Annotated in this window: 54 protein-coding genes and 1 tRNA gene (2 of these 55 only partly in view); 27 read left to right on the top strand and 28 right to left on the bottom strand. The window is 71.1% G+C overall.

What is annotated here, in order from left to right; all coding sequences use genetic code 11:
- The 7 genes from ABT342_RS12790 to ABT342_RS12760 form a co-directional block, all read left to right on the top strand.
- A protein-coding gene (locus ABT342_RS12790) for a DUF7059 domain-containing protein (protein WP_351571301.1) crosses the window boundary here: on the top strand, positions 1-144 show its final stretch. Its footprint begins 1,401 nt before the window's first position; the window shows 144 of its 1,545 coding nt (coding positions 1,402-1,545); the start codon falls outside the window, past its left edge; the stop codon is at positions 142-144.
- 382 nt (positions 145-526) lie between these two features.
- Positions 527-724, top strand: coding sequence for a hypothetical protein (locus tag ABT342_RS12785; protein ID WP_351571299.1), 198 nt, complete (start codon positions 527-529; stop codon positions 722-724).
- A gap of 426 nt (positions 725-1,150) precedes the next feature.
- Positions 1,151-3,982, top strand: a complete 2,832-nt coding sequence (gene topA / locus ABT342_RS12780; protein WP_351571296.1) for a type I DNA topoisomerase — start codon at positions 1,151-1,153, stop codon at positions 3,980-3,982.
- 163 nt (positions 3,983-4,145) lie between these two features.
- Positions 4,146-7,352: a dTMP kinase gene (tmk, locus tag ABT342_RS12775; protein WP_351571294.1), complete on the top strand. Its 3,207-nt coding sequence runs from the start codon at positions 4,146-4,148 to the stop codon at positions 7,350-7,352.
- Between the two features lie 123 nt (positions 7,353-7,475).
- Positions 7,476-8,681 carry a DNA polymerase III subunit delta' gene (locus ABT342_RS12770; RefSeq protein WP_351571291.1) on the top strand — a complete coding sequence of 402 codons (1,206 nt, stop codon included), beginning with the start codon at positions 7,476-7,478 and terminating at the stop codon, positions 8,679-8,681.
- 196 nt (positions 8,682-8,877) lie between these two features.
- Entirely contained in the window at positions 8,878-10,434 is a 1,557-nt protein-coding gene (locus ABT342_RS12765; RefSeq protein WP_351571288.1) for an alpha/beta hydrolase, read from the top strand.
- A 156-nt stretch (positions 10,435-10,590) separates the two neighbouring features.
- A tRNA-Thr gene (locus ABT342_RS12760) sits at positions 10,591-10,664 on the top strand.
- A 136-nt stretch (positions 10,665-10,800) separates the two neighbouring features.
- Here the strand turns inward: ABT342_RS12760 and ABT342_RS12755 are convergent.
- From ABT342_RS12755 to ABT342_RS12715, 9 genes are all read right to left on the bottom strand, one after another.
- On the bottom strand, positions 10,801-11,358 hold the full coding sequence (locus ABT342_RS12755; protein ID WP_351571285.1) for a PIN domain-containing protein: 558 nt from the start codon (positions 11,356-11,358) through the stop codon (positions 10,801-10,803).
- Positions 11,359-11,362: 4 nt separating this feature from the next.
- Complete coding sequence (locus ABT342_RS12750; RefSeq protein ID WP_502965521.1) at positions 11,363-11,749, bottom strand: helix-turn-helix domain-containing protein; 387 nt, start codon at positions 11,747-11,749, stop codon at positions 11,363-11,365.
- A gap of 498 nt (positions 11,750-12,247) precedes the next feature.
- On the bottom strand, positions 12,248-13,198 hold the full coding sequence (locus ABT342_RS12745; protein ID WP_351571280.1) for a DMT family transporter: 951 nt from the start codon (positions 13,196-13,198) through the stop codon (positions 12,248-12,250).
- Positions 13,195-14,127, bottom strand: a complete 933-nt coding sequence (gene dcsG / locus ABT342_RS12740) for a D-cycloserine synthetase (protein WP_351571278.1) — start codon at positions 14,125-14,127, stop codon at positions 13,195-13,197. Before dcsG ends, ABT342_RS12745 begins: the two co-directional genes overlap by 4 nt.
- 68 nt (positions 14,128-14,195) lie before the next feature.
- Positions 14,196-14,942, bottom strand: a complete 747-nt coding sequence (locus ABT342_RS12735) for an SDR family oxidoreductase (RefSeq protein WP_351571276.1) — start codon at positions 14,940-14,942, stop codon at positions 14,196-14,198.
- Between the two features lie 44 nt (positions 14,943-14,986).
- The gene (gene metX, locus ABT342_RS12730; protein WP_351571273.1) at positions 14,987-16,102 is read right to left on the bottom strand and encodes a homoserine O-acetyltransferase MetX; all 1,116 of its coding nucleotides are present in this window, start codon (positions 16,100-16,102) and stop codon (positions 14,987-14,989) included.
- A 92-nt stretch (positions 16,103-16,194) separates the two neighbouring features.
- Positions 16,195-17,172, bottom strand: coding sequence for a cysteine synthase A (gene cysK / locus ABT342_RS12725; RefSeq protein ID WP_351571270.1), 978 nt, complete (start codon positions 17,170-17,172; stop codon positions 16,195-16,197).
- 257 nt (positions 17,173-17,429) lie between these two features.
- Complete coding sequence (locus ABT342_RS12720) at positions 17,430-18,254, bottom strand: arginase family protein (RefSeq protein WP_351571267.1); 825 nt, start codon at positions 18,252-18,254, stop codon at positions 17,430-17,432.
- Between the two features lie 81 nt (positions 18,255-18,335).
- Positions 18,336-19,088, bottom strand: coding sequence for a YqcI/YcgG family protein (locus tag ABT342_RS12715; RefSeq protein ID WP_351571264.1), 753 nt, complete (start codon positions 19,086-19,088; stop codon positions 18,336-18,338).
- A gap of 378 nt (positions 19,089-19,466) precedes the next feature.
- Between ABT342_RS12715 and ABT342_RS12710 the strand changes: the two genes are divergently transcribed.
- Positions 19,467-20,348, top strand: a complete 882-nt coding sequence (locus ABT342_RS12710) for a UbiA family prenyltransferase (protein WP_351571261.1) — start codon at positions 19,467-19,469, stop codon at positions 20,346-20,348.
- A 254-nt stretch (positions 20,349-20,602) separates the two neighbouring features.
- Here ABT342_RS12710 and ABT342_RS12705 read toward each other — a convergent pair whose 3' ends face one another.
- The 3 genes from ABT342_RS12705 to ABT342_RS12695 all read right to left on the bottom strand — a co-directional run bounded on the left by ABT342_RS12705 (position 20,603) and on the right by ABT342_RS12695 (position 24,167).
- Positions 20,603-21,319: a helix-turn-helix transcriptional regulator gene (locus tag ABT342_RS12705; RefSeq protein ID WP_351571258.1), complete on the bottom strand. Its 717-nt coding sequence runs from the start codon at positions 21,317-21,319 to the stop codon at positions 20,603-20,605.
- A 442-nt stretch (positions 21,320-21,761) separates the two neighbouring features.
- A complete protein-coding gene (locus ABT342_RS12700; RefSeq protein ID WP_351571571.1) occupies positions 21,762-22,367 on the bottom strand; it encodes a LysE family translocator in 606 nt (201 codons plus the stop codon).
- 111 nt (positions 22,368-22,478) lie between these two features.
- A complete protein-coding gene (locus ABT342_RS12695; protein WP_351571255.1) occupies positions 22,479-24,167 on the bottom strand; it encodes a bifunctional 3'-5' exonuclease/DNA polymerase in 1,689 nt (562 codons plus the stop codon).
- A gap of 133 nt (positions 24,168-24,300) precedes the next feature.
- On the opposite strand from ABT342_RS12695, the gene ABT342_RS12690 reads away from it, so the two are divergent.
- On the top strand, positions 24,301-25,479 hold the full coding sequence (locus ABT342_RS12690; protein WP_351571569.1) for a DUF2786 domain-containing protein: 1,179 nt from the start codon (positions 24,301-24,303) through the stop codon (positions 25,477-25,479).
- A gap of 226 nt (positions 25,480-25,705) precedes the next feature.
- Here the strand turns inward: ABT342_RS12690 and ABT342_RS12685 are convergent, their stop codons facing one another.
- The 3 genes from ABT342_RS12685 to rpmB all read right to left on the bottom strand — a co-directional run bounded on the left by ABT342_RS12685 (position 25,706) and on the right by rpmB (position 26,830).
- Complete coding sequence (locus ABT342_RS12685) at positions 25,706-26,218, bottom strand: hypothetical protein (RefSeq protein WP_351571252.1); 513 nt, start codon at positions 26,216-26,218, stop codon at positions 25,706-25,708.
- 70 nt (positions 26,219-26,288) lie between these two features.
- On the bottom strand, positions 26,289-26,594 hold the full coding sequence (rpsN, locus tag ABT342_RS12680) for a 30S ribosomal protein S14 (protein WP_351571249.1): 306 nt from the start codon (positions 26,592-26,594) through the stop codon (positions 26,289-26,291).
- On the bottom strand, positions 26,594-26,830 hold the full coding sequence (gene rpmB / locus ABT342_RS12675) for a 50S ribosomal protein L28 (RefSeq protein WP_351571566.1): 237 nt from the start codon (positions 26,828-26,830) through the stop codon (positions 26,594-26,596). The genes rpsN and rpmB overlap by 1 nt, the downstream gene beginning before the upstream one ends.
- 52 nt (positions 26,831-26,882) lie before the next feature.
- On the opposite strand from rpmB, the gene rpmG reads away from it, so the two are divergent.
- The 5 genes from rpmG (at position 26,883) to ABT342_RS12650 (ending at position 29,362) form a co-directional block, all read left to right on the top strand.
- Positions 26,883-27,047 (top strand): 50S ribosomal protein L33, encoded by a 165-nt coding sequence (gene rpmG, locus ABT342_RS12670; RefSeq protein ID WP_043238828.1) that lies wholly within the window; start codon positions 26,883-26,885, stop codon positions 27,045-27,047.
- A 32-nt stretch (positions 27,048-27,079) separates the two neighbouring features.
- A complete protein-coding gene (locus ABT342_RS12665) occupies positions 27,080-27,334 on the top strand; it encodes a type B 50S ribosomal protein L31 (RefSeq protein ID WP_351571245.1) in 255 nt (84 codons plus the stop codon).
- Positions 27,334-28,473, top strand: coding sequence for a CobW family GTP-binding protein (locus tag ABT342_RS12660; RefSeq protein WP_351571242.1), 1,140 nt, complete (start codon positions 27,334-27,336; stop codon positions 28,471-28,473). Before ABT342_RS12665 ends, ABT342_RS12660 begins: the two co-directional genes overlap by 1 nt.
- Position 28,474: 1 nt before the next feature.
- Positions 28,475-28,717, top strand: coding sequence for a 30S ribosomal protein S18 (gene rpsR / locus ABT342_RS12655; RefSeq protein WP_351571239.1), 243 nt, complete (start codon positions 28,475-28,477; stop codon positions 28,715-28,717).
- Between the two features lie 405 nt (positions 28,718-29,122).
- Positions 29,123-29,362 carry a DUF397 domain-containing protein gene (locus tag ABT342_RS12650; protein WP_351571237.1) on the top strand — a complete coding sequence of 80 codons (240 nt, stop codon included), beginning with the start codon at positions 29,123-29,125 and terminating at the stop codon, positions 29,360-29,362.
- 55 nt (positions 29,363-29,417) lie between these two features.
- Here ABT342_RS12650 and ABT342_RS12645 read toward each other — a convergent pair whose 3' ends face one another.
- Positions 29,418-29,903: an ATP-binding protein gene (locus ABT342_RS12645; protein ID WP_351571235.1), complete on the bottom strand. Its 486-nt coding sequence runs from the start codon at positions 29,901-29,903 to the stop codon at positions 29,418-29,420.
- A 315-nt stretch (positions 29,904-30,218) separates the two neighbouring features.
- Between ABT342_RS12645 and ABT342_RS12640 the strand changes: the two genes are divergently transcribed.
- The 3 genes from ABT342_RS12640 (at position 30,219) to ABT342_RS12630 (ending at position 33,288) form a co-directional block, all read left to right on the top strand.
- Positions 30,219-31,082 carry a Sco1979 family transcriptional regulator gene (locus tag ABT342_RS12640; protein ID WP_351571232.1) on the top strand — a complete coding sequence of 288 codons (864 nt, stop codon included), beginning with the start codon at positions 30,219-30,221 and terminating at the stop codon, positions 31,080-31,082.
- Between the two features lie 63 nt (positions 31,083-31,145).
- The gene (locus tag ABT342_RS12635; protein WP_351571229.1) at positions 31,146-32,603 is read left to right on the top strand and encodes an aldehyde dehydrogenase family protein; all 1,458 of its coding nucleotides are present in this window, start codon (positions 31,146-31,148) and stop codon (positions 32,601-32,603) included.
- A 142-nt stretch (positions 32,604-32,745) separates the two neighbouring features.
- Positions 32,746-33,288 (top strand): DinB family protein, encoded by a 543-nt coding sequence (locus ABT342_RS12630; RefSeq protein ID WP_351571226.1) that lies wholly within the window; start codon positions 32,746-32,748, stop codon positions 33,286-33,288.
- Between the two features lie 7 nt (positions 33,289-33,295).
- On the opposite strand, the gene ABT342_RS12625 is transcribed toward ABT342_RS12630, so the two are convergent.
- Positions 33,296-34,015, bottom strand: a complete 720-nt coding sequence (locus ABT342_RS12625; protein WP_351571223.1) for a bleomycin resistance protein — start codon at positions 34,013-34,015, stop codon at positions 33,296-33,298.
- A 41-nt stretch (positions 34,016-34,056) separates the two neighbouring features.
- Here ABT342_RS12625 and ABT342_RS12620 point away from each other — a divergent pair, with 41 nt between their 5' ends.
- Positions 34,057-34,698: a PadR family transcriptional regulator gene (locus ABT342_RS12620; RefSeq protein WP_351571220.1), complete on the top strand. Its 642-nt coding sequence runs from the start codon at positions 34,057-34,059 to the stop codon at positions 34,696-34,698.
- A 6-nt stretch (positions 34,699-34,704) separates the two neighbouring features.
- Here the strand turns inward: ABT342_RS12620 and gad are convergent, their stop codons facing one another.
- The 3 genes from gad to ABT342_RS12605 form a co-directional block, all read right to left on the bottom strand.
- Positions 34,705-36,129, bottom strand: a complete 1,425-nt coding sequence (gad, locus tag ABT342_RS12615; RefSeq protein WP_351571217.1) for a glutamate decarboxylase — start codon at positions 36,127-36,129, stop codon at positions 34,705-34,707.
- Positions 36,130-36,193: 64 nt separating this feature from the next.
- Positions 36,194-37,465, bottom strand: coding sequence for an ion channel protein (locus tag ABT342_RS12610; RefSeq protein WP_351571214.1), 1,272 nt, complete (start codon positions 37,463-37,465; stop codon positions 36,194-36,196).
- Positions 37,466-37,549: 84 nt separating this feature from the next.
- Entirely contained in the window at positions 37,550-37,915 is a 366-nt protein-coding gene (locus ABT342_RS12605; protein WP_351571563.1) for a YbjQ family protein, read from the bottom strand.
- Positions 37,916-38,051: 136 nt separating this feature from the next.
- On the opposite strand from ABT342_RS12605, the gene ABT342_RS12600 reads away from it, so the two are divergent.
- Positions 38,052-38,741, top strand: a complete 690-nt coding sequence (locus ABT342_RS12600) for a DedA family protein (RefSeq protein ID WP_351571211.1) — start codon at positions 38,052-38,054, stop codon at positions 38,739-38,741.
- A 200-nt stretch (positions 38,742-38,941) separates the two neighbouring features.
- Here ABT342_RS12600 and ABT342_RS12595 read toward each other — a convergent pair whose 3' ends face one another.
- Complete coding sequence (locus ABT342_RS12595; RefSeq protein WP_351571208.1) at positions 38,942-40,594, bottom strand: threonine/serine exporter family protein; 1,653 nt, start codon at positions 40,592-40,594, stop codon at positions 38,942-38,944.
- A 257-nt stretch (positions 40,595-40,851) separates the two neighbouring features.
- Positions 40,852-41,346 (bottom strand): inorganic diphosphatase, encoded by a 495-nt coding sequence (locus ABT342_RS12590; protein WP_019888410.1) that lies wholly within the window; start codon positions 41,344-41,346, stop codon positions 40,852-40,854.
- Positions 41,347-41,415: 69 nt separating this feature from the next.
- Between ABT342_RS12590 and dacB the strand changes: the two genes are divergently transcribed.
- The 7 genes from dacB (at position 41,416) to ABT342_RS12555 (ending at position 50,381) form a co-directional block, all read left to right on the top strand.
- Positions 41,416-42,843 carry a D-alanyl-D-alanine carboxypeptidase/D-alanyl-D-alanine endopeptidase gene (gene dacB, locus ABT342_RS12585; protein ID WP_502965520.1) on the top strand — a complete coding sequence of 476 codons (1,428 nt, stop codon included), beginning with the start codon at positions 41,416-41,418 and terminating at the stop codon, positions 42,841-42,843.
- Between the two features lie 564 nt (positions 42,844-43,407).
- Complete coding sequence (locus ABT342_RS12580; RefSeq protein ID WP_351571201.1) at positions 43,408-44,535, top strand: Rv3626c family coenzyme F420 biosynthesis-associated protein; 1,128 nt, start codon at positions 43,408-43,410, stop codon at positions 44,533-44,535.
- A 186-nt stretch (positions 44,536-44,721) separates the two neighbouring features.
- Positions 44,722-45,777 carry a tRNA lysidine(34) synthetase TilS gene (gene tilS, locus ABT342_RS12575; RefSeq protein WP_351571198.1) on the top strand — a complete coding sequence of 352 codons (1,056 nt, stop codon included), beginning with the start codon at positions 44,722-44,724 and terminating at the stop codon, positions 45,775-45,777.
- Between the two features lie 103 nt (positions 45,778-45,880).
- The gene (hpt, locus tag ABT342_RS12570; protein ID WP_351571560.1) at positions 45,881-46,420 is read left to right on the top strand and encodes a hypoxanthine phosphoribosyltransferase; all 540 of its coding nucleotides are present in this window, start codon (positions 45,881-45,883) and stop codon (positions 46,418-46,420) included.
- A gap of 157 nt (positions 46,421-46,577) precedes the next feature.
- Positions 46,578-48,602, top strand: coding sequence for an ATP-dependent zinc metalloprotease FtsH (gene ftsH / locus ABT342_RS12565; RefSeq protein ID WP_351571195.1), 2,025 nt, complete (start codon positions 46,578-46,580; stop codon positions 48,600-48,602).
- Between the two features lie 119 nt (positions 48,603-48,721).
- Complete coding sequence (gene folE / locus ABT342_RS12560; RefSeq protein ID WP_351571192.1) at positions 48,722-49,327, top strand: GTP cyclohydrolase I FolE; 606 nt, start codon at positions 48,722-48,724, stop codon at positions 49,325-49,327.
- Between the two features lie 58 nt (positions 49,328-49,385).
- Complete coding sequence (locus tag ABT342_RS12555; RefSeq protein WP_351571189.1) at positions 49,386-50,381, top strand: aldo/keto reductase; 996 nt, start codon at positions 49,386-49,388, stop codon at positions 50,379-50,381.
- Between the two features lie 381 nt (positions 50,382-50,762).
- Here ABT342_RS12555 and ABT342_RS12550 read toward each other — a convergent pair whose 3' ends face one another.
- The 6 genes from ABT342_RS12550 to ABT342_RS12525 form a co-directional block, all read right to left on the bottom strand.
- Entirely contained in the window at positions 50,763-51,248 is a 486-nt protein-coding gene (locus tag ABT342_RS12550; RefSeq protein ID WP_351571186.1) for a DUF3180 domain-containing protein, read from the bottom strand.
- Positions 51,249-51,295: 47 nt separating this feature from the next.
- Complete coding sequence (gene folK, locus ABT342_RS12545; protein WP_351571183.1) at positions 51,296-51,892, bottom strand: 2-amino-4-hydroxy-6-hydroxymethyldihydropteridine diphosphokinase; 597 nt, start codon at positions 51,890-51,892, stop codon at positions 51,296-51,298.
- Positions 51,889-52,248 carry a dihydroneopterin aldolase gene (gene folB / locus ABT342_RS12540; protein ID WP_351571180.1) on the bottom strand — a complete coding sequence of 120 codons (360 nt, stop codon included), beginning with the start codon at positions 52,246-52,248 and terminating at the stop codon, positions 51,889-51,891. The genes folK and folB overlap by 4 nt, the downstream gene beginning before the upstream one ends.
- A gap of 206 nt (positions 52,249-52,454) precedes the next feature.
- Positions 52,455-52,916 (bottom strand): nuclear transport factor 2 family protein, encoded by a 462-nt coding sequence (locus ABT342_RS12535; protein WP_351571177.1) that lies wholly within the window; start codon positions 52,914-52,916, stop codon positions 52,455-52,457.
- Positions 52,913-53,779 (bottom strand): dihydropteroate synthase, encoded by an 867-nt coding sequence (gene folP, locus ABT342_RS12530; RefSeq protein ID WP_351571174.1) that lies wholly within the window; start codon positions 53,777-53,779, stop codon positions 52,913-52,915. The genes ABT342_RS12535 and folP overlap by 4 nt, the downstream gene beginning before the upstream one ends.
- Before the next feature lie 56 nt (positions 53,780-53,835).
- Complete coding sequence (locus tag ABT342_RS12525) at positions 53,836-55,668, bottom strand: phosphatidylglycerol lysyltransferase domain-containing protein (RefSeq protein ID WP_351571171.1); 1,833 nt, start codon at positions 55,666-55,668, stop codon at positions 53,836-53,838.
- A gap of 158 nt (positions 55,669-55,826) precedes the next feature.
- Between ABT342_RS12525 and ABT342_RS12520 the strand changes: the two genes are divergently transcribed.
- Positions 55,827-56,532, top strand: the 5' portion of a protein-coding gene (locus ABT342_RS12520) for an alpha/beta hydrolase (RefSeq protein ID WP_351571168.1). The gene runs 407 nt beyond the window's last position; the window shows 706 of its 1,113 coding nt (coding positions 1-706); the start codon lies at positions 55,827-55,829; its stop codon lies beyond the right edge, outside the window.

Below are 56,532 nucleotides of genomic sequence, written 5' to 3'. Positions count from 1 at the left end.
GCGGGCCGGATCCTCGACGCCATCGCCCAGCTCGTCGGCGAGGACCCGGTCCTGCTGCGCGACCGCACGCCGCAGGCGATCAGGCTGCTGGTGGAGGAGGGCTTCCTGAGGCCCGCCTCGTGGGCGGGTTCGCAGCGCGGCTGACCCGCCGCGCCGAGCGCTGCCTGCGCGCCGCACCGCATCGATCGCACCATCCGCGCCACGCCCCCCAGGTCCGGAGCGAGGGGTTCCGGAACCGGGCGTCGGCGAGGGCAGCCCGTATAAATCCGGCCATTGTTCGCACCGCCGGGCGCCGCCCGGCACCGCCGGCCACCGGTGTGCCGGGAGCCGCTCCGCCGGACCCGCGCCGTGTGCGCTCGCGTACGGACGCTCGCCGAAGGGAATCCTTCCGGCAGCGGCGCGGACCGGCGCCGCCCGGGTGAACCCCCGTGTCGCGTTCACCGGGAATTCGCGTGGGCGACGCCCAGAGCTGTCAGCCTCGGCCGCGGGAGCATCCCGGGAGCGGGCCGAGGAGTGGGAGACGCGCATGGAGAGCGGGCCGGCGATCTTCGCGGGGACAGCGTTCGCGCTGTTCGGGGCCGCGCTGCTGGTGTGGACGGGAGCACGTGTGACACACCGCGCGCCGGTCGCGCACGGTGTGAACCGCGCCACCGCCGTCACTCTCACCACGCTCTTCGGCGCCGCCTTCCTCGTGGCCGGCGTCTGGTGCTTCACCCGCGTCTGAGCGGCACGCGAGCCGCGCCCGGTACGCGCCAGGCCCCACGCGAACCGCGCCAGGGCCGCACGCGAACCACGCCTGAGCCACCGGTTCGAGCCGCCACCCGGGCCGCTGCCCGATCTCCGTCCCGGCAGACACCGGCCCCGGTACGCGCAGCGCTCGAAGACGTGTCGCAAGCCCGTGGAGGGCGTACCGGAGGCGTGTCCGAGCCACGCCCGGACTGCCACGCCCTGACACCGACGTGGAAGTCCGGGCGGCAGGAATGCCCGGAGTCGGGTTACCGTTCGAGTGGCCGTTGCGGGCTTTTGCCGTTTGACACGGGGGCGGGTTGTACCGTCACACTCCGCAGCGACAGCACTGGCAGTACGGCCCGTACGCCGTACGCCAAGGCCGTACGTGCCCACCGAGCGTCGACCGGAGAGAAGAGCGAAGTTGTCCCCGACCAGCGAGACCGCACAGGGCGGCCGCCGACTCGTCATCGTCGAGTCGCCTGCCAAGGCGAAGACGATCAAGGGCTACCTCGGCCCCGGCTATGTCGTCGAGGCGAGCGTCGGGCACATCCGCGACCTCCCGAACGGGGCCGCCGAGGTCCCTGACAAGTACACCGGCGAGGTCCGCCGCCTCGGCGTGGACGTCGAGCACGATTTCCAGCCCATCTATGTCGTCAACGCCGACAAGAAGGCGCAGGTCAGGAAGCTCAAGGAGCAGCTCGCCGAATCCGACGAGCTCTTCCTCGCCACCGATGAGGACCGCGAGGGCGAGGCCATCGCCTGGCACCTGCTCGAAGTCCTCAAGCCCAAGGTCCCGGTCCACCGGATGGTCTTCCACGAGATCACCAAGGACGCGATCCGCGAAGCCGTCGCCAACCCGCGCGAGCTCAACAAGCGCATGGTCGACGCCCAGGAGACCCGCCGTATCCTCGACCGCCTCTACGGCTACGAGGTCTCGCCGGTCCTGTGGAAGAAGGTCATGCCGCGGTTGTCGGCCGGCCGCGTCCAGTCCGTGGCGACCCGCCTCGTCGTCGAGCGCGAGCGCGAACGCATCGCCTTCCGCTCCGCCGAGTACTGGGATCTGACCGGTACGTTCTCCACCGGCCGCGCCGGTGACGCCAGCGACCCCTCGGCCTTCACCGCCCGGCTGACCACGGTCGACGGGCAGCGCGTCGCCCAGGGCCGCGACTTCGGCCCGGACGGCAAGCTCAAGTCCGGCCAGGTGCTGCACCTGGACGAGGCGAACGCGCGCGCCCTCAAGGCCGCGCTGGAGACCGCCTCCTTCACGGTCCGCTCGGTCGAGTCGAAGCCGTACCGCCGCTCGCCGTACGCCCCGTTCCGTACGACGACGCTCCAGCAGGAGGCATCGCGCAAGCTCGGCTTCGGGGCGAAGGCCACGATGCAGGTCGCGCAGAAGCTGTACGAGAACGGCTTCATCACCTACATGCGTACGGACTCGACCACGCTGTCCGACACCGCCGTCGCGGCGGCGCGGGCGCAGGTCACGCAGCTGTACGGTGCCGACTACCTGCCCGAGAAGCCGCGTACGTACGCCGGGAAGGTCAAGAACGCGCAGGAGGCGCACGAGGCGATCCGCCCGTCGGGTGATCGTTTCCGCACTCCGGCCGAGACCGGACTGAGCGGCGACCAGTTCCGCCTCTACGAGCTGATCTGGAAGCGGACCGTCGCCTCCCAGATGAAGGACGCGGTCGGTAACTCCGTCACCGTCAAGATCGGTGGCGTCGGCTCCGACGGCCGGGACGCCGAGTTCTCCGCGTCCGGCAAGACGATCACCTTCCACGGCTTCATGAAGGCGTACGTCGAGGGCGCGGACGACCCGAACGCCGAGCTGGACGACCGCGAGCGCCGCCTGCCGCAGGTCGCCGAGGGCGACGCGCTGACCGCCGAGGAGATCACGGCGGACGGCCACGCGACCAAGCCGCCGGCCCGCTACACCGAGGCCACGCTGGTCAAGGAGCTGGAAGAGCGCGAGATCGGCCGCCCGTCGACGTACGCGTCGATCATCGGGACCATCCTCGACCGCGGCTACGTGTTCAAGAAGGGCACGGCCCTGGTGCCGTCGTTCCTGAGCTTCGCCGTCGTCAACCTGCTGGAGAAGCACTTCGGCCGGCTCGTCGACTACGACTTCACCGCCAAGATGGAGGACGACCTCGACCGCATCGCGCGCGGCGAGGCCCAGGCGGTGCCGTGGCTGAAGCGCTTCTACTTCGGTGAGGGCACCGGCGCGGGCGGCGCGGCCGAGGCAGGGAACGGCGACGGCGACCACCTCGGCGGCCTCAAGGAGCTCGTCACCGACCTCGGCGCGATCGACGCCCGCGAGATCTCGTCCTTCCCGGTCGGCAACGACGTCGTGCTGCGCGTCGGCCGCTACGGCCCGTACGTGGAGCGCGGCGAGAAGGACGCGGAGGGCCACCAGCGCGCCGACGTTCCCGCCGACCTGGCGCCCGACGAGCTGACCGTCGAGCTCGCGGAGGAGCTGCTGGCCAAGCCGAGCGGCGACTTCGAGCTGGGCAAGGACCCGGAGACGGGCCACGAGATCGTCGCGAAGGACGGCCGCTACGGCCCGTACGTCACCGAGATCCTGCCCGAGGGCACGCCGAAGACCGGCAAGAACGCGGTGAAGCCGCGGACGGCCTCCCTCTTCAAGTCGATGTCCCTCGACACGGTGACCCTGGAGGACGCGCTCAAGCTGATGTCGCTGCCGCGCGTCGTCGGCAAGGACGCCGAAGGCGTCGAGATCACCGCGCAGAACGGCCGCTACGGCCCGTATCTGAAGAAGGGCACGGACTCGCGCTCCCTGACGAGCGAGGACCAGCTCTTCACCATCACCCTGGAAGAGGCCCTGGCGATCTACGCCCAGCCGAAGCAGCGCGGGCGGGCCGCGGCCAAGCCGCCGCTGAAGGAGCTGGGCACGGACCCGGTGAGCGAGCGTCCCGTCGTGGTCAAGGACGGCCGCTTCGGCCCGTACGTCACCGACGGCGAGACCAACGCGACCCTGCGCACCGGCGACAGCGTGGAGGAGATCACGCCGGAGCGCGGCTACGAGCTGCTCGCCGAGAAGCGCGCCAAGGGACCGGCGAAGAAGACCGCCAAGAAGGCACCCGCCAAGAAGACGGCGGCGAAGAAGACCGCGGCCAAGAAGACGACGACGGCCAAGAAGACCGCCGCGAAGAAGACGACCACGAAGACGGCCGCCAAGAAGACCACGACGAAGGCGGCGGCCGCCAAGAAGACGGCGTCTTCGGAGGAGTAGGAGAACCGCCTCCTTGAACCGCCTCCTTGAAACCGTCTCCTTGTATACGGAGGAGCACGTGCGGTGACGCGGGGCGAGGGCGGCCGGAGACCGGCGCCCTCGCCCCGCGCGTTTGTTCGGGCATGGCCTCCGGGGAGCGATGCGCTCCGGATAGGCTGGGCGGATGACGCGAGCCGAGCAGCCAACGGCCCTGAACACCACTCCATACCCCGACGCGGATTTGCTTGCCGCGGACTCACGCGAGCGCGCCGTACGGTCGCTGCTGCGCGTCCCCGCGCTGCGGCGACTGTGGGGTGCGCAGTTCGTCGGCGGCATCGGTGACGCCCTCGCGCTGCTGGTGCTGGTCGTGCTGTCGCTCCAAGCGGCGGTGTCGGAAGAGGCGTTCGGGGGTGGGTACCGAGGGGCGGCGTTCGCCGTCGCCGCCGTGTTCGGCGCCCGGATCCTCGCGACGCTGCTCTTCGGAGCCGTACTGCTCGGTCCGCTGACCGCGCTCACGGCACCCACCGGTGCGCTGGACCGGCGCTGGACCATGATCGGGGCCGACGGCCTGCGCATCGCCCTCCTCGTCATCGCCCCCCTGTGGATCGACTGGACCCCGGGCAGCGCGCTGCCGGTCCTGCTGGCCACCGTCTTCGTCGCCGGTGTCGCCGAGCGGCTGTGGACGGTCGCCAGGGAGAGCGCCGCGCCCGCGCTGCTGCCCGCGCCGCCCCTGGAGGGCGCGGCGGTACGCCCGCTTCCGGATCACCAGGACGCGCTGCGCAGGCTCTCCCTGCGTACGTCCTTCGCGGTGATCCCCGCCGGGGCCGCCGCGCTGCTCGTCGCCACGCTCATCGGCAATCTGCTCGGTTCCGGCATCGAGTGGTTCTCGCTGCACCAGGCCGCTCTCGGGTCGTACGTCGCGGCGGGCCTGTTCGCCGCGTCCCTGTCCGTCCTGTCGGCCATCGAACTTCCGGACACGCAGACTCCGCGCCCCCGCTCGCCGCTGGAGGGCCTGCGTCGCCCGTCCACGGGCAGCGGGCTCGACAAGGGGCGTACGGGCGCGGTGCCGCTGCTCGTCCTCGCCTGCGCGGCGGTCGCCGGAGCCATCGCCTCCGCCGCGGGCGTCGCCGTACTGCACGCCCGCGACCTGGGCGGCGGCCCGGTGACCTTCGCCCTGCTCGTGCTGGCGCTGACCGGCGGTACGGCCATGGGCATCCGGGGCGCCAAGTCCGTACTGCCCGCCCTTTCCCGCCGTAGGCTGCTGGCCCTCGCGACGGCCCTCACCGGCATCGCGCTGCTGGCGGTCGGACTCGTACCGGACACCGCGACCGTGCTGTTCCTCGCCGTGGTGGCGGGCGGCGCGGCCGGTGTCGCCGCGGCCACCGGGCATGCGCTGATCGACCTGGAGACCGAGGAGTACCGGCGCCCCCGCGTCAACGAGCACCTGCAGGCCGTCGTCCGGGTCGCCATCGGCCTCGGCGCGATCGCCGCCCCGCTGCTCGCCGGCGGGATCGGCCGGCACCGCCTCGCGAGCGGCGACTTCGTCTTCGCGCACGGCGGCGCCGCCTTCACCCTGATGCTGGTCGGCGCGCTGCTGCTGCCCGTCGCCGCGATCGTGCTCGCCAAGACCGACGACCGGTCCGGTGTGCCACTGCGCCGTGACCTCGCGGACGCGGTGCGGCGCGGCGCGGACCCGGCGCAGGCCCCGTCCCCGACGGGCTTCTTCATCGCTCTGGAGGGCGGCGACGGAGCGGGCAAGTCCACGCAGGTGGAGGCGCTCGCCGAGTGGATCCGGGCCAAGGGGCACGAGGTCGTGGTCACCCGCGAGCCCGGTGCCACCCCGGTCGGCAAGCGGCTGCGCTCGATCCTGCTCGACGTGTCGTCGGCCGGCCTGTCGCACCGTGCCGAGGCGCTGCTGTACGCCGCCGACCGCGCGGAGCACGTCGACACGGTGGTCCGCCCGGCACTGGAGCGCGGCGCGATCGTCATCTCCGACCGCTACATCGACTCGTCCGTCGCCTACCAGGGCGCGGGCCGCGATCTGTCCCCGACCGAGATCGCCCGTATCTCGCGCTGGGCGACGGACGGTCTCGTTCCACATCTGACGGTGCTGCTGGACGTCTCCCCGGAGGCCGCGCGTGAGCGCTTCACGGAGGCGCCGGACCGGCTGGAGTCGGAACCGGCGGAGTTCCATCAGCGGGTGCGGTCCGGGTTCCTGACCCTGGCCGCGGCCGACCCGGGCCGTTACCTCGTGGTGGACGCCGGGCAGGAGCCCGAGGCCGTGACCACGGTCGTACGGCACCGCCTCGACCAGATGCTGCCGCTCTCCGCGGACGAGGTGAAGGCCCAGGAGGCCGCGCGCAAGGCGGCCGAGGAGGAGGCCCGCCGCAAGGCCGAGGAAGAGGCGGCCCGCAAGGCGGAGGAGGAGCGCCTGGAGCGCGAGCGCCAGGAGCAGCTCGCCAAGCTGCGTGCCGAGGAGGAGGAGCGCAAGCGCCGGGAGCTGGAGGAGGCGCGGCAGCGCGAGGCCGAACGGCAGGCGGAGGAGGCCAGGCAGCGCGCGGAGGAGGCGCGTCGGCTGGCCGAGGAGGAGCGGCGTCGGCGCGAGGCCGAGGAGAAGACCCGCCGCGAGGAGGCCGAACGCCGACGGCGTCAGGCCGAGGAAGAGGCCCGGCTGCGGGCCGAGGCGGAGGAGCGGCGCCGCGAGAAGCAGCGCAAGGCGGAGGAGGCCTTGCTGCGTGCGGAGGAGGCGCGCAGGGCGGCGGAGGCCGCCGCGGCCGCGGCCGCCGCCTCGGCGGTGGTGCCCGGGGCGAACGATGTGACGCAGACGGTGGAGACGCCGCGCCCGCGCATCGACATGACGAAGCAGGACGAAGAGACGACGGCGCTGCCGCAGGTGCGGGACGCGGGCTCGGGCTCGGAGGTCACGGAGACGACGGTGCTGCCGCAGGTGCGGGACGCGGGCTCGGGCTCGGGCTCGGAGGTCACCGAGACGACGGTGCTGCCGCCCGTGCGGGACGATCGGCACCAGGCGGCCGCGGTGGACGAGACGGCCGTACTTCCGTCGGTCGGCGACCCGGGCGCTTCGGGGGCTCAGGGTGCGCCGACCGGCCCGGCCGCTCCGACTGGCCCGGTCGCTCCGGTCGCTCCGGTCGCTCCGGTTCATGACGCGAACCTCGCGGACCGCGTGCCGCCGGGCATCTTCCGGGACGAGCAGCCCGCCGGCGCGGGCGACGTCACCCGCGAGCTGCCCCAGGTCGACGAGGAAGGACGGCTGCGGCGCCGCTCGGACTGGGCGGAGGAGACCCCGCTGGACGACCTTCCGACCCTGGCGGACGAGCTGCTCGGCCCGCACGACGGCGACGACGAGAACGGCCGCTACGGCAGGCGCTAGGGAGTTGTCCACAGGGGGCGGGGTCTGTCCGACCCCTCCCCCACAATGGGAACCCGGTGCGGCACCTGGCGGCACGTAGCGGCACGAGCGACACCTCGTACGTCGGAAGGCGGTGACGGCAGCATGACCGTATGGGACGACCTGGTCGGGCAGGACCGTGTCCAGGAACAGCTCGCCGCCGCCGCGCGGGACGCCGACGCGCTGGTGACGGCGGACGCGGCGGGCGAGCAGCGGCCCGAGGCGTCCAAGATGACGCACGCCTGGCTGTTCACGGGGCCGCCCGGCTCCGGCCGTGCCACGGCCGCGCGGGCGTTCGCCGCCGCCCTGCAGTGCACCAGCCCGGACCGGGCGCTGGGCGGCGCGCCGGGCTGCGGATTCTGCGACGGCTGCCACACCAGCCTGATCGGTACGCACGCGGACGTCCAGGTGGTCCGCACCGACCTGCTCTCCATCGGTGTGAAGGAGACCCGAGACCTGGTCCGCCGCGCCCAGCTCTCGCCCGCGGTCGGCCGCTGGCAGGTCATCGTCCTGGAGGATGCCGACCGCCTCACCGAGGGCGCCGGCAACGTCCTGCTGAAGGCCGTGGAGGAGCCCGCCCCGCGCACCGTCTGGCTGCTCTGCGCGCCGTCCCTGGAGGACGTGCTCCCGACCATCCGGTCCCGCTGCCGCCACCTCACGCTGCGTACGCCGCCGGTCGACGCCGTCGCGGACGTGCTGATCCGGCGGGACGGCATCGAGCCCGAGGCGGCGATGGCCGCCGCCCGCGCGACCCAGGGCCACATCGAGCGGGCACGCCGCCTCGCCACGGACGAGCGGGCCCGAGCCCGCCGCGCCACCGTCCTCAAGCTCCCGCTCCGGATCGAGGACATCGGGGGCTGCCTCAAGGCCGCCCAGGAGCTGATCGACGCCGCCGGGGAGGACGCCAAGCAGGTGTCGGAGGAGATCGACGCCAAGGAGACCGAGGATCTGAAGGCCGCCCTCGGCGCGGCGGCGGGTGGCCGGATGCCGCGGGGCACGGCAGGAGCGATGAAGGAGCTGGAGGACCGGCAGAAGCGCCGTAAGACCCGCACCCAGCGCGACAGCCTCGACCTCGCGCTGACCGACCTGACCGGCTTCTACCGCGATGTGCTCGCACTCCAGATGGGCTCCCGGATCGCCCTCGCGAACGAGGACGTGCGGGACGCGCTCGACCGGGTCGCCGGGAGCAGCGGCCCGGAGCGGACTCTGCGCCGGATACAGGCGGTGCTGGCCTGCCGCGAGGCCCTGGACGCGAACGTGGCACCGCTGCTGGCGGTGGAGGCGATGACGATGGCGCTGCGCACGGGCTGATGTCTCCATCGGGGCGCGCCCGCCCGCGGCGGCACGGTCCGACCCGCCCGTGGCGTCACGGGCGGACCCGCCCGTGACGCTCGAACCGACCCGCCCGCACCCCTGACCCTGCGAGCCGCCCTGTCGCTAACCCGCCCGAGTCACTCATACGAGCACGAACAGGCGATAACCGTCGCGGGCGGGCTACGCTCGCAGGATGGACACCAGGCAGCTCCTCCGGACCTCCGCCATCACGTTCGCCACAGCCCTGGGCCTGCTCATCTCGGGCTGCAGCGGGGGGAGTTCGCCGTCGGCGGCATCCGACGCGTCGGGGACTCCCGGGACGGCGGCGCCCGCGGCGGCGTCGCAGGCCGAGCTGAAGCGGTTCTACTCGCAGCGGCTGACCTGGAAGGACTGCGGTGTGCCCGACTTCCAGTGCGCCACGCTCAAGGCCCCGCTGGACTACGCCAAGCCCGACGGGCCGTCGATCAACCTGGCGGTGGCCCGGGTGAAGGCCACCGGCCCCGGCGAGCGGATCGGCTCCCTCCTGGTGAACCCGGGCGGCCCCGGCGGCTCGGCCGTCGGCTACCTCCAGGCGTACGCGGGCGTCGGCTACCCCGCCCAGGTGCGGGCCCGGTACGACATGGTGGCCGTCGATCCGCGCGGGGTGGCCCGCAGTGAGCCCGTCGAGTGCCTCGGCGGCAAGGAGATGGACGCGTACACCCAGACCGACCAGACTCCCGACGACCAGACCGAGATCACCAAGCTGAGCACCGCGTTCAAGGGCTTCGCGACGGGCTGCAAGACGCGCTCCGCCAAGATCCTGCCCCATGTCTCGACCGTCGAGACGGCCCGTGACATGGACATCCTGCGGGCGGTCCTGGGCGACGAGAAGCTGTCGTACGTCGGCGCCTCGTACGGCACGTTCCTCGGCGCGACCTACGCCGAGCTGTTCCCGGCCCGGGTCGGCCGACTGGTCCTCGACGGCGCGATGGACCCCTCCCTCCCGGCCCGCGAGCTGAACCGCGACCAGACCGCGGGCTTCGAGACCGCGTTCAAGTCCTTCGCCACCGACTGCGTCCGCCGCTCCGACTGCCCCCTCGGGACCACCTCCGCCGCGGACGCCGCGACCCGGCTGAAGTCCTTCTTCGCCGACGTCGACGCAGCCCCGGTCGCGACCGGCGAGGGCCGCAAGCTCACCGAGTCGCTGGCCACGACGGGCGTGATCGCCGCGATGTACGACGAGGCCGCCTGGCCACAGCTCCGCGGGGCGCTCACCCAGGCCATGAAGGGCGACGGCGCCGGCCTGCTGGCCCTGTCCGACACGTACTACGAGCGCGAGGGCGACGGCACCTACGCGAACCTCATGCCCGCCAACTCCGCCGTGAACTGCCTCGACCTGCCCCCTGCCTTCGCCACCCCCGCCGAGGTCACCGCGGCCCTCCCCGAATTCGAGAAGGCCTCCCCGGTCTTCGGCAAGGGCTTCGCCTGGGCCTCCATGAACTGCACCTACTGGCCCACCCCGGCCACCGGCACCCCCCACCGCATCGAGGCCAAGGGCGCCGCCCCGATCCTGGTCGTCGGCACCACCCGCGACCCCGCCACCCCCTACAAGTGGGCCCAGGCCCTCGCCGACCAGCTCTCCTCCGGCACCCTGCTCACCTACGACGGCGACGGCCACACGGCGTACGGCCGCGGCAGCGACTGCGTCGACACGGCGATCAACACCTACCTCCTGGAGGGCACACCCCCACCGGCCGACAAGAAGTGCTGACCCCCGCGCACCTGCCCGACAGGCCCGGCACCTGCGCGCTGGGCGGGTCGATGCGGGTCAATGCGGGCTGGTTCGGGGCACCCTCAGGAACCCTGTAGACTTAGCGCCGCTGCTGATGCGAACCTGCTCCTGCCGGGAGAGGTTTATCGGCAGCTTGCCGCCTTAGCTCAGTTGGCCAGAGCAACGCACTCGTAATGCGTAGGTCTCGGGTTCGAATCCCGAAGGCGGCTCAGAGAAACCCCAGGCCACATAGCCTGTGACCTGGGGTTTTTGCGTTTCCGTTACGTGCGCGGGCATGTGGTGGCCGGAGCCTGGAACCCCGTGCGTGAGCATGCGTGAGCGCCGGATCGGGGAACTGGCCCTGAGTTATCGGCCGGCGCGAAGGGCTGCGGCCGACTCCAGGAGGCCGTCTCGCTCCAGGCGATCGAGCACATCGCCCGCGACCCCGGGCGGATTTCGCCACGAGTCGGCGATCTGTTGGACAGCGGCAAAAACCCTCTGGCGATCGAGGTCGATCTGGGCCAGAACGAAGTCGTCGGCGGAGACGGCTTCGACGTTCCATGTACTCAGCGTCTCGTCAGGGAAGTCCTTGAGGTTGTTCGTGACGATGAGTTGAGCCCGGGACTTGACGGCGGCAGCGAGCACGTGACGGTCGTCGGCGTCCGGCAGGTCCAGTACCGACTCCAAGGGCTCGTAATCCTTGACGAGGCAGTCCCGAACAGCGCGCATCATCAGCTCGCGCGTACGGGTCAACCTCGCAGGATCGAGCTCTGGCCTGTTGGCCTGAAGATTCGTGAAGACTTCATCGAGGATCCGTTCGGTCCATTTGGCCTGCACGAGCCCAGCTTGGGCTATGCGGATCAGCAGGTCGCGCAGCGTGCTTGGGTACAGGACGCAGGCGTCGTAGACGACGATGAACGCCACGGGGTCAGATCAGCCCCATCTCCTGGTTCAGGGCCGTCAGTTCGTCTGCTGCCGCCCGTCGTTTCTGGTCGTCCTGGCGTTGGTACTCAAGCAGGGACTGTGCCTTGATCCGGCGGTGGGTGCCGACCTTCCGGTAGTCGATTTCGCCGGCGTCCAGGAGTCCGATCAGGAACGGCCGGGACACGTTCAGCATGTCAGCGGCTTGCTGTGTGGTCAGCTCGGCGTGTTCGGGGACGATGGAGACGGCGCGGCCTGCGGCCATGTGGCTCAGTACCGTCGCCAGCAGTTCCACGGCCTCGCGGGGCAGCTCAAGATCGGCATCTGCATCCTCGATCCGGAAGTGGATCCGTTCGGCATGAGGGGAGCGGGCGAGGGATCTCTTCACAGGCATCAGGGCCCGGGCCGCGAAATCGGCATTCGCTCCGGAGGGGGGCGTGGCCCGAGCAGTCGAGGCGCTCATGGCGTGACCATCCCTTCGCGTCGTGACCAGGAGGCCGCCCCGTGCGACTCCCTCAATGAAGTATCCGCAATAATCGAAGCAAGCGCAACCGATTCAGGTCAGGCGGGTGGGTGTCGACGCCCTTCCCCGGGGCCCCGCCTGCGTGAGCGTTACGTGAGCGGACTGGGCGGTACTGGGATGGACTGGGCGTCACGCTGATCAAAGGTGTGGCCCGACTGGTCAGGGGAAACCGAATCCGGCGGCATCGCCCGGCACCAGCCGGGATGATCTTGTGGGGCCTCGTAATGCGTAGGTCTCGGGTTCGAATCCCGAAGGCGGCTCCAGTGAAACCCCAGGTCAGATACTTCTGACCTGGGGTTTTTTCCGTGCTCGCGGTCGAGGGGGAGGACATCGGCAGCACCGGTGTCCTCGCCCCGTCCTGCTTCGGCCTCAGGATGTCCTGGCCCGCTGGGTGACCACGATGCAGGTGAGGACGATGGCGGCGGTGAGCGGGACGGCCGTGGTGATGTGCTCGCCGAGCAGGAGGACCGCCCAGACCAGCGTCAGCAGCGGCTGCGCCAGCTGGAGCTGGCTCGCCCTCGCCACGCCGATGAGGCCCATGCCCTTGTACCAGACGACGAATCCGCCGAACTGCGAGATGCCGGCGATGTAGGCCATGCCGAGCAGGGCCTTCGTGGTGAAGTGCAGGGGCTCGTGCGGGAGCGCCCACAGGGTCACGGCGAGGTTGACGGGGGCGGCGAGCACCACGCCCCAGGCGATGACGCGCCAGCCCGGCATGCCCGCTGCGGAGAGCCGTCCGCCGAAGGCGTAGCCCGCCGCGCAGACCACCAGGGCGCCGAAGAGGTAGAGGTCCGCGACGGTCGGGCGGCCGTGGTTCTGCGACAGCGTGTACACGATGACCGTCGCCGCTCCGACGCCGGCCGCGGCCCAGAAGACCTTCGACGGGCTGCGCCGGGTGAGGACCGCGGAGAACACCGCCGTGGCCATCGGCAGCGCACCGATCACGACCGCCGAGTTCGCGGTGGACGAGGTCTGCAGGGCGAGCGTGGTCAGCAGCGGGAAGCCGACCGCGCAGCCGCCCGCGACGACGGCGAGCGCGGGCCAGTCCGCGCGCTTCGGCAGCGGCGCCCGGGTTATCAGGAGCGCGGCGAGCGCGATGACGGCGGCCAGGACGCCGCGTACCCCGATGGCGCTCCACGGCCCGAATCCGTCGAGCGCCCACACCGTGCCGGGGAAGCTGAAGGAGAAGCTGATCACGCCGAGCGCGGCGTAGAGGGTGCCGCTGGAGACCGCCGGTGTGGCAGCGGGGGCAGTGGCAGCAGGGGCTGTGGAGACGGGGGCTGTGGTGACAGGGGTGAGGGAACCCTGCTGTGCCGTCATGACTGTCCGTTCTTCCGCTTGAGAGCAATTTCTTCCAGCCGTACGGAGATGGCCTGCGCGAATCGTGTGGCGGAGGCTTCCGAGAACGGCATGCTGAATGATGGTTCGCAAAGTTCGAGTTCGAGAACCAGGGGCTTTCCGTCGGCGCCGCGAATGAGGTCGACGCGCCCGTAGAGCAGTGGCTCCCGCAGCTCCAGGTGCGCGGCCGCGGCGTCCAACGCGGCTGCGGCGACCGCGCGTTCGTCCCCGGCGGCCTCCCGGGCCGTGCGGGCCTCCTGCGTCGGCTCGTCGACCGTGCCGTCCGGGCGGAGCAGCGCGCGCTTGCGGATGGCGTGGCTGTAGACGCCGTCGAAGTGGATGAGGTCGGTCTCGCCGTCGTGATCGACCGAGTCCAGGTAGGGCTGCAGGATGACGTGGCAGCCCTGGTCGAGAAGCTTGGCGACGTGGGCCGCCGCCTCGGCCCCCGACGACCGGGAATAGCGTTGCACGTCCCGGGAGTAGGCGCCGACGGTCGGCTTCACCACGATCTCCCGGGCCTGGTCGTGCCCGGCGACGAACGCCCGTACGGCCGCCGCCGGGTCAGCGCCGGGGGCCACGAAGCCGCTGGGCACGACCGGTACGCCGGCCGAGGCCAGATCGGCCAGGTAGCGCTTGTCGAGATTCCACCGCACCACCGGGAGCGGGTTGAACAGGGTCGTCACATCGGTGACGTACTCGCACCATTCCAGGAACTGCGGAAGGCTCTCCACATAGCTCCACGGAGAACGCAGCAGGACGGCGTCGAAGCGGTCCCATTCGATGTCCGGATCTCGCCAGGAACAAATCTCGGCCCTGATGCCGGCCGTTTGGCAGGCCTCGAGCAGCAACGGCATGTCGTAATCAATGGCAATGCTGGTCTCGTCGGTGACCAAAGCCAGATGGTTGCCCATCGGGTGACTCCAATGAGGGAAGACGGGGAGACGGGAAGACGGGAAGGGGGACTGCCGTTCCGGGGTTGCTACCAGGGGACGGTTTCTCCCCTGTGGGTGTAGGTGCCGGTCGGTCCGTCGTCGCCGAGGAGAGCCATCGTGACGCTCGTCCTCGCTCCGTCCGTGACATCGAGATCGCCGGCACCGTCGTTCATTCCGGTCCTGGTGTAACCGGGGTGCACGGCGTTCACCTTGACCGGTGTCCCGCGTAGTTCGTAGGCCAGGTGGACGGTCCAGGAATTGATCGCGCTCTTGGAGGCGCTGTAGGCCGGGAGCGATTTGAACATGGGGCTGTACGCATACGACTCCGGGTCGCTGTGCGTGGTCAGCGAGCCGAGCAGGCTGGACACATTGACGATCCGTCCGGCCGTGGACCTGCGGAGCAGCGGGAGGAAGGCCGTGGTCACCTCGACGACGCCGAACAGATTGGTGTCGAAGGTCTCGCGCCACTGCTCTATCGGCTGCTCGGACGGCTGCTTTCCGTACTCCTCGATCCGGATGCCGGCGTTGTTGACCAGGATGTCGAGGCGGCCATGGCCGATGTCGACCTCCGAGGCGGCGGCCTGGATGCTCTCCGGGTCGGTGAGGTCGAGGACGAGCGGGTCGGCGGCGAGGCCGTCGCTCCGCAGTTTCTTCGCGGCCGCCGTGACCGCTTCGCGGTCACGGCCCGCGAGCAGTACCTGGATACCGGCGGAGGCGAGCCGGCGCGCGGTCTCGAAGCCGATGCCCCGGTTGGCGCCGGTGACGAGGGCGAGTCTGGACGGTTGCTCGGGCATGTGGTTCTCCAGGACAGGGAAAGAGGGAGGGCGGAATCGTCCGGCTAGAGCGCGGTCAGAAATTTCGCTACGGGTGTCCCGAAACGGGCCGTGTCGATCAGGAAGGCGTCATGGCCCTCCGGTGAATCCAGTGCCAGGAACTCGACGTCCGCGCCGCCGGCGGAAAGACCGTCGGCGATCTGCCGCTGCTGTCGCAGCGGGAACAGAATGTCGGTCTCCACCCCGATGACCAGCGTCTTCTCCAGGCGGATACGGGAGAGGGCCTCGTCGGTGGTGCCGCCGCAGGACTCGCCGAGGTCGAACCGGTCCATGCAACGGCTGAGGCAGAGATAGCTGTTGGGATCGAAACGCCGCGCGAAGCGCCGGGCATGACGCTCCAAATAGCCTTCCACCTGGAATTCATGGCCGAAGGGGTCGTCGTCCGCGCGGTCCTCCGGTGCGATGCGCGCCCGGCCGAACCGGCTGTCCCATTCCTGGGCCGACCGATAGGTCATCATGCCGAGCTTGCGCGCGGTGAACATGCCGCGCTGCGGGTAGTTCCCGTCGTCGTACCGGCCCTGGTTCCAGAGTGGGTCGCACCGGATCGCCTCACGTTGCAGGGAGCGGATCGCTATCGAGAACGGCAGCGCGCGCGCCGCCCCGCAGATGTTGATGTGGCCGCGGGCCAGGCCGGGATGCCGGGCCAGCAGGGACAGCGCGCTCATGCCGCCCATGGAGGTGCCGATCACGCACGCCAGCCGGTCGACACCCAGCGCGCGCACCGTGTGGGCCGCGGCGTCGGCGATGTCCTCCATCGACAGGTCCGGGAAGCCGGGGCCGTAGGGCTCGCCGGTGCCGGGGTCGATCGAGGCGGGCCCGGTCGATCCCTTGCAACTGCCCAGCGAATTCAGGCAGATCACGTACCAGCGATCGGTGTCGACGGGCCTCCCGGGCCCCACCATCGCCTCCCACCAGCCGGGGTCGGTGTCCGCCGGGTGGGAGGCCGCATGGGCGTCGGGCGAGAGGCCGGTGAGGATCAGGACGGCGTTGTCGCGTTCCGGGGCCAGCCGTCCGACGGTCTCGTACGCGATGCGCGCACCGGTCAGCCTTCCGCCCCGTCGCATGGCGAATTCTGCGGGGAGGTCGGCGAAACGGGCCGCGGGGGGGATGAATTCCCTCATGTGTCTGTTTCCTGTGTCTGTTTCCTGCCGGGTGAAGGTGTGCCGCGAGGGGCAGCTCGGCGAGCAGCGGGCGAAGGGGCCGTGTGCCGGGGTCAGGCCCCGCCGTCACCGGTCTCCAAGGAGGCGAGCCACTCGTCGTCCGAGCCCTCGGCCATGCCTTCCATGAGGAACGTGGACAGATAGCGCTCGCCGGTGTCCGGGAGCATGGCGAGGAGCACCGAGCCCGCCGGCGCGGTCTCGGCGACGCGCAGCGCGGTCGCCAGGGTGGCGCCTGCCGAGATGCCGGTGAAGATGCCTTCCTCGGCGGCGAGCCGACGAGCGGTGTCGCGCCCCTCCACCTCGTCGACGGTCACCAGTTCGTCGATGACGCTCCGGTCGAGCACGCCCGGCACGAAGTTCGGGGCCCAGCCCTGGATCCGGTGGACGTTCCACTCCTGCCCGGCGAGCACGGCGGCGTTGTCCGGCTCGGCGGCGACGACCCGCACCCCGGGGCGGGCCGTCTTCAGCATCTGCCCGACGCCGGTGAGGGTGCCACTGGTGCCGAATCCGGTGACGAAGTAGTCGAGCCGCTTGCCCGCGAAGTCGCCGAGGATCTCCGAGGCGGTGGTCTCGCGGTGGTACGCGGGGTTGGCGGGGTTGTCGAACTGGTTGGCCCGGAACCAGCCGTGCTTCTCGGCGAGTTCGTCCGCGATCCGGTTGCCGCCGCTGCTGCCCAGGTGGCCCGGGAAGAGGATCACCTTGCCGCCGTAGGCCCGGATCAGCTTGCGCCGTTCCGCCGAGTACGTGTCGCCCATCACCGCCACGAACCGGTAGCCGCGGGCCGCGGCCACCATCGCCAGGGCGATCCCGACGTTCCCGGAGGTGCACTCGGCGATGGTGTCGCCGGGCTTGAGCAGCCCCTTCGCCTCGGCGTCGAGGATGACGGAGAGCGCGAGGCGGTCCTTCACCGAGCCGCCGGGGTTGAACGACTCCACCTTCACGTAGACCGTGGTGTGTGAGGGGGCCATGCGGTTCAGCCTGACGATCGGGGTGCGGCCGATGGTGTCGAGGATGCTGTCGTGGAGAGGCATCGGAAAGTACTCCTTGGCAGGCGGGGCCAGCGGTGCTGGCCGGGGGATCGAGGGCCAGTGGTGCCGGCCGGGATCGAGGGCCGGAGGGATCGGTTCGGCGGAGGATCGAGGGCCGGAGGGATCGGTTCGGCCGCGGGGATCGGTTCGGCGGGGGCGGCCGCCGGGGAGGGGAGTCCGGCGGCGGCCGCGGCGCGCCCGTCGCAGGTGTTCAGGGCAGCTTTCGGCCGGACCACGGCCTGTCTGTCGTGTCTGTCGGATCAGGCCCTGGCCGGCGGGGTGTTCTCGAAGGCGGGGGCGACCATGTGGAGGATCGTCGCGACCGCCTGCTCACTGAGCGCGTCGTCCAACGGGGCGTTGAACTCGGCCAGTTCGACGCCGCGGAGCTGCTCCGGCGGAATCGCGTCGAAGATCGCCCGGATCTGCTGGGGGAGCAGGCCGTCCGGAACCGTGTAGTCGGCCGGCACATGTCCCGGTTCGAGTACGTCCCAGTCGATGTGCACCCACACCGGGGAATCGCCGACGGCCTCCAGGATGGTCTCGGCCGTCGTCTCCGCCGGGGGGATGACCCGGACGCCGTGCTTCGCGATCAGCTCGCCCTCGGCCTCGTCGATGTCGCGTGCCCCGACCAGAATCGCCTGCCCGGTGCGGAGGCCGGCGCCGTGGCCGCTGTCCCAGAGCCCGCACGCGCCGGCGAGGACCATCCCGCCCAGATATCCGGTGCCGGTCGTCTCCGGTGTGTTGAAGTCGCCGTGTCCGTCGATGTAGAGGACCACGGCATCCGGGTGCTCCTGGGCCACGACCGGCAGAGTGGCGAGGCTCGCCGAGCAGGTGTTGGAGATCATGACGGTGCGGCTGCCGTTCCCGATGCTCTCGGTGACGGCCCGGCGCAGCTCGGTCAGCGTCTCCCCGGCCTGCGGCAGGCTGACGGTCCAGTCGTCGTCGGCGGGCGGCGCGGGCTCTCCGACGAACCGGCCGGTGAGTCCGTAGCGATGTTCCAGGGCCCGCGCGATACGGGCGGCGCCCTCGATCATCCGGGGTTCCCGGTCGGCCACCCGTCCCTGGGACACGATGAGCTCGATCATTGGTCAGGACCTCCTGTTCGTTTCAACAGCTTTGCCAAATGCTTTGGCGACAGCTCTTTAGGTCTGGAAATGCGTGTGGGGCTAAGAACGTGTGCGGGGCTGGAAAGGGCACACGCCCTTTCGATCGGCGTTCTCGTCGATGAGCCCGTACTGGAACCATTCGAGTGAGCCGGTGCCGTAGGAGCCCAGTTGCGGTGAGTGCTGGATTCCGTCGTAACGGTGTATTCGGTCGCGGATGTTCGCGCGGACCTTGCGGCCGCTCGGCGTATCGCCGGCGAACACGTCGAACCGTTCCCGAGGGTTGATGACGAGGGTGAAATATTCGCCGAGGTTTCTGCTGCGGCGGTTTTGGTGAGCGGGGCTGCTCATATTGAAGAACAACGGCATTCCGTTGAAGCACATGGACCAGGCTTCGGAATCCGGGTCCTGCCCGACGTCCTCCGGCCAGGGCGCGGGATCGAGATGATGCAGCTCCTGCAGCACCTGCCAGCCGAAGGAGTGGTACTCCTCGACGGTGCGCGCGGTCACGGCTTCCGTCGAGAACGTCACGACCAGCGGATACGCGGTGTCCAGCCGACCGTCCCAGGCCCGGGACAGCTCGACGTACTCGGTGAGGGCCTCCGCCAGGTGCCGAATGCCGTCGCTCCCGGCGCTCTCCACGAAGACGAACTTCAGGAGCTCCTTCCGGAACGCGTTCCGGGAGAAGACGCACGGGAAGCCCGGCCCGGTGAGACGTGCTGCGATCTCTTCGAAGGCGGCGCGGTGCCATCCCTCGCCGCCGTCGAGGACGTGTCTCTGTGAGATCAGTTTCGTGGGCGGCTGCGACCTTTCCATATGAGTATCCATTTTTACGGTCCCTGCCATGTCGAATGAGGGGGTGAGAGGGGTGGCGCTCTTTCCCGGGCCATTCCGCGTACTCCGAGAATTCGCGGATGCGGAGACTTCGGTACGGGCGCCTTGAGCACCCCCGCCGCGGCAGCCGAATTCGTTTTCTCCGGGCTGCGGTGTCGCCCATCGTGCCCCACGAATTCCGGGCGTCACAACGCATTGCCACCAAGGGTTCAGTGGGGGTGTACACCGTGTACGCCGATGGTTGTATGGCGATGCGCCCGAGGCCATTCCTAGGCTGCGGCCGTGATCAATTCCGGTGCTTACGTGAGTGTTTCCGGTCCGGCTCGCGCGCTGGATCTCCGATGGCGTACCGCGACAGAAATGGCGCGTCTGTGCTGGTCAGAGGCGCGCCCCTCGGTACAGCTGGTGTTTCTGCTGCGGTTCGCGGTGGGCGCGGTGGGCGCGGTGGGCTCGGTGTCCGCCGTTCAGCTGCCGCAGGCTGCGGGGCGGACCGTGCTCGGCATGGCGTCCTGGTGGTGCGCCGTGGCCTGCGCGTACCTGCTCAACGGGGTGACGGACGTCCGGGAGGACCGGGCGAACGGCTCCCGGCGACCGATCGCCCGGGGAGACCTCCCGGTCCGCACGGCCGCGGTGGTCACGGCCCTGCTGGCCGGCGCCGCGCTGATGCTCGGAGCGCTGGCGGGGAACGGGGTTCTCGTGTGGGTGGTGGGCTTCCTGCTGCTCGGCTGGGCCTACTCGGCCCCTCCGGTGCGGGCGAAGCAGTCGAGCGTGCTCTGCGCGCTGGTGGTGTTCGGTCTGGGTGCGACCTCGTACGCGGCCGGGGTCGCGGCGGCCGGCTCCGGGTGGACCGCGACGGGCGCGGTGTTCGGGTGCGTGATGACGGCCTGGATGGCCCTGGTCGGCTCCCTGGTCAAGGACTTGGGGGACGCCGGCGGGGACGCGGCCGGCGGGCGGCGCACCGTCGCGGTCGTCCACGGTGTGGCGGCGGCGCGGGCCCTGGCCGTGGCGGGTGCCGTGCTGGTCGGCGCGGCCGGGACGGTGGCGGCTGCCCTGTGGGCCCCGCTCGCTCTCGTGGGGACGGTACCGGTGGCGGCGGGGGCGGTATGGGTCGTCGCCCGGGTGGTGCGCGACGCCCGGCGGGAGAGCGCCGATCGGCAGCAACGGCGCGGCGCCTATCGGGCGTTCATGGTCACGCAGTACGTCGCGAACCTGCTCATGCTGCCCGCGCTCGCGGTCGGGTGAGATACGGCGACGTGAGGGGCGGTGACGTGAGGTGCGGCGAGGTGAGGGGCGGTGACGTGAGGTGCGGCGAGGTGAGAGACGGTGACGTTGAGAGGCGGCAGCGTCAGATACGGCGAGGTGAGAATCCGCCGGGTGGGCCGCGCCGGGGTGCGCCGCGGCCCGGCGAGTCACAGCCGCGCGCGCCGCGGCCGGGTGACCCACGGGCGAGCGCGCGCCAGCCAGGTGGACCCATAGCCGCGCGCGCCGCGTCGAGGTCAACCCTGCCCGGGGAACGCCTTGTTGAGGGCCTGCACCCGGGAGCCGGCCCCGAGCTTGCGGTACGCGTTGTGCAGATGGCGTTTGACGGTCGCCTCGCTGATCTCGAACCGGCGGCCTATCAGACGGTTCGTCAGCCCCGCGCGCACCGCCTCCAGGATCTGCCGCTCCCGCAGCGTCAGCAGGTCGAGGGCCTGTGCATTCGCGGCGTCCACGGCATCCACGGCGTCCGCAGGCACCCCGGGGTCCTGTTCCCGCACCTCGGGTGCGGGCGGCCGCTGAGCCTCCTCGTACCCCCGGATCCCCTGGTACAGGCGGCTTCCGGCCGCGGCCCGGAAGGCGGTGGTCACCGTCTGCGTCGCCGCGAGCCGCTGCTCGGCCTGCACCCGGTCGACGGCTTCCGCGACCGCGCCCTGCATGGCCTGCCAGAGCACCTCCGCCGCCCGCACCGACTCGGACACCGGAACCCGCTGGACGACGCGATGGGCCCCGAGCAGCCGCGAGTACTCGCCGACCCCCGGGGTCTCCGCGTGCTGGCCGGCCTCGAGCGCCTGCGCGCACTCGGCCACGATGTTCTGCGCCTGGTGACGGCACTGCCGCCAGATGTCCTCGCGGGACACCAGCGGACTGCCGAGTCGTCCCAGCGCCGCCCGGTACGCCTCGATGATCTCGGGTGTGGCAGTACGGAGCTGCTGAGCAGCCGCCTGACGACCCACGGGTGTCCCCCTCCGGCCACGGAGCGTCGCAGCCGCCTGTCCCGGGCGACGCTCTCAGCGTGATGTGGGTGGGCAAACTAACATCCCGTCGGCTCCCCCGAAAGGGAAGATCCAATTAGCGGGATCAGTAGTCACGCTGCGTCATAGTGGCTGGCTATAGCCCATGTATCCGGGGCGGGGCGGGTCCTCGTGGGGGTGGGTCGAACGGGGTTGGTGAGGCAGAAAACGGGCGGCGACGGTCGTGCGGCGGAGCTCGGCGATCACTTCGGAGAGTGACCATCCGGTCCGGGTGGTGCACCAAGGCCTACGGATCCGCGCGCGCCGGTCGGCGGCGTCGCCGCGCAGGGTGAAAGCCGCCATGCCCTTTTGCCCTGCTTCTGGTTGAATCACGACGCGTTGAACGGGCGGACATTTCAAGGAGGTTGGCCACCGCGGCCCGGCCTCAGGTGAGCGCGAGCTTGGCCCCGAGCGCGGCGAACGCCCCCGCGAACACGCGCCGCATCCAGGCCAGCACCGGCGGGTGGGACATGACGCGGTGCCGGATCGCCGCCGCGAACTTCCCGTACCCGGCGAAGACGACCAGCGACAGCAGCATGAAGACGGCGCTCAGCTCGACCATGCGCAGCAGCGCGTTCGACTCGCCCGGCCCGACGAACTGCGGCAGGAACGCGAGGAAGAAGATCGTCAGCTTCGGGTTGAGCAGGTTGATCAGCACGGCGGAGACGATCACCTTCGCCGCCGAGCGCGGAGTCGCGTCCTCGTCGGTCGTGAGCGCACCCCTGGCCCGCAGCGTGCTCCACGCCATGTAGAGCAGGTAGGCCACCCCCAGGTACTTGAGCACCTGGAAGGCCAGGGCGCTCGTGTGCAGCAGCGCCGCGAGCCCGGTGATCGCCGCGAGCATGTGCGGAACGATCCCGAGCGTGCAGCCGATCGCGGCGACGTAGCCGGCACGTGCGCCGCGCGAGAGGCCGGCCGCGACGGTGTAGAGCACACCGGTGCCGGGCGTGGCCACGACGATCAGGGAGGTCAGCAGGAACTCGATGCTCATGGTGTCGGTGTTCATGCCTCGACTGTGCGGGCGCAATGGTCCGATGGACAGGTCCAAAGAGGTCCCTGTCCACTGGTCCGTAGGCCGCGCAGGCGCCACGGTCGCGGCGTCCTACTTGGCCTCCGAGTACCTCTCCACCACCGCCGTCGTGAACGGAAACCGCACCGGCGTCTGGCCGAACGCGATCCGCCCCGCCAGCTCCGCCGCCGAGCCGATCGCCCGCACCACCTCCGCCGCCTCCTCCGCCGGGCAGTGGACGATGACCTCGTCGTGCTGGAAGAAGACCAGCTCCGCCCGCATGCCGGCCAGCTCCCGGCGCAGCGCGGCGAGCAGGAGCAGGGCCCAGTCTGCGGCGCTGCCCTGGACCACGAAGTTGCGGGTGAACCGGCCACGGGCGCGCCGGTTCGTCGAGGCGTAGCCGGGGACGAATTCGCCGCCTTCGCCTTCCGGAGGGGAACCGGCCTCCTGCGGCAGACCCGCCTCGCCGTCCTCGTCCGCGCCCGGCGCGGGCGGGCTGGTGCGGCCCAGCCAGGTGCGCACGAGGCGGCCCTCCTCGCCCGCGCGGGCCGCGTCGTCCACGTACGCCACGGCCAGCGGGAAGCGGCGGCGCAGGGCCGCCAGGTTCTTGAGGCCGTCCCCGCTCGTCTGGCCGTAGATCGCGCCGAGCAGCGCGAGCTTCGCGTGGTCGCGGTCGCCCGAGAACGCCCGGTCGGACAGCCGTCTGTACAGATCGTCGTCGTGGCCCGCGACTTCCATCAGGCCCGGGTCGCGGGAGATCGCGGCGAGCACGCGCGGCTCCATCTGATCGGCGTCGGCCACCACCAGCCGCCAGCCCTCGTCCGCGACGACCGCGCGCCGTATCACCTTGGGGATCTGGAGCGCCCCGCCGCCGTTGGTGGTCCAGCGGCCGGAGACGGTGCCGCCCGGCACGTACTCGGGGCGGAAGCGGCCGTCGCGCACCCAGTCCTGGAGCCAGCTCCAGCCGTGCGCCGTCCAGATCCGGTACAGCTTCTTGTACGCGATCAGGGGCGCCACCGCGGGATGGTCGATCTCCTCCAGCTCCCAGCGCCGGGTCGACCTCACTTTGATCCCGGCCTGCGCGAACGCCTTCACCACGTCCGCCGGCAGATCCGGCCGGACCCGCCGCCCGAACGCCGCCGACACCTCGTCCGCCAGCTCCGCGAGCCGCCGCGGCTCGCCGCCGCCCGCGTACCGCTCCCCGAGCAGCTCGTGCAGCACCTCCCGGTGCACGTCCGCCCGCCACGGCAGCCCCGCCCGGTGCATCTCGGCGGCCACCAGCATGCCCGCCGACTCGGCCGCGGTGAGCAATCCCATCCGGCCGGGGTGCTCGGCGGCCTCGTGTCTTCGCAGCTGGTCGGCGTAGACCTCCAGGAGGCCCTCGAAGGGCACGCTCACCGGCCGCGGCTCGAACAGCGAGGACTGCGAGCCCGGTTCGGCCGACCGGGGCGGCGGATCGGGCGGCACGGGCGCGTGCCGCAGCCGCGCCCACGCGGCCGCCGCCGACCGGGGCTCGCCGAGCCGTCCCTCGTGCCCGAGCAGCAGCAGCTCGGCGGCCTCGATGTCGTAGCACCGCTCGACGCGCACCCCGGCCGCGAGCAGCCGGGGACAGATCTCGGCGGTGGACCGCCACACCCACCGCGCGACGTCCGGCCGCCCCCTGACCGCCGCCACGAGATCGGGCTCGGTCAGCACGGGACCGGCGGGCAGCCCGTCCCGTCCGAGGGGGGCGAGCCGCGCCCCGCCGCCCTCGGTGCTGTCCAGAGCCCATCTTTCGCTCATGGTCTCGAATTGTGGCACCCGCCACTGACAGTCACCCGAGCAAGCGCCCACCGCCCGCGCGCCGACGGTGACGGGGGCGGCGGCCAGGAAGCCGGCGCGCGGCCCCCGGGTAGGCTCCATCAGCGTGAACGTGGTGGAGCGTGCGCTCGGCGGGGCGCTGTACGCCGATGACGACGACGCGCTCGACACCGGCGCCTCGCTGCTGGCCGCCGACCCGGCCGCCGACGCGGAACTGACCCGGCGCGGCGAGGAATTCGTGCGCCGGGCCTGGGAGCGCGGCTGGCAGCCCGCCGATGTCGTACGGATCGTCCGCCGCGACCTCGACGACGTCCACGTACGGCTGGCCGCCGCGCTGATCGCGGGCGAGACACGGCGCTACGGCGGGGCGCGGGCCCTGCCGCCGCGCTGGGCGGACCAGCTGGCCGCACTGCCGTCGGAGGCGCCGCCCGCCATGGACCGGTTCTCGTACGCGACGGCCGTTCTGGAGCTGTACCGGCTCCTCGTACGGCTGCCCGCGCTCGAACCGGTCGGCCCGGTGCCGGGCGGCGGGACGGTTGGGCTGCCGCCCGCGTCGCCGCACGAGCCCCGGATGCTGACCCGGATCCGCGGCCTGCTCGCCAAGGCGGAGGCCACGGGCTTCCCCGAGGAGGCGGAGGCGCTCACCGCGAAGGCGCAGGAGCTGATGGCGCGGTACAGCATCGACGAGGCGCTCCTCGCGGCGCGCACCCACCGCGCGGACGTGCCCGGGGCCTGCCGCATCGGGGTGGACGCCCCGTACGAGGAGGCCAAGGCGATCCTGCTGCACGCCGTCGCCTCGGCGAACCGCTGCCGCACGGTCTGGAACAGCGGATTCGGCTTCTCCACGGTGGTGGGCTTCGAGCCCGATCTGGAGGCCGTCGAGCTGCTCTACACCTCGCTGCTGGTGCAGGGCACGGCGGCGATGACCCGTGCGGAGGCGGGCCAGCGCGCGGGCGGCCGCAAGCGGACCAAGACCTTCCGGCAGTCCTTCCTGCTGGCGTATGCCCACCGCATCGGCGACCGCCTCGCCGCGGCGAAGGAGCACGCGGCACAGGAGGCGGAGGCGGCGCGGGGGACGGGCGGTGACGACGGCGGCCTGCTGCCGGTCCTCGCCGCCCGCGACGTCGCGGTCACGGACCACGCGGACCGTCTCTTCCCGTCCACGGTCACCACCCGCGTTCGCGGCGCCACCGACCTCTCGGGCTGGGAGCACGGCACCACGGCCGCCGACACGGCCCACATGCCGGGCCGGGCACGGGACGAACTGCGCGGCCGGCCCCGCCGCCCCGACTGACGCGTACAGGGACGGCGGGCCGGGCCACGCTCAGGAGGGCGGATCCGGCCGCCGCTCAGGGCGGCGTGCCCGGCCACCGCTCACGACGGCGGGTCCGACCACGCTCAGAAGGGGGCTGGCCACCGCTCGCGACGCTGGGCCCGGCCACCGCTCAGGACGGCGCACCCGGCCACCGCTCAGGACCGCGCTCCCGGCCACCGCTCAGAACCGCGCTCCCGGCCACCGCTCAGGACTGCGGGACCAGGTCCGTCGGGTACTGGGACGGCAGCCCCGTCGGCAGGCCCGGCAGCGTGCCGCCGTCACCCGGCTCCGTCCGCGCCAGCGTGTCCTTCGCCCCACCGCTCCACGAGATCACGAGGCGCTTGCCGTCGCTGGACTCGACGGTGCCCTGCGTGCGGTCGGTGTTGCCGTTGTCGCACTTCAGCGACAGCGTCTGCGGCTTCGCGGCCGTGACCGTGCCGTCGCAGATGCTCTGCCCGGCGATGAGCGCGGCGCGTCCGTCCGAGACGGACAGGGCGACGACCCCGTCCTTGGACAGGCCGGACCAGGTCCCCTCGATGTCGGGGGCCTCACCGGAGGAGTCGGCTCCGGATCCGGAGCCGGCTCCTCCGGGCGCCGCGCTCGGCGGGGCGCTCGCACCCTTCTCCTTGTCCGCGGCGTCGCCGCCGCAGCCGGTCAGCGCGAGGGCGGCGGCGAGACCCGCCGCCGCGACCGCACCGGTACGTACGAGCTTGTGCACCTGTTCTTCCCTCTGGTCGGTTGCGGGACCGCGCCAAGCTACCAGCGCGACCCGCCCGCCACGGGGCGCCTCACCAGGACGACTTCGTGACTCCCGGCAGGAATCCGGCGTGCGCCTGCTCCCGCAGCCGGACCCGCGACAGCCCGAACCTGCCGACGAATCCACGCGGCCGGCCGTCCACGCTGTCCCGGTTGCGCACCCGCGTCGCGCTCGCGTCACGCGGCTGCCGGCGCAACTCGGCCTGTGCCGCGTTCCGTTCGGCCTCGGACGTACCGGGCCTGCGGATGATCTCCTTCAGCTCCGCACGCCGCGCCGCGTAGCGCTCCACGACGGCCTTGCGCCGCTCATTGCGGGCGATCTTGCTCTTCTTCGCCATCAGACCTTCACTCCCCGGGCGCGGATGCGGGCCACCGCGGCCTCGATCCCGATGCTGTCGACCGTCTTGATCGCCCTCGCGCTGAGCGTGAGCCGCACGTACCGGCCCTCGCTCGGCAGCCAGTAGCGCTTCTTCTGGATGTTGGGGTCGAACCGCCGCGAGGTGCGCCGGTGGGAGTGGCTGATGGTGTTGCCGAAGCCGGGCTTGGTCCCGGTCAGCTGGCAGTGTGCCGACAACGTCACACACCCCTTCGTTTGGTAATGGAAATCATTTCCATATACTAGCCCCATGGCCCGCAACGAACTACGCCCGATCATCAAGCTCCGGTCCACGGCGGGGACCGGCTACACGTACGTGACCCGCAAGAACCGCCGTAACGACCCCGACCGCATGACGCTGCGCAAGTACGACCCGGTCGCCGGCCGGCACGTCGACTTCCGCGAAGAGCGCTGAACCCGCTGAGCCCGCCGAGGAGCCCTGCCGCCATGAAGCCCGGAATCCACCCCTCCTACGGCCCCGTCGTCTTCCGCGACCGGGCCGCCGACTACGCCTTCCTCACCCGCTCCACGATCACCAGCGACAAGACGATCGAATGGGAGGACGGCAACACCTACCCCGTCGTCGACGTGGAGATCTCCCACGTGAGCCACCCCTTCTACACAGGGACGGCGCGCGTGCTCGACACGGCCGGACGCGTGGAGCGCTTCGAGCGGCGTTACGGGCGACGCGAGGCCCGCTGATGGAAGGAAGGCTCCCTGTCGCCCTGGTGGGCGGACTGCACGCGGACGCCCGTACCGCCACGGTGGAGAAGCTGCTGGCCACCGTCCCCGGCAGCGTCGCGCTCCACCACGACCTCGCGGCGGCCGCGCGGGGCACGGTCGTCCGTACCGTCCGCGATGCCACCGGCGTGCTGTCCACCGGTGAGGCGCCGCTCGTCAACGACTGCGCCTGCTGCGCGCTGCGCGAGGATCTCGTCCCCGAGCTGGAGCGGCTCGCCGACGGCGGGCTCACCCGGCTCGCGATCGTCGAGCTGTGGGACTCCGTCGAGCCCAAGGCGATGGCCGAGGTCGTCGCCGCCCACGGGGACCGGCTGGAGATCACGGCCGTGATCACCGCCGTCGACCCCGCGCTGCTGCTGCCGTACCTCGGCAACGGCGACGACCTGGGCGACGTGGGGCTCGCCGCCGCCGCGAGCGACCAGCGCACCGTCGCCGACACATGGGCGCGGCAGCTGGAGTACGCGCCGGTCCTCGCCGTCGTCGACAGCGAGGAGGCCGACGCCGAGGACCGGGCCCTGCTGGCGCAGCTCCACCCGACCGCCCGCCGGGTCCCGGTGGGCAGCGGCGAGCTGGCCGCGGCGGCGCTGGCGGGCTTCGACGTCGAGGCGGCGGCCGCCGCGCAGCATCCGGCCTGCGCGCTGCTGCCGCAGGAGGCGGACGAGTGCGGTGTCGGTACGTACGTATGGCACCGGCGCCGGCCCTTCCACCCGGAGCGGCTGTACGCGGCCCTGGAGGATCTGACCTGCGCCGCGGCCCGCAGCCGCGGCCGGTTCTGGCTGGCCGACCGGCCGGACACCCTGCTGGCCTGGGACGCGGCGGGCGGCGCGCTCTGCGTGGAGAACGCGGGCCCGTGGCTGGCGTCGCTGCCGGACGCCGCCTGGGAGATGGTCCCGCCGGTGCGCCGCGCCGCGGCCGCCCTGGACTGGCACCCCGAGCACGGGGACTGCTGCCAGCACCTGGTCTTCACGTCGCCTGGGCTCGACCGCGACGGGCTGGCGGAGCTCCTGGAGTCCTGCCTGCTGACCGATGCCGAGTACGCCGCCGGGCCGGAGGCGTGGAAGCGCCTGCCGCCGGCATTCGATTCCCTCCTGGAGGTATGACGTGGCCCCGCGCCGCTCCGACCGCACGCCGGTCAAGTCCCGCCCGAATCCCCTGGACCAGGCGAAGATCACATACATCGACTACAAGGACACCGACCTCCTGCGGAAGTTCGTCTCGGACCGCGGCAAGATCCGCAGCCGCCGGGTCACCCGGGTGTCGGCGCAGCAGCAGCGTCTGCTCGCGCGTGCGATCAAGAACGCGCGGGAGATGGCGCTGCTGCCGTACGCGTCGTCGGCGCGCTGACGCGGCGCGCGGGGGACATAGCTGCCCGGGGTGGTCCGGCGGTCACCCCGGGGGACAACGAAGACGCCGAGGTCCTCGGCGCGACCGGCCTCCCGGAACACCTCAGGGTGTTCCGGGAGGCCGGTCCCGTTTCCGGGGCGGGAGCGGATGCTCCGCGTCCGCCGGGGCGGCCGGGACCCGAGGGGGCGCGCACCGGACAATTGCCTGAACCCGGGAGCCGGAACGGCGTGGAGCGCGTCTCTTTCTCATGCACGAGGGTTTCGATCCGGACGACCCCGCCCGCCGGATCGGCTGTAACCGAGGAACCACCCCGCGTGCACGTGCATCTGCTCATGCATCGGCATATGAACACAGCTATGATCCGGGACAGTTGACACTTGCACCTTGTAACTCGGGGAGCGACCTGTGCACGACGTGTACAACGGCATGGCGGCCACAGAGCTTCACGGGGTCGTCTGGCAGAAGAGCAGGCACAGCAACTCCCAGGGCTCATGCGTGGAGTTCGCGAAACTGCCTGGTGGGGACGTTGCGGTGCGCAATTCGCGCTACCCGGACGGGCCCGCGCTGGTCTATACGCCGGCGGAGATAGAAGCGCTGCTGCTCGGCGTCAAGGATGGGGAGTTCGACCATCTGGCAAAGAGCTAGCCCCCGGCCCTCATAAGGGCCGGGGGCTCAACAGGGTCGTACCGCCGAGCCGTCGTCACTCCGAGGGCAGGCGGAACATCGCCCAGACGACCTTCCCGGTCAGCGGGCCGGTCAGCGGGTGCCAGCCCCAGCTGTCGCTGAAGGAATCGACGAGGAACAGGCCCCGGCCGGATTCGGCGGAGTCCTCGGCCTCACCCTCGACCGGACTCTCCTGGCTGGGATCGCGCACGGCGCACACCAGCCGGCTCGTCCAGCGCATCAGATGCAGCCGTACGGCCGGTTCCTGCTCGCGCGGGGTGTCCGCGGGAAGGGCGTGCCGCAGCGCGTTCGTGACGAGTTCGGAGACGACGAGGGCGACGTCGTCGAAACGGTCGGACAGCTCCCACTGGGTCAGCGTCCTGCTGGTGAACTTCCGGGCGCCGCGCACGGCTTCGTAGCGTGCGGGCAGGGCGCAGGAGGCGGAGCTGGAGACGGCCGCGGGATCGATAGGCGGAAGCCCCTGCCGTAACGGCTCGAGCATGGTCGATCCATTCGTCCCCATGCGAGGCACTCCCCCGGGAATCGCGGCTGTGGCGCTACAACACGAACGAGCACGAACGAGTACGCAGGTGCGCGGGGACCATGGTTCCGAATGCGGTAGGCAGATGCAAGGGCAGATGCACGTGCACGCGCCCGCCCTGTCCCGCCCCGTGCCGGTTCACGCTCATTTCTTCCTCGCGCTTCTTTCGCTCCCTTCCCAAAGCCTTCCCATTTCCGTAATCGAATGAGTACGGGCTGAAGCGTTTTGGTGGCAGAATCCGGGGCTCGGGGTTCGGGGGTACTCCGTGACACCGAAGCGAAGGGGAGGGTTGGAGACGTGACCGCAGTGGAGTCGAGCGGCAGTGTGGTGCGGCGCATCCTGCTGGGCTCACAGCTGAGGCGGCTCCGGGAGTCGCGCGGCATCACCCGCGAGGCCGCCGGCTACTCCATCCGCGCATCCGAATCCAAGATCAGCCGTATGGAGTTGGGAAGGGTGAGCTTCAAGGCCAGGGACGTCGAGGACCTCCTCACGCTCTACGGCGTCACGGACGAGGCGGAGCGCGACTCGCTGCTCGGCCTCGCCCGGGAGGCCAATGTGGCGGGCTGGTGGCACAGCTTCGGCGATGTGCTGCCGGGCTGGTTCCAGACGTACATCGGCCTGGAGGGTGCCGCCTCGCTCATCCGTATCTACGAGGTCCAGTTCGTCCACGGACTGCTGCAGACCGAGGCGTACGCGCACGCGGTCGTCTCGCGCGGTATGCCGCACGCGCCGCGCGCCGAGATCGACCGCCGGGTCGCGCTGCGCCTGGAGCGGCAGAAGGCGCTCGTCTCCGAGCGCGCGCCGCGCTTCCACGCCGTGCTGGACGAGGCCGCGCTGCGCAGGCCGTACGGCGACCGGTCCGTGATGCAGGGCCAGTTGCGGCATCTGATCGAGATCTCCGAGCAGTCGAACATCACCCTTCAGGTGATGCCGTTCAGCTTCGGCGGCCACGCCGGTGAGTCCGGGGCGTTCACGATGCTGCGCTTCCCGGAGTCGGACCTCTCCGACATCGTGTATCTGGAGCAATTGACCAGCGCCCTGTACCTCGACAAGCGTGAAGAGGTAGCACAGTACGAACGGGTGATGGAGCGCCTCCAGGAGGACAGTCCGGGTCCTGCCGAGAGCCGGGACCTCCTCCGCGGTCTCCTTCAACTCACGTAATACGACAGTACGATGACGTTCCATCAGGACTCTGCACCGTTTGCGCCTGCAGTAAGGGATCGAATGTCCTTCTTCACCGAACTGGCCCACCAGTACATCGACGGCGAGTGGCGGACCGGCAGCGGCTCGTGGGACATCATCGACTTCAACCCGTACAACGGTGAGAAGCTCGCCGCCATCACCGTGGCCACGGTCGCCGAGGTAGACCAGGCCTACCGGGCGGCGGACCGCGCGCAGCGCTCCTGGGCCGAGACCAATCCGTACACCAGAAGACTCGTCTTCGAACGCGCCCTGCGGATCACCGAGGAGCGCGAGGACGAGATCATCGACGCGATCATCGAGGAACTCGGCGGGACCCGGCTGAAGGCGCTGTACGAGGTCCGGCTCGCCAAGGAGTTCCTGCGCGAGGCGATACAGCTGGCCGTGCGCCCCGAGGGCCGGATCCTGCCCTCCCCGGTGGACGGCAAGGAGAACCGCCTCTACCGCCTGCCCGTCGGCGTCATAGGCGTCATCAGCCCGTACAACTTCCCCTTCCTGGTGACCCTCAAGTCGGTCGCGCCCGCGCTGGCGCTCGGCAACGCGGTGGTCATCAAGCCCAACCAGAACACCCCGGTGGTCGGCGGCGGGCTGATCGCGCGGATCTTCGAGGACGCGGGGCTGCCGCCCGGCCTGCTGAACGTCCTGGTCACCGATATCGCCGAGATCGGCGACGCGCTCATCGAGCACCCCGTCCCCAAGGTGATCTCCTTCGCCGGCTCCGACCGGGTCGGCCGCCATGTCGGCGCGATAGCCGGAAGCCACTTCAAGCGCTCGATCCTGGAACTGAGCGGCAACAGCGCGCTGGTCGTCCTCGAGGACGCCGATGTCGACTACGCCGTGGACGCCGCGGTGTTCAGCCGCTTCATCTACCAGGGGCAGGTCTGCACGGCCGCCAACCGAATACTGGTGGACCGTTCGCTGGAGGCGGAGTTCACCGAGAAGTTCACCAAGAAGGTGTCGGCGCTGCGGACCGGTGACCCGCGCGACCCGGAGACCCAGATCGGCCCCGTCATCAACAACTTCCAGGCGGAGGCGCTCTCCGGCCTCGTGGACCAGGCGTTGGCGGACGGTGCGACCGCGCTCGTGCGGGGGCGTACGCGCGGCAATCTCGTCGAGCCGACCGTGCTGGCGGGTCTGCCGGAGGACTCGCCGCTGCTGCGGCAGGAGATCTTCGGCCCGGTGGCGCTGCTCGTGTCCTTCGAGGGCGAGGAAGAGGCCGTACGGATGGCCAACGACAGTCCGTACGGGCTGAGCGGCGCCGTGCACACGCGGGACGTGGAGCGGGGCGTGCGGTTCGCCCGGCGGATCGCCACCGGCATGTTCCATGTGAACGACTCCACCATCCAGGACGAGCCGCTGGTGCCCTTCGGCGGAGAGAAGCTCTCCGGGACCGGCCGGCTCAACGGCGATGCGACGGTGGAGGCGTTCACCACCCAGAAGTGGGTCTCCGTGCAGCACGGCCGACCGCGATTTCCGCTGTAGACCTCACGGCGGTTCGTGGGCTTGAGGACAGAAGCTGACCGCAAGGGTCCGTAGCGTGTGAGGTGTCAGGGCGGCGGGAGATCTCACCGGATCCGACCGGATCTCACTGGATCTCACCAGAACTCACTGGAAGGCGGACATCATGGTCACTCACGTTCCCTCGGAGGCCCACGGCGACGAGCGCGGCGCGCTCATCAACTTTGTCGAGGCGCAGCGCGGCGCGATCCGCAGGTCCGTGCTCGGGCTGACCGAGGAGCAGGCGGCGAGCCGGCCGAGCGCCAGCGAGCTGTCCCTGTCCGGGCTGCTCAAGCACGTCGCCGAGGCCGAGCTGAACTGGCTGCGCCTCGCGCAGCAGCGGCCGAACGAGCGCGCGCGGACCCAGGAGACGTGGGGCGACAGCTTCCGGCTGGTCGACGGGGAGACGGTCCCGGAGACGCTCGCCTTCTGGGAAGGGGTGGCGAAGGAGACCGAGGAGTTCATCCGCGCGGTGCCGAGCCTGGACGACACCTTCCCGTTGCCCGAGGCGCCGTGGTTCCCCAAGGAGGGGGCGGTCTCGATGCGCTGGCTGATGCTGCATCTGGTCGAGGAGATCGGCCGGCATGCGGGCCACGCGGACGTCATCCGGGAGTCGCTCGACGGCAAGGGCGCCTTCGACCTGGTGGCCCTGGAGGGCGGCCGGGGCTAGGCGCCCCCTAGAAGCCGGTGTCCGCCCGCAGCTCCGCCAGCCGGGTCAGGTCGTCGCGCACCGACTCCCGTTCCTCCTCGGTGAGCCGGAGCTCGGCGGCCCGTGCCCGTTCCAGCAGCTCCCGTGCCAGGCCGTCGTCGTCCATCCGCCGGGCGATGTCCCCGCGCAGGATCAGCAGCCGCACGTGCTGTACGGGAGTGGGCTGCTCGTCCGCCGGCTGCAGCACTCGGTCGATGATCTTCGCCGCGCCCGGGAGGTCCTCCTTCGAGTCGGCGAAGAGCGTCCCCAGGTGCAGCGCGCGGGCGAAGGGCTCCTTGGGCACGGGGCGGTGGCTCATGTCCTCGGAGGTCTTCTGGCCGATCCGGATGCTGTTGCCGCCCGGATCGGCCATGACGAACTGCCGTACGCCGTACGACATGTTCTTGAGCGGCCCGATACGGGGCAGCCCGCGGTTCGGGATCCTCCCGTAGGCCTCCTTGAGCCCCGCGCGGAACGTCTCGTACAGCCCGTCGACGTCGTCGGTGAGGATGTAGCAGCCTGAGTAGGACTCCGCGGGGTCGTACCGCTTCATGCCGAAGAACTGCAGCTCCACGGGGCCGCGCTGGACGATCGCGTACGGGTACGGGCTCTTCTGCAGAAAAGTCGTCTCGAAACCCAGGGCGGTGTAGAAGTCGACCACCGGCTGGATCGTCTGGCACGGGAGCATGGGGATGGTCTTCTCGGTCATGCGCGGTAGTCTAGTCAAAGTTGATTAGAAGGGAACGGCTGATGTCAGCGATCCGCCTGCTCGTCCTCGGGGCCGTGCGCCAGCACGGCCGGGCGCACGGCTACCAGGTGCGCAACGACCTGGAGTACTGGGGCGCGCACGAATGGTCGAACGCCAAGCCCGGGTCGATCTATCACGCGCTGAAGCAGATGGCGAAGCAGGGGCTCCTGTACGCCCACGAGATCGCGCCGTCGACGGCCGGCGGTCCGCCGCGCACCGAGTACGAGATCACCGAGAAGGGCACCGCGGAGTTCCTCACGCTGCTGCGCGAGGCGCTGACCTCGTACGACCAGAAGATGGACGTGCTGTCGGCGGGCGTCGGCTTCATGGTCGACCTGGAGCGGCACGAGGCCGTGGAGCTGCTCCGGGAGCGGCTGCGACGCCTGGAGCAGTGGCGGACGTCGGTCACCGACTACTACACCCCGCAGGAGGGGCCGCAGCAGCTCGGACACATCGGCGAGATCATGCACATGTGGCTCCACTCGGCGGACGCTGGGGCCGAGTGGACGCGCGGCCTGATCGAGCGGATCGAGGGAGGGGCGTACACCTTCGCGGGGGAGGGGGAGCCCTTCGTGGGGGTGCTGCGGGAGGGGGAGGAGAACCCGTACGCGACGGGGGTGCCGCATGCCGGGGACGCGACCTGACCGTGTTCAGTGATGGAACGCCGTCGCGGCCGACTCGTCCCGCCCCAGCGGCTCCGTCTGCCGCCGCAGCTCCGGCAGCACCCGCCGCAGGTCCTCCAGGAGCAGCTCCGCCAGATCCGCCGAGAAGCCGTTGCGACAGACGATGCGCAGGACGGACAGGTCCTCCCGGTTCGCCGGGAAGGTGTACGCGGGCACCAGCCAGCCGTTCTCCCGCAGCCGCCGCGACACGTCGAAGACGTCGAAGTTCGTGACATCCGGCGCCGTCGTCAGGGCGAAGACCGGCAACTGGTCGCCGCGCGTGAGCAGCTGGAAGTCGCCCAGGGCCTCGATCCGGTCCGCCAGGCCGCACGCCACGTCCCGCGTCGTCTGCTGAACGGCCCGGTAGCCCTCGCGGCCGAGCCGTACGAAGGTGTAGTACTGCGCCGCCACCTGCGCGCCGGGCCGGGAGAAGTTCAGGGCGAACGTCGGCATGTCGCCGCCCAGGTAGTTGACCCGGAAGACCAGGTCCTCGGGGAGCTCTTCGGGCGAGCGCCACAGCGCCCATCCGACACCCGGGTAGACCAGTCCGTACTTGTGCCCCGAGGTGTTGATCGAGGAGACCCTCGGCAGCCGGAAGTCCCAGATCAGGTCCTCGTCCACGAAGGGCGCCACCATCGCGCCCGACGCCCCGTCCACGTGGACCGGGATGTCCAGGCCGGTCCGCTCCTGAACCGCGTCCAGCGCCGCGCAGAGCTCGGCGACGGGCTCGTACGACCCGTCGAAGGTCGAGCCGAGGACGGCGACGACACCGATCGTGTTCTCGTCGCACAGATCGGCCGCCGCCTGGGGGTCGAGATGGAAGCGGTCGCCCTCCATCGGTACGAGCCGCGCCTCCACCTCCCAGAAGTTGCAGAACTTCTCCCAGCAGACCTGCACGTTGACACCCATGACGAGATTCGGCCGGGCACCGGCGCCCGGGTACCGGCCGGCGTTGCGGACGGACCACCGCCGCTTGAGCGCCATCCCCGCGAGCATGCACGCCTCGCTCGACCCGGTCGTCGAACAGCCGACCGCCGACGCCGGGTCGGGTGCGTGCCAGAGGTCGGCGAGCATCGCGACGCAGCGCCGCTCCAGTTCGGCCGTCCGCGGGTACTCGTCCTTGTCGATCATGTTCTTGTCGCGGCAGTCCGCCATCAGCACCCCGGCCTGCGGCTCCATCCACGTCGTCACGAACGTGGCGAGGTTCAGCCGGGAGTTGCCGTCCAGCATCAGCTCGTCATGGACCAGCTGGTACGCCGTAGAGGGCGGGATCGGCCCGTCGGGCAGCCGGTGCTTCGGCGGCGCGGCGGTCATGTCACCGAGCGGGTTGGCCTCCCCGTAGAAGGGGTTGAGGGAGAGCCTGCGCAGCTCCTCGGTTTCCTCGCGGCGTGTGCCGCCCTTGTGCAGAGCCATGCCTGAGCACCTTTCGGGTCGGTTCGTTCCGGCTGTTGGTTCGGCCTTTGGTTCGGCTCTCGGTTCAGCGCAGTGGTGTGCCGTCGTCGCGGAGCTGCATCTGCTGGCGCCCGGTCACCAGCAGCCAGGCCGGCAGCGAGGCGACGCACAGCAGCGGGAGCACGTGCGGGTCGGCGGCCAGCACGGCGGCGGTGAACAGGCTCAGCCAGCCCTGCCGGGTCACCGCCAGCAGCACGCCGAGCACCGCGCAGACCACCCCGAGCGTCGGATGCACCTCGGGCACGAGCGCGCTGACGCCCAGCCCGAGGGCGACTCCGACGAACATGCTGGGAAAGATCCGGCCGCCCCGGAAGCCGCACGCCGCCGCGACCGTCAGCGCGGCCAGCTTGACCACCGTCATCAGCGCGTACTGCCCGGACGAGTAGCCCGAGGGATCGGCGGCCAGCTCCTTCACCTCGTCGAGGCCCTTGAACAGCGTCAGCTGCCCGCCCAGCGCCCCGAGCAGCCCCAGCACCAGCCCGCCCAGGCCGATCATCAGCACCGGGTGCCGGAGCTTGCGGAAGGCCGCGTGGACGTACGGCAGGGCGTACACGGCCGCCAGGCCCACCAGTGCCCCGAGCGACGACACCGCGAGTGCCGCCGGTACGTCCCCCCAGCGCGACCCGGAGAAATCGGGCAGTGACAGGTCGAACGTCGGATGGGCGATCAGTACGGTCGTCAGGGCCGCGGCCCCCGCCGCGATGAGCGGGCCGAACAGCTTGTCCCAGAGCGAGCCGGGGCCCGGCCGCGAGGTCATCGTCTCGGTGAGGATCAGCGCCGCCGCCACGGGCGTACCGAAGAGCGCCCCGACCGTGCCCGCGGCGGCCAGCATCACCCACAGCTCCGCGGACGAGCCGCGCATGGCCTTGCGGCCCAGCCAGACGGCGAGCGCGATGTTCGCGGCGGTGATGGGGTTCTCCGGGCCGAGACTGACCCCGCCGGCGAGCGCGAGCCCGGCCGCCAGCAGCAGCCCCGGCACCGCCGAGGGCGGGATCGGCGGATCGACGAGCCCCATGGTGGCGGGGTCGGGGCCGGCGTGCCCGTACACCTTCCACACCACGAGCCCCACGGCGATGCCCGTCGCCGTGAGGACGGTGATGATCCAGAGGGATGAGTACCCGCCGATCCCGAGCGCGTCCGGGAGGGTCTCCCACAGGACGTCCTTGAGCTTCTCCGAGGCGACGTTCACGGCGAGCAGGACGAGGCTGGAGGCGACGCCGACGACGAGCGAGGGGACGATCAGCGGCAGCAGCGCGCGCGCCGGGGTGGCCGCCGGAACGTGGTCGGTCGTCGTCACGGCCTCAAGATAGCCGGATGAATCCGGCAAATGCGGCCAATACCCTCATGTGTGGCTGTCTCGCGTACGGCATGTACGGCCACCTCAGGTGCGGGCGATCACCACGGCCGTGCCGTACGCGCACACCTCGGTCCCCACGTCCGCCGCCTCCGTCACATCGAAGCGGAACATCAGCACGGCGTTCGCACCCCGCGAGCGCGCCTGCTCGACCAGTCGGTCCATGGCCTGATTGCGGGTCTCCACGAGCGTCTTCGTCAGGCCCTTCAGCTCGCCGCCGATCATCGACTTCAGCCCGGCGCCGATCTGGCTGCCCAGATGCCGTGAGCGCACCGTCAGGCCGAAGACCTCGCCGATCACCTGCTGGACCTGGAAGCCGGGGACGTCGTTCGTGGTGACGACCAGCACATCGGAGTGCGGGCCCTGCCCGCCGCCGTAATCCTCGATGCCCATGGGGCACAGCTTCGTGCCGGTCCGCTCACCCCGCATCCCGAGAGGGTGGCCACTGGAACCCGACACGTTCAGAATGCGTTGATAGCTTTGGGCAGCCGACACGCCGATCGACTATCACCTCAGGAGCCCGGACCTCGTGAACACCCTTGCGCTCGGACCGAGCTGGCTGGACCCCGATTACCTGATCACGACGTTCGGTCTGATCGGCGTGCTGATCATCGTCTTCGCCGAGTCCGGTCTGCTGATCGGATTCTTCCTGCCGGGCGACTCGCTGCTGTTCACCACCGGTCTGCTGGTGACGACCGATGTGATCAAGCAGCCCCTCTGGGTGGTCTGCACGCTCGTCGTGCTCGCCGCGATCATCGGCGACCAGGTCGGCTATCTCTTCGGCCGCAAGGTCGGCCCGGCCCTCTTCAAGCGCCCGGACTCCCGGCTCTTCAAGCAGGAGAACGTGGAGAAGGCGCACGAGTTCTTCGAGAAGTACGGCCCGAAGTCGCTGGTCCTGGCCCGCTTCGTGCCCATCGTGCGGACGTTCACGCCGATCATCGCCGGTGTGAGCCGGATGAACTACCGCTCCTTCATCACGTTCAACATCATCGGCGGCGTGCTCTGGGGCGCGGGCGTCACGCTGCTCGGCGCCGCGCTGGGCAACGTCGAGTTCGTCCACAAGCACATCGAGGCGATCCTCATCGCCATCGTGCTCATCTCGGTGGTCCCGATCGCCATCGAGTTCCTGCGGGCCCGCTCGAAGAGCAAGAAGGAAGCCGCGAACGGCTCGGCCGAGGCGCAGCAGCAGGCCCCGCGCGGCCGCCACGCCAAGCGCTGATTCTTTTGAGGGCTCGGCTCTCCCCCTGCCTTCGGCGGGGGGACCCCCACCGGGGCGCTTGAGTCCCTGTCGACGGTCGATCGTGCTCGGTCCTTCGTTCCTCAGGACCTCCGCGCTCCCCCAGCTACCGCTGGGAGGTGCCCCTACTCCCTTTCGACAGGGGCGCGCCCCTTTGGCTCACTCGCCCGGGGCGCCGGCCATCAGAAGCCGCGCGTCCGCTTGGCCGCGCGGCGCGTCGCGCCGCTGACCGCGCCCGGCTGGCGGATGAACAGCCGGGAGATCTCCCCGCCCAGGTTCACACCGATCGCGATGGCGATCGCCAGCGCCGCCGCGCTGGTGAGCGAGACGAGCCCCGCGTCCAGCCGGTTCTGGGCGATCGCGAGCAGTCCGAAGTACGTCGCCGAGCCCGGCAGCAGCGGGCCGATCGCCGCCGTGACGTACGGGAGGGCGGAGGCGAACTGGTAACGGGAGAACAGCTGGCCGAAGAGGCCGACCAGACCGGCCGCCACAGCGGTCGAGGGCACCGGCGGGATCCCGCCCGCGTAGTGCATCGCCCCGTAGATCACCCAGGCGACTCCGCCGTTCAGGGTCACCATCAGCACAGTGGAACGTTCCTGCTGGAGCAGGATCGCGAAGGTGAGGCAGAGCACCATCGAGGCCGCGATCTGCACCGCCGGCCGCTCGGTGATCGTCAGCGCCGCGTCCGGATCGAGTTTGGCGTCCAGCTGTACGCCCAGATACAGCACCAGCAGGACGCCGACGACGATGCCGACGAAGAGGTACATGACCTCCAGCAGCCGGGCGGCGGCGGTGATGTAGAAGCCCGTCAGACCGTCCTGTACGCCCGCGACCAGGGCCCGCCCCGGCAGCAGCGCGAACAGCCCACCGGTGATCACCGCGGAGGCCCGTACCTCGGCGTGCGCCAGGGTCAGTACGACCCCCATCGCGGCCGGTGGCATCGCCGCCGCCACGAACTGGTAGAACTCCGGCAGCCCGCGCCCCGCGAACAGCCACGCCAGCCGGTCGCCGAGCATCGCCCCGATCGCCGCCGCGACGAAGACGAACAGATCACCGCCGACCAGCGTGGAGGCGGCCCCGGCGAGCAGCCCGCTCGCGCCCGTGAGCACCCAGCCCGGGTAGGGGTGCCGGTTGCGCCGGATCTCCGCGAGCCGCCGGTAGGCCTCCTCCAGGGAGACCTCGACGTCCGGCGAGCTGATGTCCGCGACCAGCCGGAACACGGCCGCCAGCCGGGTGTAGTCGGTGGCCCGCCTGCGCACCGTACGGCTGGACGTCACCGGGTCGTCCACCAACGACGGCTGGTAGGAGATCGACAGCAGCGTGAACGTGACGGTGGGCTCGCAGCGGTCCAGACCGTACGCGTGCGTGACGGCGAACATCGCCGCCTCCACGTCCTCCGCGCCCTCGCCGCCCGCGAGCAGCAGCTCGCCGATACGCAGCGTCAGGTCGAGCACGCGCGGCACGGCGGGCCCGGCCTCGTCCTGACGCTGCACCGTCTCCGGCACCGGCCGCTCGCTGACCGGCATCCGCAGCATCGTGCGCATCCGGTCCTGCCACGGCGCGTCCTTGGACAGCTTGACCACGGGGACGCCGTAGGCCGGGGTGAAGGCGGGCGGCGAGTGTTTGGCGCTGTACGTCGACGGCGGGGCGAACGCGGACCCCTCGGCCTCCGCCGGGGGCTCCGCGGACAGGCCCTCGGGGACGGCGAACTCGGAGGACGGATGGTCCTCCTCGGGCGGGCCGGGCGGCTCCACGCCATGAGGCGGCGTGAAAGCGCTGTGCGCCTCGTCCGACTGCGGCTTCCGGTCCTCCTCAGGACCTTCCGGCTCCGCCACCGCTCCTCCCTCTTTCGGGGCTCGGTTCTCCCCCTGCCTTCGGTGGGGGGACCCCCACCGGGGCGCTCAACCATGCGTCGACGGTCGATCGTGCTCGGTCGGTCCTTCGTTCCTCAGGACCTCCGCGCGTTCTCCCTTTCGGCGCCCGCGCGCCCCTGCGGCTCACTCGCCCAGGCTCGTCGTGCGGCCAGTATGCGACGGGCGGTACACCCCCGCGTTGGGGGTGCACCGCCCGTCAAGTCGAAAACGCGTGCGCGTCAGTGCGCGCCGCCCTGCGCCTCAAGGCGCTTGTAGGAGGCCTCGATCTCGGCCTCGGCCTCGGCGCGGCCGACCCAGTTGGCGCCCTCGACGGACTTGCCCGGCTCCAGGTCCTTGTAGACCTCGAAGAAGTGCTGGATCTCCAGGCGGTCGAACTCGGACACGTGGTGGATGTCCCGCAGGTGCTCGACACGCGGGTCGGACGCGGGCACGCACAGCAGCTTGTCGTCGCCGCCGGCCTCGTCCGTCATCCGGAACATGCCGATGGCGCGGCACTTGATCAGGCAGCCGGGGAACGTCGGCTCGTCCAGGATGACCAGGGCGTCCAGCGGGTCGCCGTCCTCGCCCAGGGTGTTCTCGACGAAGCCGTAGTCGGCCGGGTAGCTGGTCGAGGTGAAGAGGCGACGGTCCAGACGGATCCGGCCGGTCTCGTGGTCCACCTCGTACTTGTTCCGCGACCCCTTCGGGATCTCGATGGTGACGTCGAACTCCACGGGTGGCACTCCTCCATGATCAACACATATGTCGTTGCGGCAAGGCGCGCGATACCGCGCAGTGATTAAGTGTCCCCTACGCACCTGAGTGATCGCGAAAGGGGCTGGTCAGGGGTGACCGACCGAAGAACATGGCAGCTCACGGCAGGCGCGGCCGGGGTCGGCCTCGCCATCGCGGCCGGGGCGGTGACCGCGGCCGGTCCCTGGGACTCCGGTCAGCGTACGGCGGAGCGTGACCGCGCCGCCGCTCCGGGCCGTACAGGTGGCGCACATCACCAGCCGGTACGTTCCACGGCACCGCCGGGGCCCGCGCCGGCCCCCAGCGCCCCGGGCGTCCTCCCCGCCGCCGCGAGACCGGCGGCCCTGCCCGCCCCCGTGGCCAAGGCCCTCGCACCCCTGATGAAGGACCGGGGGCTCGGCCCGGTCGTCTCCGTGTCGGTCGTCGACGCCGCCACCGGGAAGGCGCTGTACGGGAAGCAGGCGGGCGTCCCGATGACCCCCGCCTCCACGGTCAAGATCGCCACCGCCGTGGCCGTGCTCGCCGCCGTCGGCCCCGCCCACCGCATCCCCACCACCGTCGTCGCGGCCCCGGACCACCGCTCGATCACCCTCGTCGGCGGCGGCGACCCCACGCTCGACGAGGCCCGGCTGCGGGCCCTGGCCGACTCGACGGCGCACGCGCTGCGCGAGCACGGGGTCAGCACCGTCCGGCTGGCGTACGACACCTCGCTCTACAAGGGCGCCGTCCGGCACCCCATCGGGGTGAACCCGAACATCGCCCCCATCACTCCCCTGGCGCTCAACGAGGGCCGCCTCGACTCGTCCACCAGCGGCCCGGCGCCGCGCAGCGCCGATCCGGCGCGGGACGCCGCGGTCGCCTTCGTCGGGATGCTCAGCGTGCGCGGCATCAACACCGAGGCGGGGCCGGTCCGGGCCGTTCGGCCGGCCAAGAGCGTCCTTCTCGCCAGGACGCACTCCGCGCCCGTGGGGGCGCTGGTCGAGCGGATGCTCACGAACAGCGACAACGACATCGCCGAGGCGCTGGCCCGGCAGGCCGCGATTGCCAGCGGCCGGCCCGCGAGCGCCGCGGGAGCGGGGGCCGCGGTCGCGGCGCGGCTCAAAGGGCTGAAGCTCCCGCTGGCCGGGGCCCGGTTCGCCGACGCCTGCGGACTCAACCGCGCCGACAAGGTCTCCGCGTCCCTCCTCACCGCCCTCCTCGCCCGCGCCGCGGACCCCGCCCACCCCCGACTGCGCCCGGCCCTCACCGGCCTCCCGGTCGCGGGCTTCACCGGCACCCTCAGCGACCGCCCCGCGGCCGCCGGCGCCGGCCTCGTACGCGCCAAGACGGGCTCCCTCACCGGCGTCGACACCCTGGCCGGCACGGTCGTCACCCCGGGCGGCCGCCTCCTCGCCTTCGCCTTCCTGGCCGGCAAAACCCCGCACTACGGCGCGGGCCGCCCGGCCCTGGACCGCATGGCGGCGTCCTTGGCACGCTGACGGCGCGGCTCGCCCACCGCCCTCGGGCCTGCGGGCGTGCTGGTAGGACTCCGCACTACGGCGCGGCGCCGCCGGGCCTGGGCCGCGTGGGCGGCGTCCTTGGCGCGGTGAGGGTGCGTCGGGTCTACCGCCCTGGGGCATGCGGTGCCGCGGTGACGGCGCGGCTCGCTCGCTGCCTGGCGGGCCTGCGTCGGCGCGGGTGATGAGGCGGCGCGGCCCTGGGCCGTATGGCGGCGTCCTTGGCGCGGTGACGGTCCGTCGCGCCCACCGCCCCTCGGCCCGCTGCCGACGGCCGGCGGCGCCGTGTGTGCCTCCATCCGCGGCGCGGAGCTGCCGTGGGCGGGGGGCCGGGGGCGGCAGCCCCCTGGTCCCGTCAGGGTTTCGGGAAGGGGTGGGGAGGGGCGATTCCCGGCCCCACCGGCCCGCACCCGGCCGGCGACGGCCACCCCCTCCACGGCCGGGGCCGGTGGCACCCACCGTGCCCGGTGCGCCAAGGGACCCGCCCCGGGAACCCGTCGTCCACAACCCGCTCGCGCGGCGGCGCCGACAACGTACCGTTGACCCATGACGAGCATCGGTGGTGCCGAGATGGTCGACTGGAACCTCGCGGCGGCGACCGCGACCCGACTCGTGCGGCCCGGACCGGAGGTCAGCCGGGACGAGGCGCGGGCCGTCGTCGCCGAGTTGCGGCGGCATGCCAGGGCCTCCGAGGAGCATGTCCGGGAGTTCACCCGGATGATCCCCGACGGGCACGAGCCCGAGGACACCCCGATCCTGGTCGTCGACCGGGCCGGCTGGGTCAGGGCGAACGTCGCGGGCTTCCGGGAGCTGCTGAAGCCCCTGCTGGACAAGATGCAGGAGCGCCGCTCCAGCACCGCCGGCGGGGCCATGCTCGGCGCCGTCGGCGGCAAGGTCACCGGCGTCGAGCTGGGCATGCTGCTGTCCTTCCTGGCCTCCCGCGTCCTCGGCCAGTACGAGACCTTCGCGCCGGTCACCCGCGACCTCCCGGGCGCCCCGGGCAGCGGCGGCCGCCTCCTCCTCGTCGCGCCGAACATCGTGCACGTCGAGCGCGAGATGGAGGTCGACCCGCACGACTTCCGGCTCTGGGTCTGCCTCCACGAGGAGACCCACCGCACCCAGTTCACCGCCGTGCCCTGGCTGCGTGACCACCTGGAGGGCGAGATCCAGTCGTTCCTCGCCGAGACCGACGTCGACCCCATGACCGTGCTGGAGCGGATGCGCGAGGCAGCCCAGTCGCTCGCCGGCGGCCGTCCGGAGGGCGAGCAGGACGAGGGCCGCTCCCTCGTGGAGATCGTCCAGACCCCCGAGCAGCGCGAGATCCTCGGGCGGCTGACGGCCGTGATGTCCCTGCTCGAAGGCCATGCGGACTTCGTGATGGACGGGGTCGGCCCGCAGGTCGTCCCCTCCGTCGCCGAGATCCGGGAGAAGTTCCAGCAGCGCCGCGCCCGTGGCGCGTCCCGCCTCGACATGGCGCTGCGCAGACTGCTCGGCCTCGACGCGAAACTGCGCCAGTACCGGGACGGCGAGCGCTTCGTCCGGGCCGTCGTCGGAGAGGTCGGAATGGAAGGGTTCAATCGGGTCTGGACCTCGCCGAACACGCTGCCCACCAAGGCGGAGATCGCCAAACCGGCGGACTGGGTCGCGAGGGTGCACCGTAAGGCAGACTCCTGAGCGCCGTGCGGCCGACGGCAGAAGGAAGCCCCCTCAATCACCCATCCGAGGGACCGTAGGCAATGGGTAGGCGTGCAATGCTCGGGGAACGGCCCGGTTCTGTCACCATCAACGCACTCTGAGTGACTGATCCTTCCCCCCGATTTCGACCGAGGCACCCCCCAACTTTCACGAAGGGCACCGGACATGGGTCCCCATCCTGCGGTCGCGGCGATACGCCTGGCGGTCCGCCGCGTACTCCACGACGTACTCAACGAGCTGAACGAACTCCCCAGCACCCCCCACGCCACCGACGGACACGCCGGACCCGCCGGCCGGCCCCCGGCCGGGCAGCCGCCCCTCGTCCTGGTCGCCTGCTCCGGTGGAGCGGACTCCATGGCGCTCGCCTCCGCCCTCGCCTTCGAGGCCCGCAAACTGTCCGTCCGCGCCGGTGGCATCACCGTCGACCACGGCCTGCAACCCGGCTCCGACCTGCGCGCCACCGAGGTCGCCGCCCGCCTCACCGCCATGAACCTCGACCCCGTCGAGGCCGTCGCCGTGACCGTCGGCCGCGAAGGCGGCCCCGAGGCCGCGGCTCGCGACGCCCGCTACGCCGCCTTGGACGAGGCCGCCGAGCGCCACGGCGCGGCCGCCGTGCTGCTCGGCCACACCCGCGACGACCAGGCAGAGACGGTCCTGCTGGGCCTGGCCCGCGGCTCCGGCATCCGCTCGCTCTCCGGTATGGCCGCCGTGTCGCCGACCGGCCGCTACCGCCGCCCGTTCCTCGAGCTCGACCGGCAGACCGCCCGCAAGGCCTGCCTGGTGCAGCATCTGCCCGTCTGGGACGACCCGATGAACGCCGACCCCGCGTACACCCGCTCGCGGCTGCGCCACGAGGGTCTGCCCGCCCTGGAGAAGGCGCTCGGCAAGGGTGTCGTCGAGGCCCTGGCCCGCACCGCCCGGCTCTCCCGCGACGACGCCGACGCGCTGGACGCCTGGGCCGCCGACGCGGACTCCTCCGTCCGTGACGAAGACGGCCTCCTCGAATGTGCGAAGCTCTACGCGCTGCCCCCCGCGGTCCGTCGCCGCGTGCTCCGCCGGGCCCTCATCACAGCCGGTTCACCTGGGGGTTCGCTCTTCGCGCGGCACATCGAGGAAGTCGAGCGACTGATCACCGGCTGGCGCGGCCAGGGGGCCATCAACCTGCCCGGCCGGGTCGAAGCCCGCCGCCAGGGTGGCAGACTGGTCATTCGGCAAGGCTGAGCCGGCAGCCGGCAGCGGGCCGATTCGCCGAAACGCCGACACGCCGATGCGCCGATACGGCACGGCGCAGAGACAGAAAGCGACGCGGGTGAACGAGAAGGACATGGGCGCCGATCTCAAATCGGTCCTCATTACCAAGGAAGAGATCGACGCGAAGCTGGCCGAGCTGGCCGCGAAGATCGATGCGGAGTACGCGGGCAAGGACCTGCTCATCGTCGGGGTCCTCAAGGGTGCCGTGATGGTGATGGCGGACCTGGCGCGTGCCCTGTCCACCCCCGTCACGATGGACTGGATGGCCGTGTCGTCGTACGGCGCGGGCACCCAGTCCTCCGGCGTGGTCCGCATCCTCAAGGACCTGGACACCGACATCAAGGGCAAGCACGTCCTGATCGTCGAGGACATCATCGACTCCGGCCTGACCCTGTCCTGGCTGCTGTCGAACCTGGGCTCCCGCGAGCCGGCCTCGCTGGAGGTCTGCACGCTGCTGAGGAAGCCCGACGCCGCCAAGGTCGCGATCGACGTGAAGTGGATCGGCTTCGACATCCCGAACGAGTTCGTGGTCGGTTACGGCCTCGATTACTCCGAGAAGTACCGCAATCTCCCGTTCGTGGGCACCCTCGCACCGCACGTCTACGGCGGCTGAGCACGGGAACCTGGGCCGCCTTCCCGCCGTTGGAGCATGGGAAGGCGGTCCCGGGTGACAATGCTGGGGTACCTTCCGAAGAACAGTCTTTTCAGTTGAGTCTCATAGCAGCATTTACCTACGGGCAGGAGGGACGGGGCGAAGTCGCTCCGTATGGATGGACGTGAAGCGATACTTCCGTGGGCCGGTCATGTGGATCGTGCTGGCCGTCCTCGCCGTGGTCGTGCTGATGCAGGTTGTCGGCTCGTCGGGCGGCTACAAGACGGTGGACACCGCCAAGGTGATCCAGGCGATCTCCAAGAACCAGGTCGAGCAGGCCAAGCTGACCACCGGCGATGAGCAGATCATCAAGATCGAGCTGAAGGACGGCCAGAAGGTCGACGGCAGCGACAAGGTCCAGGCGAGCTACATCGGCAACCAGGGTGTCGAGCTGGCCAACACCCTGCAGAAGAAGTTCGAGGCCGGTGACATCGAGAAGGGCTACACGGTCTCGCCCGAGCGACAGAGCCCGTTCCTCTCGGTGCTGCTCACGCTGCTGCCGTTCGTGCTCATCGTGATCGTGTTCCTGTTCCTGATGAACCAGATGCAGGGCGGCGGCTCCCGGGTCATGAACTTCGGGAAGTCCAAGGCCAAGCTCATCACCAAGGACACCCCCAAGACGACCTTCGCCGATGTGGCCGGGTCGGACGAGGCGGTCGAGGAGCTCCACGAGATCAAGGAGTTCCTCCAGGAGCCGGCGAAGTTCCAGGCTGTCGGTGCCAAGATCCCCAAGGGCGTGCTGCTGTACGGCCCGCCCGGTACGGGCAAGACGCTGCTCGCGCGCGCCGTCGCGGGCGAGGCGGGCGTCCCGTTCTACTCGATCTCCGGTTCCGACTTCGTCGAGATGTTCGTCGGTGTCGGTGCCTCCCGAGTGCGTGACCTCTTCGAGCAGGCCAAGGCGAACGCCCCGGCGATCGTCTTCGTCGACGAGATCGACGCCGTCGGCCGGCACCGCGGTGCGGGCCTCGGCGGTGGCCACGACGAGCGTGAGCAGACCCTGAACCAGCTCCTCGTCGAGATGGACGGCTTCGACGTGAAGGGCGGCGTCATCCTGATCGCCGCCACGAACCGGCCGGACATCCTCGACCCGGCGCTGCTGCGCCCCGGCCGATTCGACCGGCAGATCGCCGTCGACCGCCCGGACATGCAGGGCCGTCTCGAAATCCTCAAGGTCCACCAGAAGGGCAAGCCGGTCGCCCCGGACGTCGACCTCGGCGCCGTCGCCCGTCGTACGCCCGGATTCACCGGCGCGGACCTGTCGAACGTGCTGAACGAAGCGGCGCTGCTCACCGCGCGCAGCGACAAGAAGCTGATCGACAACCACTCGCTGGACGAGGCGATCGACCGCGTCGTGGCGGGCCCGCAGAAGCGGACCCGGATCATGTCCGACAAGGAGAAGAAGATCACCGCGTACCACGAGGGCGGACACGCCCTGGTCGCGGCGGCCTCCCCGAACTCCGACCCGGTGCACAAGATCACGATCCTGTCCCGCGGCCGGGCACTCGGCTACACGATGGTGCTCCCGGACGAGGACAAGTACTCGACCACGCGCAACGAGATGCTCGACCAGCTGGCGTACATGCTGGGCGGCCGCGCGGCCGAGGAGCTCGTCTTCCACGACCCGACCACGGGCGCGGCGAACGACATCGAGAAGGCCACGGCCACGGCCCGCGCGATGGTCACGCAGTACGGCATGACCGAGCGGCTCGGCGCCATCAAGTTCGGCGGCGACAACACGGAGCCGTTCCTCGGCCGCGAGATGGCGCACCAGCGCGACTACTCGGAAGAGGTCGCGGCGCTGGTCGACGAAGAGGTCAAGAAGCTCATCGAGACCGCGCACAACGAGGCCTGGGAGATCCTCGTCGAGAACCGTGACGTTCTCGACAACCTGGTCCTCGCCCTGCTGGAGAAGGAGACCCTCGGCAAGGAGGAGATCGCCGAGATCTTCGCCCCGATCGTGAAGCGCCCGGCCCGCCCGGCGTGGACCGGCTCCTCCCGGCGCACCCCGTCGACCCGCCCGCCGGTGCTCTCCCCCAAGGAGCTGGCACTGACGAACGGCGCGGCGAACGGTGTGGGTCCTGGCGTGACCGATATCACCAAGGCCCCGGCCGACGCGGTCCACGAGGAGCGTCCCGAAGCCTGACCAGGGCATCTCCGGTCCTACGGGCCCGGGTCCCGGAATGAACGCCGCGCCTCCCAGGTTTTAGCCTGGGAGGCGCGGCGCTTTTCGTGCGCCTGAGGACGGACAGGAACGAGGCACAGATGACCGACCCGGTGACACTGGACGGCGAAGGCACGATCGGCGAGTTCGACGAGAAGCGTGCCGAGAACGCCGTGCGGGAGCTCCTCATCGCGGTGGGTGAGGACCCGGACCGCGAGGGGCTGCTGGAGACGCCGGGGCGGGTGGCTCGGGCGTACAAGGAGATATTCGCCGGTCTGTGGCAGAAGCCTGAGGATGTCCTGACGACGACGTTCGACCTGGGTCACGACGAGATGGTCCTGGTGAAGGACATCGAAGTGACAAGCTGCTGTGAACATCACCTCGTCCCGTTCAGGGGTGTCGCCCATGTGGGTTACATCCCGTCGAGCAGCGGCAAGATCACTGGGCTCTCGAAGCTGGCACGTCTCGTCGATGTCTTCGCCCGTCGGCCGCAGGTCCAGGAGCGGCTCACGACCCAGGTCGCGGACTCGCTGATGGAGATCCTGGAGCCGCGTGGCGTGATCGTCGTCATCGAGTGCGAGCACATGTGCATGTCGATGCGCGGCATCCGCAAGCCGGGCGCCAAGACGATCACCTCGGCGGTGCGCGGGCAGCTGCGCGATGTCGCGACGCGCAATGAAGCGATGAGCCTGATCATGGCGCACTGAGTCGGGTGGTCATCCCAACTCCCCCGTAGCGGGGCGGGGTTGTGCGAGCATCGCTCCCATGAGCGAAACATTGCTGCCCGCCCGCGGGCTCGGTGGACTTGAGGTCTCAGCGCTCGGCTACGGCGCGATGGTGCTCTCCCCGGGGGTGTACGGGGAGATCGACGACGCCCGCGGTGAACGGGCGCTGCTGGCCGCGGCCGACGCCGGTGCCACGTTCTTCGACACGGCGGACGGTTACGGCCAGGACGCCCACAACGAGCGGCTCGTGGGCAAGGCCCTGCGCGGCCGGCGCGACGAGGTCGTCATCGCGACGAAGTTCGGCTTCCGGCTGCCCGAGGGCGTCGAGCCGCACCGATTCCCGGTCGGCTTCGCCTTCGGTGAGCTGGCGGTCAACGCCGACCCCAAGCACGTGCGGGGGTACGCGGAGGCCAGCCTCCGGGCCCTCGGGACGGACTACATCGACCTGTACTACCCGCACTTCCCGGACCCGGAAGTGCCCTTCGAGGAGACCGTCGGGGCGGTCGCCGAGCTGATCGAGGCGGGCCTGGTCCGCCACCTCGGCGTCTCGAACGTCACCGCGGAGCAGCTGCGGGCGGCGTACGCGGTGCACCCCGTGGCCGCGGTACAGACCGAGTGGTCCATGTGGCGCCCCGTCGACCCGGGCACGCTCGCCGCGGCCCGTGAGCTCGGGATCGGCATCGTCCCCTGGTCGCCGCTCGGCGCCGGCTTCCTGACCGGCCAGGTCGGCGAGGTCAAGGACGGCGACTTCCGCGCCCACATGCCCCGCTTCGACGAGGCCAACCGCCAGGCGAACACGGACCGCTTCGCCCCGGTCCGGGGTATCGCGGCGGAGCTCGACATCACCCCCGCCCAGCTGGCCCTGGCCTGGCTGCTCCACCAGGACGACCACGTGGTCCCCATCCCGGGCAGCCGCACCCCCGCCCACATCGAGGAAAACCTGTCCGCGGCCCGCGTCGTTCTGCCGACCGACGTCCTGTCCCGCCTGACGACGATCCTCGCGACGACGCAGATCGAGGGCGGCACGCTGCTGTAGGGGGGAGGGGGCTCCGCCCTCGGACCCCCGCCGGGGCTCCGCCCCGGACCCCGCGCCTCAATCTCCCCCTACGCCCTGGCGGGCGTGGGTGGACCCCCAGCGGGGCTCCAAAGGAGCCCGTCCGGCGATTGAGGACACGGCCGAAGGTCGTACCGGGGGTCTGGGGCAAAGCCCCTGGTCTTTTCAGCCCCGCTCGGTTCCCCCCCATGCCCGCAGGGCATAGGGGGAGTTTGAGGCGCGGGGTCTGGGGCAGAGCCCCAGTTCGGGAAGGGGCGGGGCGGGGAGAAGAGCCCGCCGCAGACGCCCCCTCGGCGCTCCGCCCAGCGAGCGCCACCCGGGGCCCTGCGTGGCCCGAGGGGCCGGGCCCAGAGACCGGGCTCCTCACAGGGTCGTGACGTGGCCCGTGCCGTTGTCCTCGTCCTCCGGGAGCTTGCACACGTGCTCCATGAAGAACGCCGCCGCCACCACCGCCGCCCCCGCCAGCACCGCGAAGCCGGCGTAGATCGCCTGGTCGCGGCGGGCCGGGATGTCCAGGGAGCCGAGCAGGAAGACGCCCACTCCGGCGTACATGCCGCTGACCAGCGCCGCGACGAGCGCGCTCGCCTGGCCGAAGACGACCGCGCGGGCCGCCATCAGCGGCTCCACGCCTTTCGCGCCGGGGCGCCGCTCGCGCTGGGCGCGCAGCCGGGCGCGGAGCGAGAGCGCCGTCGCGGTGAGGACCGCGGCGATCGCCGCGAGGACGATGGGTGCGGCCAGCGGGACGCTCGGCAGCGTGCCGAACGAGTTCCAGAGGCGGGCGCCGCCCCAGGACAGCACCCCGGCCACGATGAAGAGACCGGCCAGCACACCGACCCGTAGTTGCTTCACCGCACGTCCTTCGTGTTGCTTGTTGGCGACCCTGAAGAGCGTAACGACTACTCGGGCAGGCGGAGTTCCAGATCGGCACGGGGCATCACGCCCGCCCGGCTCACGCTCGCGAGCAGCTCGGCGACCGGGCCGCGGCCGGGCAGCTGGGCCTCCGGCTCGACGTCGAACCACGGGGCGAGGACGAAGGCCCGCTCATGGGCCCGGGGGTGCGGAAGGGTGAGCACCGGGTCGTCGGAGACCACGTCCGCGTACGCGACGATGTCCACGTCGATCGTGCGCGGCCCCCAGCGCTCCTCGCGGACCCTGTCGTACGCCTCCTCGATGGCCTGGCCGCGCTCCAGCAGGGAGCTGGGCGGCAGGGTCGTCTTCACCACGACCACCGCGTTGAGGTACGACGGCTGGGATCCGGGCGCGACGCCCCACGGCTCGGTCTCGTACACGGGGGAGACCGCCTTCACCCGGACGCCCGGGGTGTCCTCCAGGGCGTCGATGGCCCCCTGGAGCGTCTCCAGCCGGTTGCCCAGGTTGGAGCCGAGCGCGATCACGGCCCGTTTCGGGTTGGAGAGGGTGGTGTCGGCGGCGTCCACCTGTTCGACCACGGAGGCCGGTACCGGCTGGACCGTGGGGTCACTCTGAGTGTTCACGCGCGGCTCCGGGTGATCGTGATGGTCACGTCGTCGAACGGGACGGTGATCGGGGCGTCCGGCTTGTGCAGGACGACCTCGACCTCCTGGACACCCTCATGCTTCAGACACTGCTGGGCGATCCGCTCCGCCAGGGTCTCGATGAGGTCCACCGGCTCGCCCTGCACGACGTCGACGACCTCTTCCGCCACCACGCCGTAGTGGACGGTCTTGGCCAGGTCGTCGTCGGCAGCCGCGGGGCGGGTGTCGAGGCCGAGCACCAGGTCCACGATGAAGGTCTGGCCTTCCTCGCGCTCCCGGGGGAAGACGCCATGGTGCCCGCGGGCCTTGAGGCCGCGCAGCGCGACACGATCCACGCGAATCACTCCTGCTGTCGTAGGTCTTGCGAGCACGCTGCCGCGTGCGGGCGGCAGCAGTGCACTGATTCGAATCTACCTGCGAGCACCGACACTGCCCGCCCACGGGGGCTGTCCACAGGGGCTATGGACAGGGTCGCGCGGGGCTGGTAGCGGCGCCTACCCCGCACAGGCGAAAAGGAACCTCCACCAGTCCGCTTACCCCATCAGGAGGGGGACTCGTCGTCCTCTTCGTCATCGGATTCGGCCAGAACGGGAGAGCCGTGATGTGACCAGATTCTCCATCCGTCCGGTGTGCGCCGGAACACATTCGTGGCCACGACGAGCTGCCCGACGAGCGGCCCGAGCTCGCCCGCCTCCTCGGCCGGCCCACCGCTGAGGATGTTCTCGGTGCAGGTGACCAGCGCGGTGTCACCGGCCACGCTCACCCGTACGTCCGTGAGGAAGAACTGGATGTACTCGGTGTTCGCCATGATCAGCGCGTACGAGCGCAGCACCTCGCCGCGCCCCGACAGCACCGGCCATCCGGGGTGCACGCAGGAGATGTCCTCGGCGCCCTCGCCGTTCAGCCAGAGCGTGGAGATCTCCTCGAAGTCGCCCCGCTCCATCGCCTCGTAGAAGGCGGTGTTGGCCTCTTCGACCTGCTCGATGTCGGTCCCGAAACTCACAGTGCGGCGCCCTCGACGGCCCTGGCGACCCGTACCGCGTCCGCCGTGGCCCGTACCTCGTGGACGCGGACCGCCCAGGCGCCCTCGTGGGCGGCGATCGCGGAGACCGCGGCGGTGGCCGCGTCGCGCTCGCGGGCGGGCGGCGGGGAGGCGGCGCCCTCGGCCAGCACATGGCCGAGGAAGCGCTTGCGGGACGCCGCGACCAGCACGGGGCGGCCGAGCGCGCGCAGCTGCGCGAGATGGGCGACGAGCGCGAGGTCGTGCCGCGCCTCCTTGGCGAAGCCGAGCCCGGGGTCGATCACGATCCGCTCCGGGGAGATACCGCCCGTGACCACCGCGTCCATGCGCTCGCGCAGTTCGGCGACGACCTCGGCGACGACGTCCTCGTAGACCGCGCGGCTGTTCATGTCGTGGCTGAAACCACGCCAGTGCATGACCACGAAGGGCACCTCGGCGGCGGCGACGGCCGGGATCATGCCGGGGTCGGCGAGGCCGCCGCTGACGTCGTTGACGAGCACCGCGCCCGCCTCGACGGCCCGTGCCGCGACGGAGGCGCGCATGGTGTCGACGGAGACCGTGACGCCCTCGGCGGCGAGGCCGCGTACGACGGGAACGACCCGGCGCAGCTCCTCGTCCTCGTCGACGCGGGTGGCCCCGGGGCGCGTGGACTCGCCGCCGACGTCCACCAGGTCGGCGCCCTCGGCGACCAGGTCGAGGCCGTGCTTGACCGCGGCCGTGGTGTCGAACCAGCGGCCGCCGTCGGAGAAGGAGTCGGGCGTCACGTTGACGACTCCCATGACCGCACAGCGGTCCCACTCCGGCAGGCCCATGGCCGTGCCCCGTCCACGCAACGACGTACTCATGCGTCCAGCCTAGGTCGTGTCTTCAAGGTCCCGTCCGCCCGGCTGCCGGGACTGCCCTATGCCGCCTGGGCCTCCCGCTCCACGGCCGCCGCCGGGCGGATGTGGGCGCAGGGGCGGGCGGAGCGGGCCGCCCGGCGGCGGAAGGGCCGGGGCGGGGCGAGGGTCACGAAGCCCTCCGCCTGCATCGCGGCGAAGCCGATGCGGGGCAGGTCGCGGGTCTTGCGGAAGACCACGAAGCGGGGCTCCCAGCGCGGCCGGAACTTCGCGTTGAACTTGTACAGCGACTCGATCTGGAACCAGCGGGAGAGGAACACCAGCAGCCCGCGCCAGGTCCGCAGGACCGGGCCCGCGCCCAGCTTCTCGCCCCGGGCGAGCGCGGAGCGGAACATCGCGAAGTTCAGCGAGACCCGCGCGACGCCGAGCCTGGGGGCGGCCTGGAGAGCGGCCACGATCAGGAGTTCGTTCATGCCGGGATCGGCCGAGCGGTCGCGGCGCATCAGGTCCAGGGACATGCCGTCCGTGCCCCAGGGGACGAAGTGCAGTACGGCCTTCAGGTCCCCGTACGGGGACTCGTCGTCGCTCTTGTGGGCGGTGGCGATGACGCTGTCGCCGTCCGACGGGTCGCCGATCCGGCCGAGGGCCATGGAGAAGCCGCGTTCGGTGTCGGTGCCGCGCCAGTCGTCGGCGGCCTGCCGGATCCGGTTGAGCTCGCCTTCGGAGAGGTCACGGACGCGTCGTACGCGGGTCTCGTAACCACCCCGCTCGATGCGCTTCACCATCTGGCGCACGTTCCGCATGGCGCGCCCGGTCAGGGAGAAATCCGCGACATCCACCACCGCCTCGTCCCCGAGCTCCAGCGCGTCGAGACCGGTCTCACGGGTCCACACCTCGCCGCCGGTCTCCGAACAGCCCATCACCGCGGGCGTCCAGGAGTGCGCCTTCGCCTCGTCCATGAAGCGCTCGATGGCGCCGGGCCAGGCCTCGACGTCGCCGATCGGGTCGCCGCTGGCGAGCATCACGCCGGAGACGACGCGGTAGCAGACGGCGGCCTTGCCGCTGGGGGAGAAGACGACGCCCTTGTCGCGGCGGAGCGCGAAGTGGCCGAGGGAGTCGCGGCTGCCGTGCTTGGCGAGCAGTTCGCGCAGCCGGGCCTCGTCGTCCTCGCTGAGCCGGGCGGCCGGGCTCTCGGGCCGCAGCGCGAGGTAGATCGTGGTGACGGCGGTGAGCAGGCCGAGGGCGCCCAGCGAGTAGCCGACGGTCCAGTCGACGCCGCCGCCGTAGCCGACCGGCCCCTCGAAGCCGAGGAGGCCGAACAGGACGTGCTCGAGGCGGTCGGTGAGGCTGGGGCTGCCGATCACCTTGGACGGGTGGGCGCTGACGATGACCAGGCCGAGACCGATCGAACCGGCGCTCATGAGGACGAAGTTGGCCAGCGCCGTCCAGCGGCTGCGCGGGTCGGGCAGCGCCGCGAACTCGCGCCGGTGGCGCAGCAGGAGCGCGAGCAGCGCCAGGGAGAGCACGGCGCCGATGATCGAGTTGCGGTACGCGAACTGGGCGACCGCGCCGGCCGGCAGCAGGACGACGGCCGCGCGCCAAGCGCGCCGCTTGTGCCGCTTGAGGCCGTGGGCGAGGAGCAGCAGCAGGACGCCCGCGCTGAGTGACAGCGCGGCGGCGAACGGGCCGAGCGCGCCCGGGAGCACCTCGACGACGGCGTGCATCCGGCTGTGCCGGAAGCGCGGGAAGACGCCTGCCGCGATGTCGATCAGCCCGATGAAGGTGCAGGCCGTGCCGACCAGTGCGGGTACGGATTCGGCACGCGGGCCGCGGAGGATCCGGCGTACGCGATCCGGAACCAGGCCCGACTTATCCCCATCTACCGTGACAGACATCGCTTCCCGTGATTCCGAGAGAGATCGTGAGCCCTCGGCCGCAGAACAGGCGGCGTCGGACAATTTGCGTCCTCTAGGACGGCACTTCCGGGCGGCGGGTTCACTTGCCCTCGGGAAAATCTCATCGTCGCGTCTCAAGGAAGAAGTTCGAACAGCTCATGGGTCTCACCAGCAACACCGTCCTGGCGCTGGCCGTTGCCGCCGCCGTGGCCCTCTTCGCCACGACGATCTGGCTGTGGCCGCGCCTGGCCCGCCGCGGCCTGCGTCCCGTCCTCGGCCGGGTCGGACTTCTGCTCGCGACCCAGCTGGCGCTGTTCGCCTCGGTCGGCCTCGCCGCGAACAACTCGTTCCTGTTCTACGGCTCCTGGGCCGATCTGTTCGGCCAGGAACAGGACATGGGCGTGGTCGTGGACCACTCGGCGGGCAGCAAGAACGTCAAGGTGGTCGGCAAGCAGCAGCTCGACGTCCCGGGCGGCGCGCGGCCGGCGACCGGTGGCCAGATCCAGAAGGTCGTCGTCGCCGGTGAGAAGTCGGGCATCGACAGCCCGGCCTACGTCTATCTGCCGCCCGAGTACTTCCAGCCGGCGTACGCGAAGAAGACCTTTCCCGCAGCGGTCGTCCTGACCGGCTACCCGGGCACCGCGGAGAACCTGCTCAAGGGCCTGAAGTACCCGAAGACGGCGTACCAGCAGGCCAAGGACAAGAAGATGCGCCCGATGATCCTGGTGATGATGCGGCCCACCGTGGCGCCGCCCCGGGACACCGAATGCGTGGACATTCCGGGCGGCCCGCAGACCGAGACGTTCTTCGCCGAGGACCTGCCGAACGCCGTGTCGCAGACGTACCGCGTCGGCACCAAGCCCA

The sequence above is a fragment of the Streptomyces sp. NPDC000410 genome, assembly GCF_040300305.1.
Taxonomy (GTDB): domain Bacteria; phylum Actinomycetota; class Actinomycetes; order Streptomycetales; family Streptomycetaceae; genus Streptomyces.
This window is presented reverse-complemented; position numbering and strand designations above follow the sequence as displayed.

Excerpts from the sequence above, each read along its gene's own strand:
- ABT342_RS12620 (WP_351571220.1), top strand. The coding sequence starts at position 34,057 with ATGTCAGCGATCCGCCTGCTCGTCCTCGGGGCCGTGCGCCAGCACGGC.
- ABT342_RS12720 (WP_351571267.1), bottom strand. The coding sequence starts at position 18,254 with ATGATCGAGCTCATCGTGTCCCAGGGACGGGTGGCCGACCGGGAACCC.
- ABT342_RS12605 (WP_351571563.1), bottom strand. The coding sequence starts at position 37,915 with ATGGGCATCGAGGATTACGGCGGCGGGCAGGGCCCGCACTCCGATGTG.
- ABT342_RS12785 (WP_351571299.1), top strand. The coding sequence starts at position 527 with ATGGAGAGCGGGCCGGCGATCTTCGCGGGGACAGCGTTCGCGCTGTTC.
- tilS (WP_351571198.1), top strand. The coding sequence starts at position 44,722 with ATGGGTCCCCATCCTGCGGTCGCGGCGATACGCCTGGCGGTCCGCCGC.
- ABT342_RS12580 (WP_351571201.1), top strand. The coding sequence starts at position 43,408 with ATGACGAGCATCGGTGGTGCCGAGATGGTCGACTGGAACCTCGCGGCG.
- metX (WP_351571273.1), bottom strand. The coding sequence starts at position 16,102 with ATGAGGGAATTCATCCCCCCCGCGGCCCGTTTCGCCGACCTCCCCGCA.
- ABT342_RS12715 (WP_351571264.1), bottom strand. The coding sequence starts at position 19,088 with ATGGAAAGGTCGCAGCCGCCCACGAAACTGATCTCACAGAGACACGTC.
- folE (WP_351571192.1), top strand. The coding sequence starts at position 48,722 with ATGACCGACCCGGTGACACTGGACGGCGAAGGCACGATCGGCGAGTTC.
- dcsG (WP_351571278.1), bottom strand. The coding sequence starts at position 14,127 with ATGGGCAACCATCTGGCTTTGGTCACCGACGAGACCAGCATTGCCATT.
- cysK (WP_351571270.1), bottom strand. The coding sequence starts at position 17,172 with ATGCCTCTCCACGACAGCATCCTCGACACCATCGGCCGCACCCCGATC.
- hpt (WP_351571560.1), top strand. The coding sequence starts at position 45,881 with ATGGGCGCCGATCTCAAATCGGTCCTCATTACCAAGGAAGAGATCGAC.
- rpsN (WP_351571249.1), bottom strand. The coding sequence starts at position 26,594 with ATGGCGAAGAAGAGCAAGATCGCCCGCAATGAGCGGCGCAAGGCCGTC.
- ABT342_RS12710 (WP_351571261.1), top strand. The coding sequence starts at position 19,467 with ATGGCGCGTCTGTGCTGGTCAGAGGCGCGCCCCTCGGTACAGCTGGTG.
- ABT342_RS12765 (WP_351571288.1), top strand. The coding sequence starts at position 8,878 with ATGGACACCAGGCAGCTCCTCCGGACCTCCGCCATCACGTTCGCCACA.
- ABT342_RS12750 (WP_502965521.1), bottom strand. The coding sequence starts at position 11,749 with ATGCCTGTGAAGAGATCCCTCGCCCGCTCCCCTCATGCCGAACGGATC.
- ABT342_RS12665 (WP_351571245.1), top strand. The coding sequence starts at position 27,080 with ATGAAGCCCGGAATCCACCCCTCCTACGGCCCCGTCGTCTTCCGCGAC.
- ABT342_RS12635 (WP_351571229.1), top strand. The coding sequence starts at position 31,146 with ATGTCCTTCTTCACCGAACTGGCCCACCAGTACATCGACGGCGAGTGG.
- tmk (WP_351571294.1), top strand. The coding sequence starts at position 4,146 with ATGACGCGAGCCGAGCAGCCAACGGCCCTGAACACCACTCCATACCCC.
- ABT342_RS12525 (WP_351571171.1), bottom strand. The coding sequence starts at position 55,668 with ATGTCTGTCACGGTAGATGGGGATAAGTCGGGCCTGGTTCCGGATCGC.
- ABT342_RS12700 (WP_351571571.1), bottom strand. The coding sequence starts at position 22,367 with ATGAGCATCGAGTTCCTGCTGACCTCCCTGATCGTCGTGGCCACGCCC.
- ABT342_RS12735 (WP_351571276.1), bottom strand. The coding sequence starts at position 14,942 with ATGCCCGAGCAACCGTCCAGACTCGCCCTCGTCACCGGCGCCAACCGG.
- ABT342_RS12695 (WP_351571255.1), bottom strand. The coding sequence starts at position 24,167 with ATGAGCGAAAGATGGGCTCTGGACAGCACCGAGGGCGGCGGGGCGCGG.
- ABT342_RS12625 (WP_351571223.1), bottom strand. The coding sequence starts at position 34,015 with ATGACCGAGAAGACCATCCCCATGCTCCCGTGCCAGACGATCCAGCCG.
- ftsH (WP_351571195.1), top strand. The coding sequence starts at position 46,578 with ATGGACGTGAAGCGATACTTCCGTGGGCCGGTCATGTGGATCGTGCTG.
- ABT342_RS12555 (WP_351571189.1), top strand. The coding sequence starts at position 49,386 with ATGAGCGAAACATTGCTGCCCGCCCGCGGGCTCGGTGGACTTGAGGTC.
- ABT342_RS12630 (WP_351571226.1), top strand. The coding sequence starts at position 32,746 with ATGGTCACTCACGTTCCCTCGGAGGCCCACGGCGACGAGCGCGGCGCG.
- gad (WP_351571217.1), bottom strand. The coding sequence starts at position 36,129 with ATGGCTCTGCACAAGGGCGGCACACGCCGCGAGGAAACCGAGGAGCTG.
- ABT342_RS12645 (WP_351571235.1), bottom strand. The coding sequence starts at position 29,903 with ATGGGGACGAATGGATCGACCATGCTCGAGCCGTTACGGCAGGGGCTT.
- ABT342_RS12745 (WP_351571280.1), bottom strand. The coding sequence starts at position 13,198 with ATGACGGCACAGCAGGGTTCCCTCACCCCTGTCACCACAGCCCCCGTC.
- rpmG (WP_043238828.1), top strand. The coding sequence starts at position 26,883 with ATGGCCCGCAACGAACTACGCCCGATCATCAAGCTCCGGTCCACGGCG.
- folP (WP_351571174.1), bottom strand. The coding sequence starts at position 53,779 with ATGAGTACGTCGTTGCGTGGACGGGGCACGGCCATGGGCCTGCCGGAG.
- ABT342_RS12770 (WP_351571291.1), top strand. The coding sequence starts at position 7,476 with ATGACCGTATGGGACGACCTGGTCGGGCAGGACCGTGTCCAGGAACAG.
- ABT342_RS12660 (WP_351571242.1), top strand. The coding sequence starts at position 27,334 with ATGGAAGGAAGGCTCCCTGTCGCCCTGGTGGGCGGACTGCACGCGGAC.